Source organism: Mycobacterium paraffinicum, from assembly GCF_025822865.1.
GTDB classification, from domain to species: Bacteria; Actinomycetota; Actinomycetes; order Mycobacteriales; family Mycobacteriaceae; genus Mycobacterium; species Mycobacterium paraffinicum.
The window spans coordinates 1-56168 of record NZ_JACKUR010000032.1 but is presented as its reverse complement, the minus strand read 5'-3'; the positions used below and the strand labels follow the sequence as shown (position 1 = coordinate 56168).

56 protein-coding genes and 2 pseudogenes (1 of these 58 running past the window's edge) are annotated in these 56168 nt (G+C 69.0%); 32 read left to right on the top strand and 26 right to left on the bottom strand.

From position 1 onward, the window contains the following. Positions 1-333: the end of an ATP-binding protein gene (locus H7J89_RS22045; RefSeq protein ID WP_264046659.1), read on the top strand. Its footprint begins 3513 nt before the window's first position; the window shows 333 of its 3846 coding nt (coding positions 3514-3846); its start codon lies off the left edge, out of view; it ends in the stop codon at positions 331-333. Positions 334-340: 7 nt separating this feature from the next. Here H7J89_RS22045 and H7J89_RS22040 read toward each other — a convergent pair whose 3' ends face one another. Next, positions 341-616, bottom strand: a complete 276-nt coding sequence (locus tag H7J89_RS22040) for a hypothetical protein (RefSeq protein ID WP_264046657.1) — start codon at positions 614-616, stop codon at positions 341-343. 63 nt (positions 617-679) lie between these two features. On the opposite strand from H7J89_RS22040, the pseudogene H7J89_RS22035 reads away from it, so the two are divergent. Next, positions 680-757, top strand: a pseudogene (locus tag H7J89_RS22035) (hypothetical protein); the annotation flags it as partial. Here the strand turns inward: H7J89_RS22035 and H7J89_RS22030 are convergent. The 5 genes from H7J89_RS22030 to H7J89_RS22010 all read right to left on the bottom strand — a co-directional run bounded on the left by H7J89_RS22030 (position 723) and on the right by H7J89_RS22010 (position 8068). Then, positions 723-5117: a cation-translocating P-type ATPase gene (locus H7J89_RS22030; protein WP_308205140.1), complete on the bottom strand. Its 4395-nt coding sequence runs from the start codon at positions 5115-5117 to the stop codon at positions 723-725. The pseudogene H7J89_RS22035 and the gene H7J89_RS22030 overlap by 35 nt on opposite strands. A gap of 51 nt (positions 5118-5168) precedes the next feature. Continuing rightward, positions 5169-5618 carry a hypothetical protein gene (locus tag H7J89_RS22025; RefSeq protein WP_264046655.1) on the bottom strand — a complete coding sequence of 150 codons (450 nt, stop codon included), beginning with the start codon at positions 5616-5618 and terminating at the stop codon, positions 5169-5171. 214 nt (positions 5619-5832) lie between these two features. Beyond that, positions 5833-6639: an exodeoxyribonuclease III gene (locus H7J89_RS22020; RefSeq protein WP_067738482.1), complete on the bottom strand. Its 807-nt coding sequence runs from the start codon at positions 6637-6639 to the stop codon at positions 5833-5835. A gap of 56 nt (positions 6640-6695) precedes the next feature. Continuing rightward, positions 6696-7475 carry a GNAT family N-acetyltransferase, cg3035/Rv0428c family gene (locus H7J89_RS22015; protein ID WP_264046653.1) on the bottom strand — a complete coding sequence of 260 codons (780 nt, stop codon included), beginning with the start codon at positions 7473-7475 and terminating at the stop codon, positions 6696-6698. Beyond that, positions 7475-8068 (bottom strand): peptide deformylase, encoded by a 594-nt coding sequence (locus tag H7J89_RS22010; RefSeq protein ID WP_264046651.1) that lies wholly within the window; start codon positions 8066-8068, stop codon positions 7475-7477. Before H7J89_RS22010 ends, H7J89_RS22015 begins: the two co-directional genes overlap by 1 nt. Positions 8069-8271: 203 nt before the next feature. On the opposite strand from H7J89_RS22010, the gene napA reads away from it, so the two are divergent. From napA to H7J89_RS21975, 7 genes are read left to right on the top strand one after another with little or no spacing between them, the layout of a single operon-like run. Then, entirely contained in the window at positions 8272-8580 is a 309-nt protein-coding gene (gene napA, locus H7J89_RS22005; RefSeq protein ID WP_007167558.1) for a nucleoid-associated protein NapA, read from the top strand. Positions 8581-8598: 18 nt separating this feature from the next. Then, positions 8599-9072, top strand: a complete 474-nt coding sequence (locus H7J89_RS22000) for a LytR C-terminal domain-containing protein (protein WP_264046641.1) — start codon at positions 8599-8601, stop codon at positions 9070-9072. Between the two features lie 28 nt (positions 9073-9100). Next, positions 9101-9820, top strand: coding sequence for a superoxide dismutase[Cu-Zn] (gene sodC, locus H7J89_RS21995; protein WP_264046639.1), 720 nt, complete (start codon positions 9101-9103; stop codon positions 9818-9820). Then, on the top strand, positions 9810-10940 hold the full coding sequence (locus tag H7J89_RS21990; RefSeq protein WP_264046637.1) for a glutamate--cysteine ligase: 1131 nt from the start codon (positions 9810-9812) through the stop codon (positions 10938-10940). The genes sodC and H7J89_RS21990 overlap by 11 nt, the downstream gene beginning before the upstream one ends. Next, complete coding sequence (locus H7J89_RS21985; RefSeq protein ID WP_264046635.1) at positions 10940-11566, top strand: LON peptidase substrate-binding domain-containing protein; 627 nt, start codon at positions 10940-10942, stop codon at positions 11564-11566. The genes H7J89_RS21990 and H7J89_RS21985 overlap by 1 nt, the downstream gene beginning before the upstream one ends. A gap of 16 nt (positions 11567-11582) precedes the next feature. Next, positions 11583-12605, top strand: coding sequence for a TIGR03617 family F420-dependent LLM class oxidoreductase (locus H7J89_RS21980; protein ID WP_264046633.1), 1023 nt, complete (start codon positions 11583-11585; stop codon positions 12603-12605). After that, the gene (locus tag H7J89_RS21975) at positions 12602-13414 is read left to right on the top strand and encodes an enoyl-CoA hydratase-related protein (RefSeq protein WP_264046631.1); all 813 of its coding nucleotides are present in this window, start codon (positions 12602-12604) and stop codon (positions 13412-13414) included. Before H7J89_RS21980 ends, H7J89_RS21975 begins: the two co-directional genes overlap by 4 nt. On the opposite strand, the gene H7J89_RS21970 is transcribed toward H7J89_RS21975, so the two are convergent. After that, positions 13368-14297, bottom strand: a complete 930-nt coding sequence (locus H7J89_RS21970) for an SDR family NAD(P)-dependent oxidoreductase (RefSeq protein ID WP_264046628.1) — start codon at positions 14295-14297, stop codon at positions 13368-13370. The two genes, H7J89_RS21975 and H7J89_RS21970, sit on opposite strands and share 47 nt — an antisense overlap. Beyond that, positions 14294-15079: a DUF2867 domain-containing protein gene (locus H7J89_RS21965; RefSeq protein WP_264046626.1), complete on the bottom strand. Its 786-nt coding sequence runs from the start codon at positions 15077-15079 to the stop codon at positions 14294-14296. The genes H7J89_RS21970 and H7J89_RS21965 overlap by 4 nt, the downstream gene beginning before the upstream one ends. Positions 15080-15100: 21 nt before the next feature. Between H7J89_RS21965 and H7J89_RS21960 the strand changes: the two genes are divergently transcribed. Then, entirely contained in the window at positions 15101-15697 is a 597-nt protein-coding gene (locus H7J89_RS21960) for a TetR/AcrR family transcriptional regulator (RefSeq protein WP_264046624.1), read from the top strand. On the opposite strand, the gene H7J89_RS21955 is transcribed toward H7J89_RS21960, so the two are convergent. The 3 genes from H7J89_RS21955 to H7J89_RS21945 are packed head-to-tail and all read right to left on the bottom strand — an operon-like array spanning position 15671 to position 19427. Next, positions 15671-17848, bottom strand: coding sequence for an AAA family ATPase (locus tag H7J89_RS21955; protein ID WP_264046622.1), 2178 nt, complete (start codon positions 17846-17848; stop codon positions 15671-15673). The two genes, H7J89_RS21960 and H7J89_RS21955, sit on opposite strands and share 27 nt — an antisense overlap. Beyond that, a complete protein-coding gene (pssA, locus tag H7J89_RS21950; RefSeq protein ID WP_264046620.1) occupies positions 17845-18708 on the bottom strand; it encodes a CDP-diacylglycerol--serine O-phosphatidyltransferase in 864 nt (287 codons plus the stop codon). Before pssA ends, H7J89_RS21955 begins: the two co-directional genes overlap by 4 nt. Beyond that, positions 18705-19427 carry a phosphatidylserine decarboxylase gene (locus tag H7J89_RS21945; protein WP_264046619.1) on the bottom strand — a complete coding sequence of 241 codons (723 nt, stop codon included), beginning with the start codon at positions 19425-19427 and terminating at the stop codon, positions 18705-18707. Before H7J89_RS21945 ends, pssA begins: the two co-directional genes overlap by 4 nt. A 65-nt stretch (positions 19428-19492) precedes the next feature. Here H7J89_RS21945 and H7J89_RS21940 point away from each other — a divergent pair, with 65 nt between their 5' ends. Continuing rightward, on the top strand, positions 19493-20689 hold the full coding sequence (locus H7J89_RS21940; RefSeq protein WP_264046617.1) for an MFS transporter: 1197 nt from the start codon (positions 19493-19495) through the stop codon (positions 20687-20689). Here H7J89_RS21940 and moeA read toward each other — a convergent pair. Next, positions 20686-21891 (bottom strand): molybdopterin molybdotransferase MoeA, encoded by a 1206-nt coding sequence (gene moeA, locus H7J89_RS21935; protein WP_264046614.1) that lies wholly within the window; start codon positions 21889-21891, stop codon positions 20686-20688. The genes H7J89_RS21940 and moeA overlap by 4 nt on opposite strands. Before the next feature lie 131 nt (positions 21892-22022). Here moeA and H7J89_RS21930 point away from each other — a divergent pair, with 131 nt between their 5' ends. From H7J89_RS21930 to H7J89_RS21920, 3 genes are all read left to right on the top strand, one after another. Continuing rightward, the gene (locus tag H7J89_RS21930; RefSeq protein ID WP_264046613.1) at positions 22023-22502 is read left to right on the top strand and encodes a VOC family protein; all 480 of its coding nucleotides are present in this window, start codon (positions 22023-22025) and stop codon (positions 22500-22502) included. Further along, positions 22493-23935: a flavin-containing monooxygenase gene (locus H7J89_RS21925; protein ID WP_264046611.1), complete on the top strand. Its 1443-nt coding sequence runs from the start codon at positions 22493-22495 to the stop codon at positions 23933-23935. Before H7J89_RS21930 ends, H7J89_RS21925 begins: the two co-directional genes overlap by 10 nt. 81 nt (positions 23936-24016) lie before the next feature. Next, positions 24017-24175, top strand: coding sequence for a hypothetical protein (locus H7J89_RS21920; RefSeq protein WP_264046609.1), 159 nt, complete (start codon positions 24017-24019; stop codon positions 24173-24175). Positions 24176-24185: 10 nt separating this feature from the next. Here the strand turns inward: H7J89_RS21920 and H7J89_RS21915 are convergent, their stop codons facing one another. Continuing rightward, positions 24186-24680, bottom strand: coding sequence for a cupin domain-containing protein (locus H7J89_RS21915; RefSeq protein ID WP_264046606.1), 495 nt, complete (start codon positions 24678-24680; stop codon positions 24186-24188). Here H7J89_RS21915 and H7J89_RS21910 point away from each other — a divergent pair. Further along, a complete protein-coding gene (locus H7J89_RS21910; RefSeq protein WP_264046604.1) occupies positions 24679-25401 on the top strand; it encodes a M24 family metallopeptidase in 723 nt (240 codons plus the stop codon). The two genes, H7J89_RS21915 and H7J89_RS21910, sit on opposite strands and share 2 nt — an antisense overlap. A 54-nt stretch (positions 25402-25455) precedes the next feature. Here the strand turns inward: H7J89_RS21910 and H7J89_RS21905 are convergent, their stop codons facing one another. Beyond that, positions 25456-26364: an SDR family NAD(P)-dependent oxidoreductase gene (locus H7J89_RS21905; RefSeq protein WP_264046602.1), complete on the bottom strand. Its 909-nt coding sequence runs from the start codon at positions 26362-26364 to the stop codon at positions 25456-25458. Positions 26365-26466: 102 nt separating this feature from the next. Here H7J89_RS21905 and H7J89_RS21900 point away from each other — a divergent pair, with 102 nt between their 5' ends. The 3 genes from H7J89_RS21900 to H7J89_RS21890 all read left to right on the top strand — a co-directional run bounded on the left by H7J89_RS21900 (position 26467) and on the right by H7J89_RS21890 (position 29814). Next, positions 26467-27033 (top strand): TetR/AcrR family transcriptional regulator, encoded by a 567-nt coding sequence (locus tag H7J89_RS21900; RefSeq protein WP_264046600.1) that lies wholly within the window; start codon positions 26467-26469, stop codon positions 27031-27033. Positions 27034-27192: 159 nt separating this feature from the next. Continuing rightward, the gene (gene groL, locus H7J89_RS21895) at positions 27193-28818 is read left to right on the top strand and encodes a chaperonin GroEL (protein ID WP_067949166.1); all 1626 of its coding nucleotides are present in this window, start codon (positions 27193-27195) and stop codon (positions 28816-28818) included. Positions 28819-28977: 159 nt separating this feature from the next. After that, positions 28978-29814 (top strand): SDR family NAD(P)-dependent oxidoreductase, encoded by an 837-nt coding sequence (locus tag H7J89_RS21890; RefSeq protein WP_264046598.1) that lies wholly within the window; start codon positions 28978-28980, stop codon positions 29812-29814. On the opposite strand, the gene H7J89_RS21885 is transcribed toward H7J89_RS21890, so the two are convergent. The 4 genes from H7J89_RS21885 to H7J89_RS21870 all read right to left on the bottom strand — a co-directional run bounded on the left by H7J89_RS21885 (position 29803) and on the right by H7J89_RS21870 (position 33249). Then, entirely contained in the window at positions 29803-30372 is a 570-nt protein-coding gene (locus H7J89_RS21885; RefSeq protein WP_264046595.1) for a carboxymuconolactone decarboxylase family protein, read from the bottom strand. The genes H7J89_RS21890 and H7J89_RS21885 overlap by 12 nt on opposite strands. Positions 30373-30445: 73 nt before the next feature. Continuing rightward, positions 30446-30844, bottom strand: coding sequence for a pyridoxamine 5'-phosphate oxidase family protein (locus H7J89_RS21880; RefSeq protein ID WP_264046593.1), 399 nt, complete (start codon positions 30842-30844; stop codon positions 30446-30448). Positions 30845-30874: 30 nt separating this feature from the next. Next, positions 30875-31480 (bottom strand): PPE family protein, encoded by a 606-nt coding sequence (locus H7J89_RS21875; protein ID WP_264046591.1) that lies wholly within the window; start codon positions 31478-31480, stop codon positions 30875-30877. Between the two features lie 38 nt (positions 31481-31518). After that, positions 31519-33249 carry an N-acyl-D-amino-acid deacylase family protein gene (locus H7J89_RS21870; RefSeq protein WP_264046588.1) on the bottom strand — a complete coding sequence of 577 codons (1731 nt, stop codon included), beginning with the start codon at positions 33247-33249 and terminating at the stop codon, positions 31519-31521. A 54-nt stretch (positions 33250-33303) separates the two neighbouring features. Here H7J89_RS21870 and H7J89_RS21865 point away from each other — a divergent pair, with 54 nt between their 5' ends. Further along, on the top strand, positions 33304-33828 hold the full coding sequence (locus H7J89_RS21865) for a mycothiol transferase (RefSeq protein ID WP_264046586.1): 525 nt from the start codon (positions 33304-33306) through the stop codon (positions 33826-33828). A 20-nt stretch (positions 33829-33848) separates the two neighbouring features. Beyond that, positions 33849-34718, top strand: coding sequence for a hypothetical protein (locus H7J89_RS21860; RefSeq protein WP_264046584.1), 870 nt, complete (start codon positions 33849-33851; stop codon positions 34716-34718). Here H7J89_RS21860 and H7J89_RS21855 read toward each other — a convergent pair. Continuing rightward, positions 34715-36379 (bottom strand): annotated as a pseudogene (locus H7J89_RS21855) (cytochrome c biogenesis protein CcdA). The gene H7J89_RS21860 and the pseudogene H7J89_RS21855 overlap by 4 nt on opposite strands. A gap of 84 nt (positions 36380-36463) precedes the next feature. Between H7J89_RS21855 and H7J89_RS21850 the strand changes: the two are divergent. The 3 genes from H7J89_RS21850 to H7J89_RS21840 all read left to right on the top strand — a co-directional run bounded on the left by H7J89_RS21850 (position 36464) and on the right by H7J89_RS21840 (position 40699). Beyond that, complete coding sequence (locus H7J89_RS21850) at positions 36464-37150, top strand: TetR/AcrR family transcriptional regulator (protein WP_264046581.1); 687 nt, start codon at positions 36464-36466, stop codon at positions 37148-37150. 73 nt (positions 37151-37223) lie between these two features. After that, complete coding sequence (locus tag H7J89_RS21845) at positions 37224-37772, top strand: MmpS family transport accessory protein (protein ID WP_264046579.1); 549 nt, start codon at positions 37224-37226, stop codon at positions 37770-37772. Then, positions 37769-40699 carry an MMPL/RND family transporter gene (locus tag H7J89_RS21840; RefSeq protein ID WP_264046577.1) on the top strand — a complete coding sequence of 977 codons (2931 nt, stop codon included), beginning with the start codon at positions 37769-37771 and terminating at the stop codon, positions 40697-40699. Before H7J89_RS21845 ends, H7J89_RS21840 begins: the two co-directional genes overlap by 4 nt. Before the next feature lie 65 nt (positions 40700-40764). On the opposite strand, the gene H7J89_RS21835 is transcribed toward H7J89_RS21840, so the two are convergent. The 4 genes from H7J89_RS21835 to H7J89_RS21820 are packed head-to-tail and all read right to left on the bottom strand — an operon-like array spanning position 40765 to position 44626. Further along, positions 40765-41211 (bottom strand): DUF5078 domain-containing protein, encoded by a 447-nt coding sequence (locus tag H7J89_RS21835; RefSeq protein ID WP_067202009.1) that lies wholly within the window; start codon positions 41209-41211, stop codon positions 40765-40767. 53 nt (positions 41212-41264) lie between these two features. Then, positions 41265-42182, bottom strand: coding sequence for a crotonase/enoyl-CoA hydratase family protein (locus H7J89_RS21830; protein ID WP_264046574.1), 918 nt, complete (start codon positions 42180-42182; stop codon positions 41265-41267). A gap of 7 nt (positions 42183-42189) precedes the next feature. Continuing rightward, positions 42190-42501, bottom strand: coding sequence for a hypothetical protein (locus H7J89_RS21825; RefSeq protein WP_264046572.1), 312 nt, complete (start codon positions 42499-42501; stop codon positions 42190-42192). A gap of 10 nt (positions 42502-42511) precedes the next feature. After that, on the bottom strand, positions 42512-44626 hold the full coding sequence (locus tag H7J89_RS21820) for a prolyl oligopeptidase family serine peptidase (RefSeq protein ID WP_264046570.1): 2115 nt from the start codon (positions 44624-44626) through the stop codon (positions 42512-42514). A 66-nt stretch (positions 44627-44692) separates the two neighbouring features. Here H7J89_RS21820 and exaC point away from each other — a divergent pair, with 66 nt between their 5' ends. The 6 genes from exaC to H7J89_RS21790 are packed head-to-tail and all read left to right on the top strand — an operon-like array spanning position 44693 to position 49265. Beyond that, positions 44693-46216 carry an acetaldehyde dehydrogenase ExaC gene (exaC, locus tag H7J89_RS21815; protein WP_264046569.1) on the top strand — a complete coding sequence of 508 codons (1524 nt, stop codon included), beginning with the start codon at positions 44693-44695 and terminating at the stop codon, positions 46214-46216. Further along, positions 46216-46698, top strand: coding sequence for a DUF779 domain-containing protein (locus H7J89_RS21810; RefSeq protein ID WP_264046567.1), 483 nt, complete (start codon positions 46216-46218; stop codon positions 46696-46698). The genes exaC and H7J89_RS21810 overlap by 1 nt, the downstream gene beginning before the upstream one ends. 19 nt (positions 46699-46717) lie before the next feature. Continuing rightward, positions 46718-46996 carry a putative holin gene (locus H7J89_RS21805; protein ID WP_264046565.1) on the top strand — a complete coding sequence of 93 codons (279 nt, stop codon included), beginning with the start codon at positions 46718-46720 and terminating at the stop codon, positions 46994-46996. Then, positions 46989-47558: a hypothetical protein gene (locus H7J89_RS21800; RefSeq protein ID WP_264046563.1), complete on the top strand. Its 570-nt coding sequence runs from the start codon at positions 46989-46991 to the stop codon at positions 47556-47558. Before H7J89_RS21805 ends, H7J89_RS21800 begins: the two co-directional genes overlap by 8 nt. Before the next feature lie 33 nt (positions 47559-47591). Beyond that, the gene (gene lpdA / locus H7J89_RS21795) at positions 47592-48986 is read left to right on the top strand and encodes a dihydrolipoyl dehydrogenase (RefSeq protein WP_264046561.1); all 1395 of its coding nucleotides are present in this window, start codon (positions 47592-47594) and stop codon (positions 48984-48986) included. Between the two features lie 6 nt (positions 48987-48992). Then, positions 48993-49265 carry a hypothetical protein gene (locus tag H7J89_RS21790; RefSeq protein ID WP_067201985.1) on the top strand — a complete coding sequence of 91 codons (273 nt, stop codon included), beginning with the start codon at positions 48993-48995 and terminating at the stop codon, positions 49263-49265. Between the two features lie 11 nt (positions 49266-49276). On the opposite strand, the gene H7J89_RS21785 is transcribed toward H7J89_RS21790, so the two are convergent. Together H7J89_RS21785 and ramB are read right to left on the bottom strand one after the other, a co-directional pair. After that, positions 49277-49837 (bottom strand): carboxymuconolactone decarboxylase family protein, encoded by a 561-nt coding sequence (locus tag H7J89_RS21785; RefSeq protein WP_264046556.1) that lies wholly within the window; start codon positions 49835-49837, stop codon positions 49277-49279. Then, positions 49834-51258 carry an acetate metabolism transcriptional regulator RamB gene (gene ramB, locus H7J89_RS21780; RefSeq protein WP_264046554.1) on the bottom strand — a complete coding sequence of 475 codons (1425 nt, stop codon included), beginning with the start codon at positions 51256-51258 and terminating at the stop codon, positions 49834-49836. The genes H7J89_RS21785 and ramB overlap by 4 nt, the downstream gene beginning before the upstream one ends. A 159-nt stretch (positions 51259-51417) precedes the next feature. Here ramB and H7J89_RS21775 point away from each other — a divergent pair, with 159 nt between their 5' ends. From H7J89_RS21775 to H7J89_RS21765, 3 genes are all read left to right on the top strand, one after another. After that, positions 51418-52212, top strand: coding sequence for an acyl-[acyl-carrier-protein] thioesterase (locus tag H7J89_RS21775; protein ID WP_264046552.1), 795 nt, complete (start codon positions 51418-51420; stop codon positions 52210-52212). A 268-nt stretch (positions 52213-52480) separates the two neighbouring features. Then, a complete protein-coding gene (gene aceA / locus H7J89_RS21770) occupies positions 52481-53767 on the top strand; it encodes an isocitrate lyase (protein ID WP_264046550.1) in 1287 nt (428 codons plus the stop codon). A gap of 334 nt (positions 53768-54101) precedes the next feature. After that, positions 54102-54965, top strand: coding sequence for a 3-hydroxybutyryl-CoA dehydrogenase (locus H7J89_RS21765; RefSeq protein ID WP_264046548.1), 864 nt, complete (start codon positions 54102-54104; stop codon positions 54963-54965). Positions 54966-54985: 20 nt separating this feature from the next. Here H7J89_RS21765 and pcaA read toward each other — a convergent pair whose 3' ends face one another. Further along, entirely contained in the window at positions 54986-55852 is an 867-nt protein-coding gene (gene pcaA, locus H7J89_RS21760) for a cyclopropane mycolic acid synthase PcaA (RefSeq protein ID WP_264046545.1), read from the bottom strand. Between the last annotated feature and the right edge of the window lie 316 nt (positions 55853-56168).

Below are 56168 nucleotides of genomic sequence, written 5' to 3'. Positions count from 1 at the left end.
AAATGGCTGGCCGGCGTCAACGTCGACCCCAAGCGCGAAATGGACATCCTGCTGGCGACCGGCGAGGCCGTGACCAACGCGATCGAGCACGGCAGCGACGGCGAGCCGCGCCGAACGGTGTCGGTGGAGGCCTTCCTGCGCCGGCAGACGGTCGCGGTCACGGTCAGCGACACCGGGCGATGGGTGGGCGATTCCTCGGCGAGCCTGCGCAGCCGGCGGCGCGGTCGGGGTCTGACCCTGATCGGCGGGCTGGCCGATCACGTCGACACGCTTCGCACCGCGGGGGGCACCCGGGTCACGCTGCGGTTCGACAACGTCGTCGGGACCGCTTGACCCGCTGTCAGGCCTCTTCCATCGCCTCGCCGAGCTCTTCGAGGATCTTGTTGTGGTGGTTGCTGGCCAGGAGGTGTCCGGCGGCGATCACCACGGCCACCGGCCAATCGATGAGTTCGAGCGCCGCCAGGGCGGCCAGGCCCCCGAAGTAGGCCAGCTGTTCGGGGCGGGGAATCTCCATCTGACCGAGCACCGGAAGGTTGACGTGGAACGTTTCGCCTTCGCGGATCTTTTGCACCGCATCGCGCTGCGATGTCCCCCTGCGTGACTTCTTTTCCGCCATCATTTGCCTTTCGGTAACGAAGGGTTTGCCGACTCGCCGGGTGGCGGGACCACCGTCGGACCTATGTCGACGATGACCGACACCGGGGGCGATCCGCTAGTTTCCTCTATTGCTCTGGTGCTGAAGGTGCCGTTACTGGAACTCTATGCGCTGTTATGGCGGGCCGGGGTCGTCGAGGTTCGCGCACCGCAGCGGGTGCATCGGCCGATTTGTCCGGACCCGTCAGCGCACGATTCGCCACGCCGATCGCGACGGTCGCCGCGGCAGCTGATCCCAGCCCCTGCGCCCAGCCGACGGGACCCAGCGGTGTGCAGCCGAGCAACTGGCTGACCACCGGGATGCTGATCAGCGTCCCCATCGCCGCGAGCGAGCCCGCCGCGGTGAACACCACCAGCGGGGCATGTGAATCCAGCAGCGTTTGACCCAGCTCGGCGCCGACCAGGGCGACCAGCGCGACCGTGGAGGCGCGCTGCGGGCGACCGGTGACGCTTCCCATGGCCCACGCCGCCGTCGTCGCGGCCGCCGTGGTGACGCCGCGGATGGCGACGGCGCGCCACAACGCGGGCTGATCGGGGCCCCGGATGCCCGGGTCGACCGGCCCGCTGGGCTTGCTCACCGCGAGGGCCGCCGCCGGCAGGGCGTCGGTCATCATGTTCACCAGCAGCAGCTGCCGCGTGTTCAGCGGCGAGGTCCCGGTGATCGCGCTGCCGACGATGGCGAACAACACCTCACCGGCGTTGCCCCCGAGCAGCACGGACACGGCGGCCTGCACCCGCTGCCAGAGTTGGCGGCCCTCCTCGATGGCGTGCCGCAGGCCCTCGATGCGGGCCTCGACCAGCACCACGTCGGCCGCCATGTGCGCGGGGTCGCTGCCGCCTGCGACGACCCCGATGCCGACGGTGGCGGCCCGGATCGCGGCCGCGTCGTTGGCCCCGTCGCCGACCATCGCGGTGCGCACGCCCGCGCTTTCGAGCGTCTGAACGACCTGGACCTTGTTCTCGGGTGTCATCCGGGCAAAGATCACCCGCTCGGTCACCACGCGTTCCTGATCCTTGCGCGACATCGCATCCCATTCGGCGCCGCTGATCACCTGTTCGGCGGTCACGCTCAGCCCGAGCTCCTCGGCGATGGCTTTGGCGGTGATCGGATGGTCCCCGGTGATCAGCTTGACGCCCACCGAAAGCCGACGCAGGTCCGCGAGCAGGCCGGCGGCTTCGGCGCGGGGGGTGTCGGACAGACCCAGGAACCCGGTCAGGGTCAGCCCGTCCCGGGCGAAATCGGCGATGTCGTCGGGCTCCCGCCGGATTGCCGCCGCTTGGGCCGGGCTCAGCTGCCGCCGCGCCACCGCTATCACCCGCAGGCCGTTGCCGGCCATCTCAGCGACGGTCTCCTCCAGGGTCGGGCTCACGTTGCCGCAGGCCGCCAGCACCACTTCGGGCGCACCCTTGACGGCCAGCTCGGTGTCCGTAACGGACGCGGAGAACGACCGGCCGGAGCGGAACGGCAGATGCGCGACGGGTGCGTTCGAGTTGTGCCCGTTCACCCCCGCGGCGGCCTCGATGATGGCGACGTCGGTGGCGTGCACGTGCGGTCCGCCGTTGGACGCCGGCGCGGCGTGCGCGGCACAGCGCAGCACCTCTTCGCGCGATGTTCCCGGCGCCGCGACGACCTCGGCCACACGCAGGCGGTTCTGGCTGAGCGTTCCGGTCTTGTCGAAGCAGACGACGTCGATGCGGCCGAGCGCCTCCACCGAACGCGGAACGCGCACCAGCGCGCCGAACTTCGTCAGTCGCCGCGCCGACGCCGCTTGCGCCAGGGTCGCCACCAACGGCATTCCCTCGGGAACCGCCGCGACGGCGATGGCGATGCCGCTGGCGACCGCCTGGCGCAGGACCGAGCCCCGCAACAGCCCCAGCACGCTGACCAGCGCGCCGCCCGTCATGCTGACCGGGAAGGCCTGGTTGGTGAGCTGGCTGAGCTGATGCTGCAGACCGATGTCCGACGACAGGTCGCCGGACACCAGCTCGGCGGCGCGGCGTTCCTGCGTGTCCGCCCCGACGGCGGTCACCACCGCCACCGCGGTGCCCGCCACCACGGTCGTCCCGGCGTACAGCATGCAGCGGCGCTCGGCGAGGGCGGCGCCGGGCGTCGGCTCGACCTGCTTGCACACCGACAGCGATTCACCGGTCAGCGTCGACTCGTCGACCTCGACGTCGACCTCCTCGATGATCCGGGCGTCGGCCGGCACCACCTCGTGGGTGCGCACCTCGATGACGTCGCCGGGCTGCAGCTGCGCCGCGATGACGTCGCCGTACACCCGATCCCCGGCGCCGTCGGACATCACCTTGCGGGCCGGTGGGATCTGTTGTGCCAGTAGGTGATTGAGCCGGTTTTCGGCGCGCAGCCGCTGGCTGGCCGCGAGCATGGAGTTGCCGGCCAGCACCGAGAAGACCAAGACTGCGTCGACCGGCGAACCGAGCACCGCGCTGGCGGCCGAGCCGAGCGCCAGCACGGGGGTCAGCGGGTCGGTGAGCTCGGCGCGAACGGCGGCCACGAACTGCAGGAAGGCGTGCGCGCGCGTTTCCGGGCGCGGGGCACCGAGGGCCGCCAGCGCGAGTTGCCCCGGATCGCCGGCCGGCTTCGAGGCGGCCGGCGGCAACGCCCGGCGGACGTGCTCGACCGCCATCGCGTGCCATTCCTGCACGGGGGCCGGCCGCGGGGTGTCCGCCTTGAGGATGCCGCGCGCCAACAGATATCCCGACATCAGTCCCGCCGCCGCGCCGCTGGTCACCGGCCCGCGCCCGATGCCGCGAACACCGGGGATCATCAGCAACGAGCCCATCGCCGTCGCGCCGGCCGAGATCCCTACGCCGCGTTGGGCGGCGGCCCGGGCCGCCGGGAGCGCGTGCAGCACCCGCCAGGCGGCCGCCAGGTCGGGCAGCAGCAGGTCGGCGTACCAAGGCGGCGGACCGGCCCCGGGCTCGGGCATCATGCCCAGCGCCACGTCGGCCGACCAAATCGCTTGAGCCCCGGGCGATGACAGCACCGCGACCGTGCGGCCCGCCTCCCGCAGATCCGCCACTGCGCGGGCCAGGGCGTCGTCGATCGATCCCCGCTGCAGCGGCCCGATCTCGTCGAACGCGGGGCGCAATTCACCCAGCGAATCGTCCTCGACCGAAACCAATTCGGATCCCGTCCGGTGCGCCTCGGCGACGACGGCCGACGCCAACGGATCGTGCGTGAAGCAGAAAAGAGCCTCCACCTCGGCAGTCGGCTCACTGGCCGCGATTCCGGGCACCGGGTGCCAGCCCGGCCGCAACCGATTCTTCTCCAGCAACAGCTGGGCGCGCGACCACGCCGCGGACAGCTCGGCTTCCCGGGCGCCGCGGATGAGCGACACCCGCAAGCTCTTGGTGCAGAGCACGCGCGGGTCGATGACGATCGCGTCCACCCGGTCCAGGCGGCGCAGCGCCTCCGGACGCAACGCGAGGACCGCGTGCCGCTCGGCCAATCCCTGGCCGAGCGCCGCCGCGAAGGCCTCGGGCGTGGTGCGGTTGGCCGCGGGGGTGGTCACCAGGACGGCCAGGGCCGCCTGGTGCAGGTTGCGGGTGGTGGCGCCGACCACCCCGGCGCTGATCGCCTGGACGAGCGCGAATCGGTCGCCGTGGTGATCGTCGGGGCGACCGCGCGGCGGCTTCGACCCCGCCGACGCGTCAACGTGTGGGTGATCGGCGTGAGCGGCCAGCTGCGGTTCGTGCCGAACCCAGGCCCGCGCCTCGGCGCGGCATTCGGCGGCTTTCAGCGACTGCATCAACAGACCCACCGACAGCGACGCGGGAGACAGCGTGAGGGTCTCCGCGGTCGTCACCGCCAGGGCAAGCACGGTGTCGGTCGCGGGCCGGCCGATGCGATCCTCGAGCAGGCGGCGCAGCCACGGTTGGTAGTCGACGGCCACCACGGCCGCCAGGACACCGATGGGCATGCGTGGCCAGCGCAGCGCCCGTCCGGTCAGCGCTATGCCGAGCCCTGCCGCGCTGGCGGCCGCCGTCGCGGTCCGGGTCGCCAGCACCAGACCATCGCCCGGCAGACTCGTCGGGGGTGCCACCGGCCTCGCGACTTTTTTTGGGGCGCAATCCTTCTCGGCGGCTTCGATGATGTGGCACAGCTCGCGCAGGGACATGTCCGCGTCGCCGATGGTGACCACCACCCGCGACAGCGGGTAGTTCAGGGCCGCCGACGCGATCCCGGGGTGGGCCAGCACCGCGTCGAGCACGGCGCATCCGAGTTCGCCGTCTCGGGCGCCGTCCAGCCCACGCACCTCGATCCAGGCGCGGTCCTCACCGCGCCAGCACCGCCGGCTCAGCGTTGCCGGTATGTCTTGGGGCAGTTCGCCCGAGATCGCCCGCGCGCCCTCGCGCAGGGGAATCGCGGCGATCGTGATGCTTGCCTCGACCAGTGAGGTGGTCGCCCGGACGCCCGTCGCGACGGCGCGCAACGGCATGGATCGTCGTATCGCGGTCGCAATGCTCAAAGCGTTAGGGAACAGGTCCCGTTAGTTGGTGCTACGCAACTGGGCGCTGCCGGCCCGGCGTCCGGCGGCCTTCTTGGCCGTCGACTTGCCGGCCGCTTTCTGCGGTGCCGCTTTCTGCGGAGCGGCCTTCTGCGGTGCCGGCTCCACCGGTACCGCCTTGAGGCTCGCCTTGGCCGGCTCCCGCTTGCGGCTCAGCCGTTGCAGCAGAAGGGCGCTGCCGCCGACCGCCAGCAGCACCGGCCACTCGACCAGTCCCGCGACGCCCAGCGCGCCGAAGGCCACCGCGGCAGCGGGCGCCGAATGGCTGCCGCTGCTCATTCCCTTTTTGACGCCCTCGGCGGCTCCGGTGACACCGCCGATGACTCCGTTGACCGCCGCGCCACCCACAGCGCCGGCGGCCGCGGTGGTCGTTGTCGCCGCGCGACTCACCGCCTGGCTCACGCCTCGTACCGCTCCGCCGATGACACTCATGCTGACTCCCTGGCTTTCTGCCCGTGCCGCGAAACCCGCGCCATCACCGAGATATACCCGCTGAACGCTTCGTTAACGGCAAAAAAATATTGTATCCGCCTCTAACAAAAGCAAAGCCTGCCACCTTGCAAACCCGCAGACAACGAGCAGCCGCATTTAATTTGCCTGACCTTAACCTGGGTGTGGTTGCGGCGAGAATGCGCCAAAACTCCATTTAGGCGTGGCTAATGTCGATCAGCACCGGCGCGTGATCGCTGGCGGCCTTCCCCTTGCGTTCCTCCCGGACGATCTGGGCGTCCGTCACGCGGCCGGCCAATTCCGGGGAGGCGAGGATGAAATCGATACGCATGCCCTGCCGTTTCGGGAACCGCAACTGGGTGTAGTCCCAGTAGGTGTATACGCCCGGGCCGGGCGCGAAAGGCCTTACCACGTCGGCGAATTGCGCGTCGACGATGGCGCCGAACGCACGGCGCTCCGGTTCGGAGACGTGGGTGGCGCCGGCATAGAACTCGGTGCTCCAGACGTCGTCGTCGGTCGGTGCGATGTTCCAGTCGCCGGCCAGCGCGATCTGGGCGGTGGGATCGTCGCGCAACCAGCCGGCCGCCGTATCACGCAGCGCGGCAAGCCATTCCAGCTTGTAGGTGTAGTGCGGATCGCCCAGCGCGCGCCCGTTGGGCACGTACAGGCTCCAGACCCGGATGCCGCCGCAGGTGGCCGCCAGCGCGCGGGCCTCGGCCGTCGCGGCGACCTCCGGTTTGCTGCTCCAGGTGGGCTGGCCGTCGAAGCCGATCTGCACGTCGTCGAGACCCACTCGGGAGGCGATCGCCACGCCGTTCCACTGATTGAACCCGACATGGGCCACCTCGTAGCCGAGTTCGAAGAACGGCAGAGTGGGAAATTGGCCGTCGGAACACTTGGTCTCCTGCATGGCCAGCACGTCGACCTCGGCGCGGGCCAGCCAGTCGACGACGCGGGGCAGGCGACTGCGGATCGAATTCACGTTCCAGGTGGCCAGCCGCAGCGGCGATCGCAAGCGCGGCGAAGCCGGGCGCTGCGGGTCGCCGCCATCAATCATCGCTAGACCGTATCCCAGCCGAGGGAGCGGGCCGGAAAATAGCGGCGGCGATGGTGCGCCCGGAAGCCGAGCGCGTCGGCGAGCGCCTTCGAACCGGTTTCCGGGACGACCAGATACGCGCGAGTCGCCCCGCGCGCCGCGGCCCAGGCCAACACCGCCTCGCACGCCGCCGCGGTCGCCGGGTCATCGGCGGCCCCCGTGGGTGACAGCCCCACCCACCGCGTGCCGTCGGGTGCGTCGGTCACGGTCGCCCGCGCGAGCGCCGGCTCGCCGTCGGTGGTGGGTTCGACCGCTGCCGAAGCGGAGACGTCGCGGACCAGAACGCGTTCCGTGTGTTGGGCGCTCAGCCCCGGCGGCAGCGGCAACAAGCGATCCGGGATCGCCAGTCGCGGTGTCAGGCCGCGGCGCTCATACCATTCCGCGATGGCCGCAACGGTGCCCACGTGTGCCGAAACATCGAGCGGCACAGCGTAATCGACCCCTTCCCCGGCGCGCAGCAGCCAGCCCTCGAGCCAGGCCCGTTCTCTGCCGGGCGACGCCGCGGCGGCCGCGTGCTCGAGCGCCCGGATCTGCGAGGTGCGTACCGGCGCGTCGGTAAGCACCCGCAGCGCGACCACGTCGTCGGCGGCCACCTCGACCACCGCGCCCGTCTTGGTCCGAACCCGCACCACCGGCTCGACCGCCAGCAGGTGGCCCACCGCATCGGTCAGCGGCGGGACGGAGCCTTTCGGGCGCCGGTAGCGAAGCGTCACCCGCGTGCCCAGGTCCGGCCACGAGAACATCAGTGGCCGAAGGGGTCCGGCCCTTCGCCGGGCAGCCATGACAGGCCCGGCACGCCCCAGCCGTGCGACTTGACGGCGCGTTTGGCGCTGCGGGCGTGGCGACCGATCAGGCGGTCGAGGTACAGGAAGCCGTCCAGGTGACCCGTCTCATGCTGCAGCATCCGCGCGAACAGGCCGGTGCCCTCGATTTCGACCGGCTTGCCGTCGGCATCCAGGCCGGTGACCCGGGCCCAGGTGGCGCGGCCGGTGGGGAACGACTCGCCGGGGACGGAGAGGCAGCCCTCGTCATCGGTGTCCGGATCCGGCATGGTCTCCGGTACCTCTGAGGTTTCCAGCACCGGGTTGACGACCACGCCGCGGCGGCGGTCCGTCCGGCCGCGGTCGTCGGCGCAGTCGTAGACGAAGACCCGCAACGCGACGCCGATCTGGTTGGCGGCCAGGCCGACTCCGTGCGCGGCATCCATCGTTTCGTACATGTCGGCAATCAGCTTCGGCAGGTCCGCCGGCAACGACCCGTCCGCGCCGACGGGCACCGGCTGCGTCGGGGTGTGCAAGACCGGATCCCCGACGATCCGGATCGGTACGACTGCCATGGTCGGCTAAGCTACCGCACGCCCGTGCGCGCCCAAGCCGGCCATGTTCGCTCGGGCAATCTGAGGCAATCGGCCGACTCGCGGGTCTGGATGACGGCTTGAGGGTTTGCGCCGTGGTTCAATATTCGCCGAAACACGCCCTCAGGTAAGTCAAGTCATCCACAGCAGCCGAGAATTCGCCGGAAGGGTCCAGGGGAAGCTATATGGACAGCGCCATGGCGCGGGCAAATCGATCGGGGGACGATGCCGAGATCGCAGATGGCCTCACCCGCCGCGAGCACGACATCCTCGCCTTCGAACGTCAGTGGTGGAAATTCGCGGGCGTAAAAGAAGAAGCAATCAAAGAGCTGTTCTCGATGTCGGCGACGCGCTACTACCAGGTGCTCAACGCGCTCGTGGATCGGCCGGAGGCGCTGGCCGCCGACCCGATGCTGGTGAAGCGGTTGCGGCGGCTGCGTGCCAGCCGCCAGAAGGCCCGGGCCGCGCGGCGCCTCGGCTTCGAGGTGACCTGACTCGCTACAGTGGGCTCGATGAAAGAGCGAGTCCCCGACTCCACGGGGCTTCCCCTGCGTGCCATGGTGATGGTGCTGTTGTTCCTGGGGGTCATTTTCCTGCTGCTCGGCTGGCAGGCGCTGGGGTCGTCCGGCAGCTCCGACGAGGACTCGTCGGCCGCGGTCTCCACGTCGGCCACCACCAGCTCGGCCACGCCGACGAGCACTAAGCCCGCGGGCAACCGGTCCGAGGTGCAGGTGTACAACATCTCGGCCAGGGAGGGCGTCGCCGCCCACACCAAGGATCAGCTCACGGCCGCGGGCTTCAACGTCACCAAGGTCGACAACCTGACCGTGCCGGAGGTGTCGGCCACCACGGTGTATTACACCGACGCCGACGACGAGCACGCAACCGCCGACGCGGTGGGCAAGACCCTGGGCGCGCCGGTCGAACCCCGCATTCCCGCGCTGGCCGGCCAACCGCCCGGGGTCATCGTGCTCGTTACGGGCTGACGACCGCCGAAGCGGTTAGGCTTCCGCTATGCCTCAGCTCGCTGGTCACCGCACTGCCGCCGTCACCATGTCCGCGCTTGCCGCAGCCACCGCCGTCGCCCTGCTGGGGGCGTGTTCGTCGCCCCAGCACGCCTCGTCCTCGCTGGGCACCACGCCGGCGGTGTGGACCGGTTCGCCGGCGCCGTCGGGAACCGGGACACCGGAGGGCGGGCCCGTGGCCGCGCCGTCGGGGCCGAGCATCGTCACCCACCTGAAGGCGCCTGACGGCACCCAGGTCGCGACCGCGACCTTCCAGTTCAACAACGGCTACGCCACCGTCACCATCGAGACGACGGCCAACGGAGTCCTGACGCCCGGCTTCCACGGCGTGCACATCCACAAGGTCGGCAAGTGCGAGCCCAACTCCGTCGCCCCGACCGGTGGCGCGCCCGGTGATTTCCTGTCCGCCGGCGGGCACTTCCAAGTGTCCGGGCACGCCGCCGAGCCCGCCAGCGGTGACCTGACCTCGCTCCAGGTGCGCAAGGACGGGTCCGCGATGATGATGACCACGACGGACGCCTTCGCCATGGACGACCTGGTCACCGGCGAGAAGACCGCGATCATCATCCACGCGGGCGCCGACAACTTCGCCAACATCCCGCCGGAGCGCTACAGCCAGACCAACGGAACACCGGGGCCCGACCAGATGACGATGACCACCGGTGACGCCGGCAAGCGGGTCGCGTGCGGTGTAATCGGTGCCGGCTAACAGGGCCCACGCGCGCATCGATTTCGCCCGTTCACCGAGGCCGACCCTCGGCGTGGAGTGGGAGTTCGCGCTCGTCGATGCGCAGACCCGCGACCTGAGCAACGAGGCCACGGCGGTCATCGCCGAGATCGGCGAAAACCCGCGAGTGCACAAGGAGTTGCTGCGCAACACGGTCGAAGTCGTCAGCGGTGTCTGCCATTCCACGTCGGAGGCGATGGAGGATCTGCGGGAGACCCTGGGCCCCGCGCACCGGATCGTCCGCGACCGGGGAATGGAGCTGTTTTGTGCCGGCGCACACCCGTTCGCGCAGTGGTCGACCCAGAAGCTCACCGACGCACCCCGGTATGCCGAACTCATCAAGCGCACCCAATGGTGGGGGCGTCAGATGTTGATCTGGGGCGTGCACGTGCACGTCGGAATCTCCTCGGCACACAAGGTGATGCCGATCATGACGTCGTTGCTGAAGTATTACCCGCACCTGTTGGCGCTGTCGGCATCCTCGCCGTGGTGGACCGGCGTGGACACCGGGTACGCCAGCAACCGCGCGATGATGTTCCAGCAGTTGCCGACCGCCGGCCTGCCGTTCCAATTCCAGACCTGGGCGGAGTTCGAAGGCTTCGTCTACGACCAGAAGAAGACCGGCATCATCGACCATGTCGACGAAGTCCGTTGGGACATCAGGCCTTCGCCGCACCTGGGCACCATCGAGGTGCGGGTCTGTGACGGCGTCTCCAACCTGCGGGAGCTGAGCGCGCTGGTCGCGTTGACGCACTGCCTGGTGGTCGACCTGGACCGCCGGCTGGAAGCCGACGAGACGCTGCCGACCATGCCGCCGTGGCACAACCAGGAGAACAAGTGGCGCGCCGCGCGCTACGGGCTGGACGCGATCATCATCCAGGACGCCGACAGCAACGAGCGGCTGGTCACCGAGGATCTCGACGAGGTGCTGAATCACCTTGAGCCCGTGGCCAAATCGTTGAACTGTGTCGACGAGCTGGCCGCGGTGGCCGATATCCCCAGGCGGGGCGCCTCGTACCAGCGGCAGCGCCGGGTGGCCGAGGAACACGACGGCGACCTGCGGGCCGTCGTCGACGCGCTGGTGGGCGAGCTGGAGATCTGATGGAGCTGGCGATGTTCCCGCTGGAGTCGGCCCTGCTGCCCGACCAGGACCTGCCGCTGCGGATCTTCGAGCCGCGCTACGGCGCGCTGGTCCGGCACTGCCTCGACACCGGCGACCCGTTCGGCGTGGTGCTGATCGCCCGGGGCCGCGAGGTCGGCGGCGGCGACGCGCGCTGCGATGTCGGCGTGCTGTCCCGGATCACCGAATGCGTCGAACACGGCGCGGGCCGCTACTTGATGCGCTGCCGGACCGGTGAACGGATCCGGGTGTCCGAATGGCTGCCCGACGATCCCTACCCGCGCGCGACGGTGACGCTGTGGCCCGACGAGCCGGGGGACCCGGTCACCCCGGCCCAGCTGCTGGAGGTCGAGGACCGGGTGATGGCGCTGTTCGAGCGGATCGCCGACGCTCGCGGCGTGGCGCTGCCGGACCGCGCGGACCTGTTGGGCCCCGATACGGCCGACGATCCCGGACAACGCCTGTACGCGTTGGCGTCTCGCATCCCCATCGGCACCGCCGACCGGTACGCGGTGCTGTCGGCGCCGTCGGCCGCCGAGCGGCTGGCCGCGCTCCGCGAGGCCGTGGCCGCGGTCGCCGAGGTGGTTGAGTTCCAGCTCTCCGAATAGCTCGACAGGGGAATAGATGAAGGTACAGCTGCAGGTCAGCGGCTCACCGGTGGATGCGGCGGCCAGCGCCGCCGACATCGCCGCGACGGGAGCCGACGGTCTGTTCACCTTCGAGGGCCAGCACGACGTGTTCTTCCCGCTGATCATCGCCGCCGGCGCGACCGACCTGGACCTGATGACCAACGTGGCGATCGCCCCGCCGCGCAGCCCGCTGCACCTGGCGCACGCCGCCTACGACCTACAGCTCTACAGCGGGGGCCGGTTCCGGCTCGGCCTGGGCTCACAGGTGAAGGCCCATATCGAAAAGCGTTACGGCAGTAGGTGGGAGCGCCCCGCGGCGCGGATGGCCGAAACCATTGCGGCGATCAAGGCGATCTTCGCGGCCTGGGAAGGCCGGCGCCGGCTGGACTTTCGCGGCGAGTTCTTCACCCACACCATCATGGCGCCCAACTTCAACCCGGGGCCCAACCCGTTCGGACCACCGCCGGTGCTGCTGGGCGCGTTGGGTCCGGTGATGACGCGCACCGCCGCCGAGGTGGCCGACGGGCTGCTGGTGATGCCGTTCAACAGCGCCCGCCACTTTGCCGAACGCACCGTCCCCGCGGTCGCCGACGGGCTGCGCCGCGCGGGTCGATCTTCCGACGGATTCCAGATCATCGCCCAGGCCATGGTCGCCGTCGGCCGCGACGAGGCCGACCTGGCCGCCGCGGTCAACGGTGTGGCAGCGCTCATTTCGTTCTATGGCTCGACCCCTGCCTACCTCCCCGTGCTCGAGGCCGAGGGGTGGGGCGACGTGCAGTCCGAGCTCAACGCGCTGTCCAAGCAGGGCCGCTTCGCAGACATGCGCCGGCTGATCGGCGACGAGATGGTGGCCCGGATCGGCGTCGTCGGCACGCCCGAGCAATGCGCCGAGCAGATCGCCGCCCGGTTCTCCGAACACGCCGACGAGGTGTGCTGTTACTTTCCCGGCTACACGCCGCGCGCCGCGGACGTCGCCGACCTGATCGGCGCCCTGCACCGCGCCCCGGCCCTGCGATGAGCCCGGATCTGACGGTCGACGTCGACGCGGGCGTGGCGGTGCTCACGCTCAATCGGCCCGAGCGGCTCAACGCCTACACCGCCGAGATGGGCGCGCTGCTGAGCAGCGCATACGCCGAGTGCGACCGTGACGACGATGTCCGGGCCATCGTCGTGACGGGCGCGGGCCGCGCCTTCTGCGCGGGGGCCGACTTCTCCGGCGACACAAGCCCATTCGACGCCCCCGCCGCGGAGTTCTCGGCGTCACCGATCACCCCGGCCGCGTTCGAGTTGCGCAAGCCGGTGATCGCCCCCCTCAACGGCCACGCGATCGGCATCGGCCTGACCATCGCCTTGCAGGCCGACCTGCGCATCGTTGCCGAGGACGCCAAATACGGTGTGGTGCAGGTCCGCCGGGGGGTGATCCCCGACTGCATGTCGCACTGGACGCTGGCGCAGCTGACCACTCTGGGGGTGGCCGCCGACATCCTGCTCACGGGGCGAACCTTCGGCGGGGCCGAGGCCGTGGCGCTCGGCATCGCAAACCGGGCCATGCCGGCCGAGCGGGTGCTCGACCACGCGGTGGAGCTGGCGCGCGACATCGCGGTCAACGTGGCGCCGATGTCGGCGGCGCTATGCAAGCGGCTGCTGTGGGACACCGCGATCAACAATTACACCCCGCGCCAGGTCGCCGCGCTGGAAACCCGGCTGCACCAACGGGTGATGGGCGGCGCGGACGCGCGCGAGGGGGTGGCCGCCTTCCTCGAGCGCCGGCCGCCGTCGTTCACGTCGCGGCTGTCCCGCGAGTGGAGCGAGCCGCCCCGGCCGTGAGCTCCTCGGAGAGCTCCCACCACCGGTCCGCGCGCTGCTCGTCGCGAGCGTAGGGCGCCACGGCTTGGCTGACCCGGCAGTCCTCGAGATACAGGCCGCCCAGGCCGGCCAGCTCCGGGCTGACCGCCGCCCACACCTGGGTGGCCGCGCCGCGGTCGGGCGTGGTGACGTCGAGCCGCTCGCCCGTCGGTTTGCGCAGCCGGGAGAAGTCCGCCCGCGACATGTGCCGCGCGAGCGAGGTGGCCACGGTGCCGGGATGGACGGCGTAGGCGCGGATTCCCGCGTCGCGCAGGCGGCGGTCGGCTGCCACGGCGTGCAGGATGTTCGCCGTCTTGGACGCGCCGTAGGCGACGAACTTGTCGTACTCGCGGCGCTCCCAGTTGGGATCGTCGAAGTCGACGTCGCCCATGATGTGGCCCGCAGACGACAGGTTCACGATGCGGGCCCCGCCGGCGGCGGCGAGCTGCGGCACCAGGAGCCGGGTCAGTTCGAAGTGCCCGAAATGGTTGGTGCCGATCTGCATCTCGAATCCATCGCGCGTCCTGCCGAACGGTGTGAACATCACGCCGGCGTTGTTCATCAGAACGTCGATGGCCGGGGCGATGTCGCCGATCGCGGCCGCCGCCGCCGCGACGCCCGCCAGCGTCGTGAGGTCGAGCTCGACGGCCGAGGTCCGCGCGCCGGGCACCTCGGCCGCGATCCACCGCGCCGCCTCCGCCAGCGCCGCCGGGTTGCGGGCGGCCAGGACGACGTGCGCGCCGGCGGCGGCCAGCGCACGGGCCGCCTCGCGCCCCAAGCCGGACGACGCGCCGGTGATCACACAGACCTTGCCGGACAGGTCGATTCCGTCGACGACGTCCAGCGCGGTCGGTGGCTCGGTCATGCCGGTATACGCTGCCACACCGCGGCGCGCTTCATCAGCCGCGGCGCCACGGCCCGGTGCAGCGGGCCGACGAAAGCCCAGACCGTTCGGGCGGCGGTTTTGCGGCCGTACTGCACGCGAGTGGTGAGGCTGGCGCGCCGACCGTCCTGGCGTCGCAGCGTCAACTCGCCGCGCATCAGCGGCCCGCGCGCCGTCAGCACGAGCTCGTCGCGATCCGAACGCGCGATCGTCCAGCCGATGATGTGCTCGGGCGACGAATACGGCCCGAGGCGGAATCTCAGCACGTGGCGGTGGATCCACGGAACAACGCCGCCGCCCGCGCCCCGCCCGACCGCATCGCGGAACGTCTGCTCGGCGGTGCGTGAGTCGCCTTGCGGGAGTGGCACTTCGAAGACGTCCGTGTAATCGGCCCGCCCGGCGGCCGCCGCGATGCGTTTGAGCGTCCACCGGACGGCGAGGCGGTGCCCGCCGGTGCCGATGACGAGTGCCCGGTAGACCTTGCCGTGCAGGCCCGGGAAGGCCGCCCAGGTCGCCGAGCGCACGCGGGTGCGGCCGCCGGTCAGGGGCTCCAACTCGAACACCCACCGGTACACCGCGAAGGGATGACAGCCCTTCAGCGCGAACCGCGCAGGCGGCCGCGCCTCGTCCAGCGCAAAGCCGATAGGCGGGGTCGACGGGTCGCCCGGGTCCCGGCACATCACCCGCAGCAGCGCCGACCAGGTGTCGGCGCGCTCCGCGTCGACGGTTATGGCATGCTCATCGATATAGGGTAATCGTTCCATATAGAAGGACCATACTAGATCGTGGCACCTCCGCGGAAGCATGAAACCGATGTGATCCTCGACGCCGCCCGCGCGCTGGTGCTCGCCGGCGGACCGCGCGCGGCCAGCGTCGCGGCCATCGCCAAGACCAGCGGCGCGCCCGCGGGCACCCTGTATCACCGGTTCGGCAACCGCGACGGCATCCTGACGGCGGCATGGCTGCGCGCGCTCGAACGCTTCCAGGCAAGGGCGCTGGCCGCCGACGGCGAAACCCCGGCGGACACCGCGATAGCCATGGCCGTGGCCGCCGTCAGCTTCGCGCGCGAGCTGCCCGACGACGCCCGGCTGTTGTTGACGATCCGGCCCGGCGACCTGCTCGACGAGGAGCCCGACGCGGAGTTCCAGCGGACGCTGGCCGCGATGAACGCCCCACTGACCGAGCGGGTCGCGGTGTTGGCCCGGCAGTTGTATGGGAACGACAAGCCCCGGTCCGTCGACGCCGTCGCGCGTGCGGTCGCGGACCTGCCCTATGCGGTCGTCCGGCGCCACGCCCACGACGACCCGATGCCCGACTGGTTGGAAGGCGACGTCGCGGCGTCGGCGCTGGCCGTGCTACGGAGCCTTGGCGAAGGCCCGTAGCGCCGCGACCTGCGTGGGATCCAATGAGGGCCGCACGATTTGGCGCGCGGCCGCGATGTCGGCGGCCGTCACGTCGGTGGCGTCGATGGACCGCCGCATCGCGGTCAGTGCCGCCTCCCGCAGCAGCGCCACGCAATCGGCGGCGCTGTAGCCGTCGAGCCCGGCGGCCACCTCGTCGAGGTCGACGTCGTCGCTCAGCGGGACGGATTTTCCCGCGGTGTGCAGGATTTCGCGGCGGGCGGCGGCGTCGGGCGGTTCGACGAACACCCGCCGCTCCAGCCGGCCCGGGCGCAGCAACGCCGGGTCGATCAGGTCGGGCCGGTTGGTGGCGCCCAGCACGACGACGTCGCGCAGGGGATTGACGCCGTCGAGCTCGGTCAGCAGCGCGGCGACCACCCGATCGGTCACGCCCGAGTCGAAGCTCTGCCCGCGCCGGGGCGCCAGCGCGTCGATCTCGTCGAGGAACACCAGGGACGGGGCCGAGTCGCGGGCACGCCGAAACAGTTCGCGGACGGCCTTTTCCGAGCTGCCCACCCATTTGTCCATCAGCTCGGAGCCCTTGACGGCGTGCACGGACAGCTGCCCGGTGCTGGCCAGCGCGCGCACGACGAAAGTCTTGCCGCAGCCGGGTGGGCCGTACAGCAGCACCCCGCGCGGCGGTTCGACACCCAACCGGGCGAAGGTGTCGGGATGCTGCAGCGGCCACAACACGGCTTCGGTCAGCGCCTGCCGGGCCTCGGCCATGTCGCCGACGTCGTTGAGGGTGACATTGCCGACGGTCACTTCCTCGCTGGCCGAACGGGACAGCGGCCGGATGACGGTCAGCGCACCGAGGAGGTCGTCCTGGTTCAGCTCGGGTGGCCGGCCGTCGGTGCTGGCGCGCGACGCCGCGCGCAGCGCCGCTTCCCGCAGCAGCGCCGCCAGGTCGGCAACCACGAAACCCGGTGTGCGCGAGGCAATCTCGTTGAGATCCAGGGCGCCGGCCGGCACCGATTTCAGCAGTGACTCCAGCAGCGCCTTGCGGGTGCCGGCGTCGGGCAGCGGCAGGCTCAGCTCCCGGTCGCACAGGTCCGGCGCGCGCAGCCGGGCGTCGAGCTGGTCGGGCCGCGCCGAGGTGGCGATCAGCGCGACGCCCTCGGTCGCCACCGCGGTTCGCAGCTCGCCCAGGATCAGGGCGGCCACCGGTTCGGGGGTGGCCGGCAGCAGGGCGTCGACGTCGGTGATCAGCAGGACACCACCGCCGTCGCGGACGGCCTGCACCGCCGAACTCACGGTCTTGAGCCGGTCTTCGGCGTTCAGCGCGCCGACCTCCGGGCCGTCCAGCTTCACCAGCCTGCGGCCGTCGCACACCGCGCGCACCAGCGTCACCTTGCCGACGCCGGCCGGACCCGACACCAGCACACCGAGGTTGGCGCCCGCGCCCAGCGTCTTGAGCAGGTGCGGTTCGTCGAGGGCGAGCTTGAGCCACTCGGCGAGCTTGGCGGCCTGCGGCTGCGATCCCTTGAGCTCCTCGACGACGGTCTCCGGGCTGGCGACGTCGACGAAGTCCTGCGACGGCGCGGCCGTGGTCGGCACGCCGACACCCCAGGTGACCAGCGAGTTGGGCTGCACGCTGACCGGGCCCGCCGGGTCGACGCCGGTGACGGTCAGCAGCTCGGAGGTCCAGCTGATTCCCACCGAGGCGGCCAGCGCGCGGGCGGCGGCCGACGTCGAGAACGGCGGGCCGAGGTCGCGGGGCAGCAGTGACACGGCGTCGCCGACGGTCAGCACCTTGCCGAGCAGGGCCTGCCGCAACGTGACCGGCGAGATCGACTGGTGGGCCAGCGACGAGCCGGACAGCGTCACCGACCGGGCGCCATAGACGGTGACCGCGCCGACGATCACCGGGTTGCCTTCGCGCAGCCCGGCGTTGGACAACGTCACGTCGTCGAGCAGCACCGTGCCGACCGGGGTGTCCGGCCCGCCGAGGGCCGCCACCGCCGCGGTGGTCCGCGAGCCGGTCAGCGCCACCGCGTCCCATTCCCGAATGCCAAGCGCGGCAACGGCGCTCGGATGCAACCGGACGACGCCGCGGCGCGAGTCCACGGCGGAGGTGTTCAACCGCGCGGTGAGCGTGAGCTGACGGGCGGCATCCTCACCCGGCCGGCTCATGGCAGGCGCCCGCCCGGTTTGCGCAGCCCCAGCCGCGCCATCGACCGGCGGTGCGGCTGCGCCCGGCGGATCGCGCGGCGCGCGGCGCGGCGCTGCTTGGGTTCGTCGGCCCACGCCTCGGGGTGCGCCGCCAGCCAGCGCTGGTTGCGGACCGCGAACGGCACGTGGCACAGGTAGGCGATGATGATGACCCAGATCAGGACGTAGGGCGCCAGCACCGCCGCGGCCGCGCAGATGGCCAACAGGGCCAACAGCGGCGCGGCCCAGCTGGGCGGCACCGCCGCGGCGTGCATCTTGCGCATCGGGATCTTGCTGATCATCAGCATCGACGTCCCCGTGATCCAGATGCACAGGAACGTCGTCGACGTCCACCAGCCCTCACCGAACTGAAGTTTGAGCCCGACGAGGCCGATCATCGACACCGCACCGGCCGGCGCCGGCATGCCGACGAAGAACTCGTGGGTGTAGGCGGGCTGGCTGCCGTCGTCCTGCAGCGCGTTATACCGCGCCAGCCTCAGCACGACGCATACCGCGTAGAGCAGGATCACCACCCAGCCGGCCGGCGACTTCCCCAGCAATGTCACGTAGAGCACGATCGCCGGTGTCACCCCGAAGTTCACCGCGTCGGCCAGCGAGTCGATCTCCTCGCCCATGCGCGACTGGGCGTCCAGGATGCGGGCCACCCGGCCGTCCAGGCCGTCCAGAATCGCCGCCGCGGCGATCAAGGCCATCGCCGCCTTGGGCTGATGCTCGAGGGCGAACCGGATCGCGGTCAGGCCCGCGCAGATGGACAGCACGGTCATCGCGCTCGGCAGGATCTGCAGGTTGACCGACGGCCTGCCGCGCGGCTTGCTGATCATGACAGCACGGCCAGCACGGTTTCGCCGGCGATCGCGCGCTGCCCGACTTGGACCAGCGGCTCGGCGCCCGGCGGCAGATAGGTGTCGAGCCGGGAGCCGAACCGGATCAGCCCGTAGGTGTCACCGATCGTCAGCTTGTCGCCGACGCGAGCGTCGCAGATGATGCGCCGCGCCAGCAGCCCGGCGACCTGCACCGCCACCACCTCCGCGCCGGTGGCCGTCCGGATCCGCAGACTGGTGCGTTCGTTCTCGGTGCTGGCCGCGGCGAGGTCGGCCGACCCGAACCGGCCGGGCCAGTGCTGCATGGCGATCACCTCGCCGCTCACCGGGGCGCGCTGCACGTGGGCGTCCAGCAGTGACAGGAAGATGCTGACCCGCGGGAGCGGCGCGTCGCCCATGCCGAGTTCGGCCGGCGGGGCGGCGGAATCGATCACGCACACCACCCCGTCGGCGGGCGCGACGATCGCGCCCGGCCGGGTCGGCGGCACCCGCGGCGGATGGCGGAAGAACCCCGCGCAGGCGCCCGCCGCCAGCAGGCCGGCCCGCCGGATCCACCGGTGCCGGCGGCCGGCCAGCGCCACCGCCAGGCCGCCGGCGATGAACGGGCGGCCGGCCGGGTGTACGGGCGGAATGGTCGAGCGCACCAACTCCAACGCGTGCTGCGGGCGAAACGTTGGATCCTCGGCCGTAGGGCCGACAGGGCGGGGGCGTCGTGCCACGCGGCCATCTTACGAAAGGCGCGGCCGGTTGGTTCGGGCCCGCAGGGGGAACGCCCACCTTCGATATGCATCCGAATGACGATTGGGCGCCGCGGCTGCGCCCGGCGAAGGTCGCCGTCACCGCCGTATTCATCGCCCACGCCGTGGGGTTCTCCTCGTGGGCCGCCCACATTCCGGCCGTCAAGGCCGACCTCGGCCTGTCCGACGCGGCGCTGGGGACGGCGCTGTTCGGTGCGCCCCTGGGGTCGGTCGTGGCCACGCTGGGCAGCCACTGGGCGCTGCCGCGCTGGGGCAGCCACCGGCTGATCCCGGTGACGGCCGCCGGCTACGCCCTCGCCGGCACGACGGTGGGGCTGGCCCGCTCCGGGCCCTGGCTGTTTGCGGCGCTGGCGTTGTGGGGGATGTTCCAGGGCGGGCTGGACGTCGCGATGAACACCCAGGCGGGCACGGTCGAGCGCTTGGCCCGGGCGCCGATCATGGCCCGCTTCCACGGCATGTGGAGCGTCGGCGCGTTACTGGGCGCCCTGATCGGCGCGGCGTGCGTCGGCGCGGGCATCGGCCTGACGCCCCAGCTGGCGGCGGTCGGGCTCGCGGTCCTGGTCGTCGTCGGGGCGCTCACCCGGCGGCTGATTCCGGACCGGGCGGGCGGGTCCGCGGAATCGCCCGCCAAAGGGGCCTGGCTGACGCCGACGGTGGCGATCCTTGCGGCCGTCGCCTTCGTGTCGTTCCTGTGCGAGGGCGCCGCCACCGACTGGTCGGCCAACTACCTGCGCAACGTCGTCGGCGCGGGTCCCGGAGTCGCCGCGTTGAGCTACGCGGCCTACACGCTGACGATGGTCGTCACCCGGCTGGGCGCGATCCGCCTGCACGCGCGGGTGTCGGCCCGCCGGCTGCTGCCCGCCCTCGCGCTGTTCGCCGCGGCGGGCATGGGCGTGACGCTGGCGACCGCCAATTCCGTTGTCAGCGTTGTTGGATTCGCGTGTCTGGGGGTCGGCGTGGCGCTGCTGGTGCCCACCGCGTTCAGCGCGGCCTACGGTGCGGGCGGTGCGGGCTCGGCGATCGCCATCGTCGCGGCGACGGGCTGGCTGGGCTACCTGCTGGGGCCGCCGCTGATCGGCCACCTGGCCGACCGGGTCGGATTGGCCGCGGCCCTGGTGACGATCCCGGTGCTGATGACCGTTGTCGCCGTCGCCATCCGCTGCGCCACCGCCTTTGACCGCGCCGACGAATTCCACCGGCAGGTGGCCACCCCCGCGGCCTAGGCCAAGTCCCAGACCTGTAGCTCGGTTCCCTCGGACACCTCGACGACGTCCTCGGGGATGTCCAGCAGCGCGTTCGCCGACGCCAGCCACCGCAGGTGGTGCGAGGCGGGCGGGCCGTAGCTGGTGACGGTGCCGGCGTCGCGGTCCAGCACCGCGCGGCGGAACTGCCGTTTGCCGCGTGGCGAGGTCAACGACTCGGTGAGCACGGCGGCCCGGTGCGGGCGTTCCGGGTCGGGCAGGCCCATGGCTTTGCGCAGCGCGGGCCGGATGAACACCTCGAAGGACACCAGGGCGCTGACCGGGTTGCCGGGCAGGGTGACGATCGTCGCGCCGGCCACCCGGCCGATGCCCTGCGGCATGCCGGGCTGCATCGCCACCTTGACGAACTCCACGCCCTGGCCGCCCTCGCGGCCGAACGCGTCCTTGACCACCTCGTAGGCGCCGGCGCTGACCCCGCCGCTGGTGATGATCAGGTCTGCCTCGCCGGCATGCTTGTGGATGAGCGAACTGAACTGTGCGACATCGTCTTCGGCGGTGGCCACCTCGATCACGTCGGCGCCCGCGTCGCGGACGGCGCCGGCCAGCATGATCGAGTTGGACTCGTAGATCTGCCCCGGCCGCAGCGGGTTGCCCGGCGCCACCAGCTCCGACCCGGTCGATATCACCAGCACGCGTTGGCGCGGGAGCACGGGCAGTTCGGCCATCCCCAGCGCCGCGGCCAGGCCGAGCACGGCCGGCGTCACCACCTGGCCGCGCCGCAGCACGGTGGTGCCGGGGGCGACGTCCTCACCCGCACGCCGGATGTGCTTGCCGGCCTCGCGCGGCGCGCGGATCGACACGACATCCACCCCGCCGTCGGTGTCTTCGACGGGCACGACGGCCGTCGCCCCGGCGGGCAGCGGTGCGCCGGTCATGATGCGGTGCGCGGTGTTCGGTTGCAGCGTCAGCTCGTCGGTCCGCCCGGCCGGAATGTCCTCGGCGACCTCGAGCGCCACCGGGTGCTCGGGCGTGGCGCCGGAGGTGTCCTCGGCGCGCACCGCGTATCCGTCCATCGCGGAGTTGTCGAAGACCGGTAGCGCCAGCCCCGCGACCACGTCGTCGGCCAGGACCAGGCCCTGCGCCTCGGCCAGCGCGGCGGTGTCCGCCGGCCGGGGACGGATCAGTTCGGCTACGACGCGCTGATGTTCTTCGACCGACCGCACCCGGCCATTATCGGCCCGTCGGATTGCGAAGCCGACCCCGGTGAGTTCTTCGGGCATGGACCAGAGCCGACGTTGCGCCAAAAGTCCCCATCTCGTTGGGGGCCGCGGCGCTTCGACGTACAGTCGAGAACGTGATTACCGGAATGGCCCACACCGGGGTGTGTGTTCCGGATTGCGAGGCGGCCGTGGCGTTTTACCGAGACGTATTGGGCCTGCGTGTGCTCTCGCCGCCCTATGTGATGACCGGTAACGCCATTCGCGACGACATGGGCGAGCTGGTGGAAGACCCCAGCATGAAGGCGGCCATCGTGGGGTTGCCGGGCGACGGCGATCGCGTGCTCGAGGTGATCGAATACCTCGGCGTGCGACCGGACGGGCGCGCCGGCGGCAGGGCACTGACCGACCACGGGCTGTCCCACGTCGGACTCATCTGTGACGACATCGACGCCACCCGGGCGGAGCTCGAGGGCAAGGGCGTGCGCTTTCTGGTCACGGGAATCGCGGAGGTCGCGCGGGTCCGCACCACGTGGTTCGCCGACCCCTGGGGCGTGGTGTTCATCCTGGTGGAGAAGAGCCGCCCGCAGCGACCGTACTTCTCGCAATGGGCGTGAAGCCGACCGTCGGCATCATCGGCGCGGGCGCCGGCGGCATCGCCATGGGCATCCAACTGGCCGGGGGCGGCTACGAGTTCACCATCTTCGACCGCGCCGACGGATTCGGCGGGACCTGGCGCCACAACACCTTTCCGGGCGCGGCGTGCGACGTCCCGTCGCACCTGTACTCGTATTCCTTCGCCCCCAACCCGCGGTGGAGCAAGACGTACGCCAACCAGCCCGAGATCCTGGCGTACCTGGAAAGGGTCGCCATCGACCATGGGTTGGGCGCGCGCCTGCGGGCCAACACCGCGATTGTCGACGTGCGCTGGTCGGACGCCCGGCGCCGCTGGACGCTGACCGACGGCGGCGGGCGCGAGCACGAATTCGACGTGGTGGTCAGCGCCGTCGGGATGCTCGACGTGCCCCACATCCCGGAGATTCCCGGCGCGCGGCGATTCCGGGGACGCCAATTCCATTCGGCCCGTTGGGACCACAGCAAGTCGACGGCCGGGGAGCGGGTGGCGTCCATCGGAACGGGCGCCAGCGCTATCCAGTACGTGCCCGCGATAGCGCGAAAGACCGCGCACCTGACCGTGTTTCAGCGGACCCCGATCTGGATCGCACCCCGATTCGACTTCCCGTTCACCCCCGAGCAGCACGAGCTGTTCGAGCGCGACCCCGCGATGGCGCGCAAGCTCAGGGACGAGGCCTTCGACGCCTATGAGTCGGCCAGCTTCGACGTCGAACATGCCCAGACGCGAGAGGCCACCGAGCTGGCCCGCAGTTACCTCATGCGCAAGGTCGCCGACCCCGAGCTGCGGGCCAAACTGATGCCGGACTATCCCGCCGGCTGCAAGCGGCCGCTGATGTCACGCGAGTGGTACCCCACGTTCGCGTTGCCCAACGTCTCCCTGGAGACCACCGCGATCGCCGAGCTGACCGAGCGGGGCGTACGCACCGCGGACGGCGTCGAGCACCGCGTGGACACCATCATCTACGGCACCGGGTTCAAGGCCTCCGACTATCTGGCGAGCATCGACGTATACGGCACCGGCGGTCGCCGCCTGGCCGACGACTGGAGCGGCGGCGCCGAGGCGTACCTGGGCACGCTGGTGGCCGGTTACCCCAACTTCTTCACGCTGTATGGCCCCAACACGAACGGCGTCAACTCGATCATCTACATCCACGAGGCGCAGACGACCTTCGTCCGTCATATCCTCGACGCGATGGACGGCCGTGGCGCGCGCACGGTGGAGGTGACGCCCGGGGCGCAGCGCCGCTACAACGACGAGATCCAGGCCGCGATGGCGGGCAAGGTCTGGCTGGCGTGCAACAACTACTTCCGCCATCCCAGCGGCAAAGTGGTCACGCAATTGCCGTACAGCGGGCGGATTTTCTTCGAGCGCACCCGCGAGTTGGTCGGCGCCGACTACCGCTTCGGTCGGTGACCGGTCGGCGACCTGAGCCGCCGCCCGCGGACCCTGGCGGACGCGGTCGGCAGGCGCCGGAGGCCCGGGCGCCTCGGTCGTTTGACCCGATCCGCGGTCCTGATGGGGGCGCTGAACGCCGTCTCGACCTTCATCCGCAGCCACGCCGCAGCCCGCTTCGACCTCACCTGCACGGCCAAACCCTACGTCGCGCACACGGCGCGCATCGCCGCCGAGCGCCGAATGTTCGCTCACCATTAACCCGGCGGGTCTACTGCACCCAGTAATTGTCGTGGCGGACGAACCACTCCCTGCGCTCGTCGTCGGTCATGTCGGCGAGCGCCCCGAAGCCCTCGAAGTAGGCCTCCCGCGGCGCGCCCGGCGCGAACAGCATCAGGATCGACGCCGGCTCGTCGGCCCCGTTGTGGAAGCCGTGGACGCCGCCGGGCGGGACATAGAGGAAGTCGCCTTGCCGGCCGTCGGCCCACTGGGTGCCGTCGTAGAGCTTCATCGTCCCGGACAGCACGAAGAAGGCCTCGGACATCGCCCGGTGAAAGTGCGGGCCGGGCCCGCCGCCGCCGGCGGGGAGGTCGACCCGGTACAGCCCGTAGTCGCCGCCGGTGGCCTGCTGGTTGGCCAGGTAGTGGTATTTGACGCCACCGGTCTCGTAGTCGGGCGGCGCGTCGGCCCGCTTGAGCCAGGCGCTGATCTCCGGCTCGTCCTTGGTGTACCGGGGTGGGGGATAGGGCGGCACGACGAGGGACATGCCTCCAGTGTGCGGCTATAGCATCGCGGGCGTGGCGGACGAAGAAGTTCGGGCGGAACGGCTGCTCGACGCCCAGGAGAAGGCGACCCGACTGTTCGACGAGATCGAGCGCCGCGCCATGATCCGCCCCGGCGTCTCGGAAAAGCAGTTGTCCGACGAAATCAACCGGCTCGCCGCGGAAATGCTCGGGGTCACCCGGCACTGGCATCGGCGGATCGTGCGGGCCGGCGAGAACACCCTGCAGCCCTTCAGCGAGCGCCCGCCGGACCGGGTGGTCGACGACGGCGACATCGTCTTCCTGGACCTCGGACCGATATTCGCGGAGTGGGAGGCCGACTTCGGCCGCACCTTCGTGCTCGGCGCCGACCCGCACAAGACCGCCGTCCGCGACGCGCTGCCCCGGGTGTGGCAGGCCGGCCGCGAGTACTTCTACGCGCGCCCGGACATCACCGGGGCCGAGCTGTACGACTTCGTCGTCGGGCTGGCGCACGCCGAGGGCTTCGAGTTCGCCAGTGCCATCGCCGGTCACCTGGTCGGGGAGTTCCCGCACAAGAAGATCGCCGGCCCCGGCGTCCAGTGGTACATCATGCCCGGATCGCACAAGCCGATGCGGCGCACGGACCCGGCCGGCCGCGCCTGCCATTGGATCCTGGAGATCCATCTCGCCGACCGGGCCCGCGGCTTCGGCGGCTTCTACGAGCAGCTGCTCGACCTGCCGTAGTGCCGATCGCAAGCGCAGCGCATGCACCGGGCGCTGCGGGTCGGCACCATCGGGTCAGCCCACGGGATACGTGACGCCGGTGAGCTCCTCCGAGACCGCCCACAGCCGTCGCTGCGCGTCGACGTCGTGGGACCGGCCGTTGGACGTCACCAGCTTGGGGTAACCGCGCTGTTCGCCGAAACCGTCCGGGCCGTAGTACTGGCCGCCGAGCACGCCGGGGTCGGTGGCGGCGCGCAGCGTGGGCAGGGCGCCCATGTCGGCGCCTTGGAAGAGCGGCTCGACCACGGACGTGAGGGCCCCCACCAGTGCAGGGAGGTTGCGGGTCAGTTCGGTCCTCGAGCCGCCCGGGTGCGCGGCCACGGCGCTCGTCGTCCCCCGCGGCGCGAGCCGGCGCTGCAGCTCGTAGGTGAACAGCAGGTTGGCGAGCTTGGCCTGCCCGTATGCCCCGACCCTGCTGTAGCGGCGTTCCCATTGCAGGTCGTCGAAACGGATCCGCCCGAAGCGATGGCCCTGGCTGCTGACCGTCATAACCCGCGAACCCGCGACGGGCAGCAGCCGATCCAGCAGCAGGCCGGTGAGGGCGAAGTGGCCGAGGTGGTTGGTGCCGAATTGCAGCTCGAAGCCGTCCTTGGTGGTCGCCTTCGGGGTGAACATCACGCCCGCGTTGTTGATCAGCAGGTCGACGCGGTCGTAATCGGCCTTGAGTTGCTCGGCCGCGGCGCGGACGGAGTCCAGCGACGTCAGGTCGAGCTCTTGCAGCGCCACCTCGGCGTGCGGACTGCGGGCGGTGATCCGGGCGGCGGCGTCCTTGCCCTTGTCCAGATCGCGCACCGCCAGCACGACGCGGGCGCCGTGGTCGGCGAGCGCGGCGGCCGTCTCGTAGCCGAGGCCGGTGTTGGCCCCGGTGATGACGGCGACGCGACCGGTCTGGTCGGGAATGTCGGCGGCGGTCCATTTGGCCATGGGTTTCTCCTAGAACGGTTAGACTAAACGGGGCGAGCGCTCCGGTTGATGGCAACTATACGGAACGCGCGCCCCGCTTTGTCAACCTGAAGGGGTGAATAGATGGCGCAGCCCGCACGCCCGTTGCGCGCGGACGCGGCGCGCAATCGCGCGCGCGTGCTGGACGTCGCCTACGACACCTTTGCGGCCGAGGGCCTGTCCGTGCCGATCGACGAGGTCGCCCGCCGCGCCGGCGTCGGCGCGGGCACGGTCTACCGGCACTTCCCGACCAAGGAGGCGCTCTTCACGGCCGTCATCGAAAACCGCATGCAGGGCCTCGTGGACGACGGGCACGCCCTGCTGCAAAGCGAGGGGCCCGGTGAGGCGCTCTTCGCCTTCCTGCGCTCGATGGTGCTGCAGTGGGGCGCCGCGGACCGGGGCCTCGTCGACGCCCTGGCCGGCTACGGGATCGACATCGCCTGCGCCGCGCCCGACGCCGAAGACGCCTTCAAGGCCATGCTCGGCGAGCTGCTGCGCGCCGCGCAGAACGCGGGGACCGCGCGCCGCGACATCGATATGCGGGATCTCAAGGCAATCCTGGTCGGGTGCCAGGCGATGCAGGCCTACGACTCGGTGCTGGCCGAGCGGGCGACCGACGTCGTCATCGACGGTTTACGCCCGCCGCGATAAGGGCGAACTCTCGCGACTGGCGAGTGCTAGGTCGGGACGGTGAGACCAGCAGACACCTGGGGTCGTCCGTCGCGGGCACTGCACCCGGCCAGCGTAAGTAATGGGGTGGCCACGCATGGTCACCCGGTGTCATTCCCGATCCGGAGGAATCACTTCGCAATGGCCAAGACAATTGCGTACGACGAAGAGGCCCGTCGCGGCCTCGAGCGGGGGCTCAACGCCCTCGCCGACGCGGTAAAGGTGACGTTGGGCCCCAAGGGTCGCAACGTCGTCCTGGAGAAGAAGTGGGGTGCCCCCACGATCACCAACGATGGTGTGTCCATCGCCAAGGAGATCGAGCTGGAGGACCCGTACGAGAAGATCGGCGCCGAGCTGGTCAAGGAAGTCGCCAAGAAGACCGACGACGTCGCCGGTGACGGCACGACGACGGCCACGGTGCTGGCCCAGGCGCTCGTCAAAGAGGGCCTGCGGAACGTCGCGGCCGGCGCCAACCCGCTGGGTCTCAAGCGCGGCATCGAGAAGGCCGTCGAGAAGGTCACCGAGACCCTGCTCAAGCAGGCCAAGGAGGTCGAGACCAAGGAGCAGATCGCCGCGACCGCCGCGATCTCCGCGGGCGACCAGTCGATCGGTGACCTGATCGCCGAGGCGATGGACAAGGTCGGCAACGAAGGCGTCATCACCGTCGAGGAGTCCAACACCTTCGGCCTGCAGCTCGAGCTCACCGAGGGCATGCGGTTCGACAAGGGCTACATCTCGGGCTACTTCGTCACCGACGCCGAGCGGCAGGAAGCGGTCCTCGAGGACCCCTACATCCTGCTGGTCAGCTCCAAGGTGTCGACGGTCAAGGACCTGCTCCCGCTGCTGGAGAAGGTCATCCAGGCCGGCAAGCCGCTGCTGATCATCGCCGAGGACGTCGAGGGTGAGGCTTTGAGCACCCTGGTCGTCAACAAGATCCGCGGCACCTTCAAGTCGGTGGCCGTCAAGGCCCCCGGCTTCGGTGACCGCCGCAAGGCGATGCTGCAGGACATGGCGATCCTCACCGGTGGTCAGGTGATCAGCGAGGAGGTCGGCCTGTCGCTGGAGAGCGCCGACGTCGCCCTGCTCGGTAAGGCCCGCAAGGTCGTCGTCACCAAGGACGAGACCACGATCGTCGAGGGTGCCGGTGACACCGACGCCATCGCCGGCCGGGTGGCCCAGATCCGCCAGGAGATCGAGAACAGCGACTCCGACTACGACCGCGAGAAGCTGCAGGAGCGCCTGGCCAAGCTGGCCGGCGGTGTTGCGGTGATCAAGGCCGGCGCCGCCACCGAGGTGGAGCTCAAGGAGCGCAAGCACCGCATCGAGGACGCGGTCCGCAACGCCAAGGCGGCCGTCGAGGAGGGCATCGTCGCCGGTGGTGGCGTGGCCCTGCTGCACGCGTCTCCGTCCCTGGACGAGCTGAAGCTCTCCGGTGACGAGGCGACCGGCGTGAACATCGTGCGCGTTGCGCTCGAGGCTCCGCTGAAGCAGATCGCCTTCAACTCCGGGCTGGAGCCCGGCGTTGTCGCCGAGAAGGTCCGCAACTCGCCCGCCGGGACCGGCCTGAACGCCGCCACCGGTGAGTACGAGGACCTGCTCAAGGCCGGCGTTGCCGACCCGGTCAAGGTCACCCGCTCGGCGCTGCAGAACGCCGCGTCGATCGCCGGGCTGTTCCTGACGACCGAGGCCGTCGTCGCCGACAAGCCGGAGAAGGCGGCCGCTCCCGCGGGCGACCCGACCGGCGGCATGGGCGGCATGGACTTCTAAGCCCAAGAGCGGAAAAGTCCCAAGCACTGAAAAAGCCCGGTCCCCCTGGGGGCCGGGCTTTTTCGTGTCCGCCGAGCGTGAGCTCAGGGCGGGATTTCGGCGATTTTTCCGCCCTGGCTGCACGTTCGGCGCGCTGGGCCGCCTTGTACGTTTAACAGCGTGGCCCTTCCGACTCCCTCACCCACCAGCACCGCCGTCGTAACCGGCGCATCGTCGGGCATCGGCGCCGACATCGCGCGGGAGCTGGCCGACCGGGGCCACGGCGTCACGCTCGTCGCCCGCCGCGAAGACCGGCTGCGCGAGCTGGCCGAAGAACTGGCGCGAAGCGTGCGTGTCGAGGTGATCGCCTGCGACGTCGCGGACGCGACGGCCCGCGCCGGTCTCCTCGACGAGGTGGACCGCCGCGGGCTGACCACCGACATCCTGGTCAACAACGCCGGCATCGGCACCATCGGATCGGTGACGAAGACGCGTGTCGACGACGAGGTCGCCCAGGTGCGCGTCAATGTCGAGGCCGTCATCGACCTGACCACCCGCGCGGTCCAGCAAATGGTGCCGCGCGGACGTGGCGCGATCCTCAACGTCGGATCCACCGCGGGCTACCACCCTTTCCCGGGGCAGGCGGGCTACGCCGCCACCAAGGCGTTCGTGCGGACCTGCACCGAGGGGGTGCGCGGCGAACTCGCCGGCACCGGTGTCACCGTCTCGCTGCTGTGCCCGGGGCCGGTTCGCACCGAGTTCCTGAAGACCGCGGGCATGGACGAGCGGAAGTTCGCCGACGCGTTCCCGAAGTTCATGTGGATGCCCTCGCGTGACGTGGCGCGCGTGGGCGTCGACGCGCTCGAGCACGACCGCGGCACCGTGATCGCCGGGCTGCCAAGCCGGCTCAGCACCCGGCTGTTCCAGTTCATGCCGCGACGGCTGCTGCTGCCGCTGTTGAAGAACCAGCACCCGGGCCTGAAATCGGACCCGAGCCGCGACCGGTCAGCCGGCTGACGGCCAGCGCCGCATCCAGCCCTCCACCGGCAGGGCCAGCGCGTTGCACAGCGTGCAGATGGTGCGATACCAGCCGACGGCCGTGAGCAATTCGATCCGCTGCTCGTCGGTAAGGAAGCGCCCCAGTGCAATCCACGTCGGCTCCGACCACGAACCGGTGCGCTCAAGTTCGTCCACCGCGCCGATCAGGGTCCGTTCGGCCGCGCTCCACCGCAGGTCGGCGGCGGCATCGCTGCCGCCGGTCACCAGCGCGTCGCACTCGTCGTCGCTGACCCCCGCGATCGGACCCCAGAACGCCGCCTGCCCGCCCCATTCGTACGCGCAGCCGACCAGTGCGCAGGTGCGCAGGATCGCGATCGTCCGGGTACGGGCCGGCAAAAGCGCTGCGACATAGAGTGATTCGCCGAGCTTGCGCAGCCGGGTGGCCAGCGCCGGGTGGCGCTGCAGGCAGCGCACCAGAAGCAGCGGCTCATAGGTGCGGTCCGGGTGACCCCAGCTGTTGATCCCGGTGGCATCTTCCTCGCTCCACGGCGGGGCGAGCGGTGCGACGCGACTCACGGATCAGACTGTACGGCGCTGGGCCGATGGCGGCGACCCGCTGCGCCCGACTTCGCCGCGCTTGCGATCGCCGCTAGGCCGGCAGCGAGAACACCACGCAGTCGTGCAGGCAGCCCTTGGCCGCGCCGGGGGAGCCGGGGTCGGCCTCGCGGTGCAACAGCGCGCGGGTGGGCACGACGCCGAGCCGTACCGCGTCCCCCGCATCCGTCACCTCGGCCGTTCCGTCGACGATCAGCGAATAGCCGCCGGGCTCGGTCGGGGGCCACAGCAGGGTGACGTCGCGGCGCTGGGCGAGATTCTGCCGGGTGCGGCCGCCGATGAGGCCGACGTCGACGATCGCCTCGCGCAGCTGCGGCTCGACGGTCACGGTGTGCACGCGGTAGTCGTCGTCGACGGTCACCAGGTACGCGTACGGGTAGTCGGGGAGGGCGGCGGCGAGCCGCTCGATGTCCACCTTCTTCTTCGTGCGCATGATGCTCAGGATAGGCGCGGGCCGGGGCCGTCAGAGCGTGCGCGGAACGCGCGCCGCGGGCAGGCCGAAGGTGAGCTGTCCGCTGCTGCTGAAGTGGAAGCCGAGGTTCTGCAGGACCTGCTGCCAGGGCGCCAGTTTCTGCACCGCCGCCGACGCGTCGGCGTGGTAGCCGTACATCGCTTCCACGTCCGACGCCCACATCTGGTCGTACGCGGCCTCGATGTCGGCGATCGCGGGGGTGTTCTGGCCCAGCCAGTTCGTGGACGACAGCGCCCGCGCCAGAGCGCGGTTGGCCGCGACCACCGCGGGCTGCACGGTGTTTGCCAGCGCGCCCTCGAACGCGTGCGCGACGGCCGACGCCTGGCTGGACACCGCCTCAGCCTGGGCGGCGGCCGCGCTGAGCCAGCTCACGTAGTGCGTGGCGAGGGCCATCATCGCCGCCGACGACGGGCCCTGCCAGGACCCGTTGGCCAAATTTGACGTGACCGAAGAAAATGACGATGCTGACGAAGCCAGGTCCTCGGCCAGGCCGTCCCAGGCTTCCGCGGCAGCAAGCAGCGGCCCGGCTCCGGGACCCGCGAAGATTCGTGCCGAGTTGACTTCGGGCGGCAACCACGCAAAATGCGGGCTCGTCACCGGCTCAACTTACCCGGGATTTGGCGGTTTTGGTGGCGTTATTGCGCGGGTAGCGGGCGAGGTTGCCGGCCGCGGACCAACTTGCCTGGGCGGGCTTCGGTGGGCACACCGTTCTCCGCGATCACTTGGCCTGCCACGACCGTGGCGACGTACCCGTGGGCGGTCTGGTCCAGCCGCCTCCCCCCGGCCGGCAGGTCGTAGCTGATCACCGGCTTGTGCAGCCGCAACGCCGCGTGATCAATGACGTTGAGGTCGGCCTTGTACCCGACCGCGACGCGGCCCCGGTCGCCCAGCCCGGCGATGCGGGCCGGCACCGAGGTGAGCTCGCGGACCGCCTCCTGCACCGTGAACCGCCCGGTCTTGCGGTCGCGGGCCCAGTGCGCCAGGAAGTAGGTCGAGTAGCTGGCGTCGCAGATCATCCCGTAGTGCGCGCCGCCGTCACCGAGCCCCAGCACCACGTCGTCGCGGTGCAGCAGTTCCCCGACGGTGTCCAGCGAGTTGCCCTGCAGGTTGCTGGTGGCCACCAACAGCATGGCCCGGCCGTCGTCGTCGAGCAGCCGGTCGTAGGCCTCCTCCATCGGGTTTACGCCCTTGGCCCGGGCCCGGGCGCCGATGCTGGTCGACGGGTCGGGCTCGTAGTCCGGGTTGTCGCCCAGCGGGTAGATCCAGTCCCACATCTGCGCCACGTACAGGATCGGGTGACCGGCGCCGGGCTTGTCGGCGAGGATGCGGGCCCGCACCTCCGGCTTGCGCATCTCGGCGACCCGCTCGGCCAGCGGCAGGTGCGCGATCTCCCGGTAGCTGGGGTAGAGCACGAACGGGTTGGCGGACAGCTGCAGCCCGATGATCAACCCGATCGGGCGGGGCAGCAGCTGCGCGGTGATGTCGCCACCGGCCGCGTTGGCCTTCTCGATCATGGTGATGGCGGACTCCCAAGTGGGGTCGCCCGAGTTGGCGACGACCAGCGTGAATGTCAGCGGCAGGCCGACGTCCTCGGCCACGTCGAACACCGTCTGCAGCACGTGCTCGTAGCCGCCGGCCGGGATGTCGGGCACGAACTGCAACAGGCCGCCGCCGCCGTCGACGACACCGCGGGCGATCTCTTCGATCTCCTCGCGGGCGGCGTCGTAGCTCGGGATGGGCGAGCCGCTTTCGGTCTTGTGGATCGTCAGCCGGGACGACGCGAAGCCCAGCGCGCCGACCTCGGCCGCCTCCTTGGCGAGCGCCCGCATCTTGGCGAGGTCTTCGGCGGTGGCCGGCTCGCGGTCGGCACCGCGCTGGCCCATCACGTAGACGCGCAACGGGGAGTGCGGCAGATACGCGGCGACATCGATATCACGTTGGCGCGACTCCAGGGCGTCCAGGTATTCGGGGAACGTCTCCCACGTCCAGGGCAGGCCGTCGGTCATGACGACGCCCGGAATGTCCTCGACGCCGGCCATCACGTCGACGAGCACGTCGTGGTCTTCCTGGCGACACGGGGCGAAGCCGACGCCGCAGTTACCCATGACCACCGTGGTCACCCCATGCGCTGACGACGGCGTCAGGCGTTCCGACCAGATGGCCTGGCCGTCGTAGTGGGTGTGCAGGTCGACGAAGCCCGGGGTGACCAGCAGCCCGGTGGCGTCGATTTGCCGCTCGGCCCCTTCGCCGTTCACGTGACCGACGGCCGTGATGACGCCATCTTTCACCGCGACGTCGCCGACATACGGCTCACTGCCCAGCCCGTCGACGATGGTGCCGTTGCGGATGATCAGGTCGTACGTCATCCAAACAATCTACGACCGTGCCGGTGGGTCGTGCCAGGATCTAGTGTCGCTGGTATGGCCAACACCTCCAGCCCCGACGCCGCCGTCCAGGAACTGCTTCGCGACGCCTTCACCCGGTTGATCGAACACGTCGACGAGATCGCCGACGGATTGACCGACGAAGTCGCCGAGTACCGGGTGACCCCGGACGCCAACAGCATCGCCTGGCTGATCTGGCACAGCGCGCGCGTACAGGACATCCAGCTGGCCGACGTCGCCGGCGTCGAGCAGGTGTGGCTGCGCGACGGCTGGGTGGACCGGTTCGGCCTGGACCTGCCGCGCAACGACTCCGGCTACGGGCACAAGCCCGAGCAGGTCGCGAAGGTCAAGGCCCCGGCGGATCTGCTGGCCGGTTACTACCACGCCGTGCACAAGCTGACCCTCGAGTACGTCGCCGGCGTGAGCGCCGCCGAGCTGGAGCGGGTGGTCGACACCAACTGGGACCCGCCGGTGACGGCCAGCGCGCGGTTGGTGAGCATCATCGACGACTGCGCCCAGCACCTCGGGCAGGCCGCCTACGTTCGCGGAATCGCTCCGTAGGCGTCGTCGGGTTTTCCGGCGTGCGATTCGTGGCCGCGGTCTTCCGGGCGGTGCTGTGGCTGGCCACCACCGTCGCGCTGGCCGTGGCGATCCCGGCGGCGTGGCTGCAGCTGAACGTGGTCAGCGAGGGCGGGTATGTCGCGCTGGCCCAGCGGGCCGCCGGCGACCCCGCCTTGCAGTCCGCCGCCGCGGACGAACTGGCCAACCGCGCGATGGCTCTCATCGCGGAGCGCAACGGCGGACGCCAGCCGGTCGAGGGCGCCGAGGTGCACCTGGCCGCCGTCGCGTTCACGGCCGGGCCCGCGTTTCCGGCGCTGTTCGCCCAGGCGAACCGGGCGGCGCACCGCTGGTTGTTCACCGCCGACGGCGCCGGCGAGTCGTGGGCGATCGACGTGGCGCCGATGCTCAAGGACGCCTCGATGCAGCGGATCCTGAGCCGGCACAACGTGAAAGTGCCTGCGACGCTGACGGTTCCGTTGACGGCGTCGGCGCCTTCGGCCCACGGGTCGCTGCGGCCGGGGCGGCTGAGCCCGCTCGCCACGTGGGGTCCGTGGGTCAGCGTCGGCGCGGTCGCCCTCAGCGTCGTCTGCGCCGTGCTGATGCTGGCCACGGCGCGCCGCCGTGGGAAGGCGCTCACCAGCCTCGGGGTCTCGGCGCTGCTGGTCGGCGCCGCCGGCTGGGCGGGTATCGAGGTCGCCGGCCGCCATGTCGGCGACGTGCTCAACCGCACCACCGACGAGATCCGCCGCATCGCCGAGGTGATGGTCGGCCACGCCGAGGCGGGCCTGCACGAATGGCTCAACCTCACGCTGCTCGTGGGCGTCGCGTTGGTGATCGGCGGTGTGCTCGTCGCGATGTTGGGCAGCCTGCGGAAGAAGCCGGCCAGCTAGCCGAACGTGAACGAAAACACTTGCAGCCCACGGCTGACGCGCATGTCGAGCTGGTCGCCGCGCGCCGCCTCATCGGCCACGATCGGGTGCAGTGTGGGCGGCCCGCCGACCGCCGTCGTGGTCGTCGTGCCGTCTTGGGTCACGGTCAGGGTGCCCGTGCCGCCGACGACGACGTAGACGTCCTTGGCGGTGTAGCTCAGCCGGATGCCGGCGTCATCGCCGGGGGCGGTGGCGCCCTGGTCGTCCAGCTTCCATCGGCCGCGCAGCGCGAATGTGTCGCCGGCCAGCTGCGGCGGATAGCTGAACGAGCCCGACCTGTAATCGCCTCCGCCGCCGTAGTTTCGGGCCCGGTCGACCCCAGATACGTCTCGGGCGTGAGCCTGGTGCGTGGTGTGGTGTCCGCCGAATGCGTCGGACCGGGCAACCGGGTGTCGGGCTGGGCGTCGACGAGCAGTTCCCGGATCAGCTTCTCGGTGCCGTCGTAATCGCCCTCACCGAATTTCGTGTGGCGGACCGTTCCGTTGGCATCGATCAGGTATTCCGCCGGCCAGTAAAGGTTTTGGTAGTTGTTCCACGTGGTGTAGTCGTTGTCCAGCGCGACGGGGTAGGTGATGTGCAGCGCGGCGGCCCCACTGGACACATTGGCGGGGACCCGTTCGAAGGCGTACTCGGGGGTGTGCACTCCGAAAACGACAAACCCGGCGTCGTGATACCGGTTGTACCAATCGGTTACGTGCGCGATGGCCCGCTGACAGTTGATGCACGAGTAGGCCCAGAAGTCGATCAGCACCACCTTGCCCCGCAGCGAGGCCAGGTCGACCGGAGCGCCGCCCGGGGTGTTGAGCACCCGGTGATGCCGGCGACAGCGGGCGCCGCCCCACACTGCTCGAGCCGGTCCGCGCCTTCGGTGCAGTCGCCCAGCGCGCCACCGCCCGGGGCGCCGAGCTGCTGGCGGATCTTGTTGGCTCCGAACGCTTTCTGCATCGACGCCGTGTAGTCCGGCACGGCGCGTTGCAACATCGCCGGCAGGTTGACCACCAGCGCCACGGCCAGCACGATCATCGTGATGTCGCCGGCGACCTGGACCATGCGCTGTCGCCGTCGGAACGCGCCGATGCGCTCGGCGACACCCCGACCGGCCAGCGCGAACGCCAACAGCGGCAGGGCGGTGCGATCGCGAACGTGGCGGTGAGGATCAGGATGGGCAGGCCGATCGAGGCGGTGCCGCCCGCGACCACGATCGCGGCCAGCACCGGTCCGGCGCACGGCACATACAGCGCACCCAACGTCAAGCCTAACCCGAAACCTGTACTGCCCGTTCCCATTTGGTGCTGAGGTAGGCGGCCGAACGGCCGTTCGATCAGGTGCTGCAGCGGCGGGAAGATCAGGCCGAGGCCGATGAGTGTCAGCACCGCCAGGGCGGCCCAGCGGATCGCGTCCTGCGGCAGGTGCAGCGCGGACAGGATGGCCGAGCCGGCCAGGGTCACCACGCCGAAGCTGCAGACCAGGCCCGCGATCACCAGGTACGGCCGGGCGGCGGAGGCGCGCGCCCGGGTGCCGTCCGCGCCGGAGAAGAAGACCACGGGAAGCACCGGCAGGATGCACGGCGAGACGCCGGTGATGAGGCCGCCGAGGAATCCGATGAGCGCGATGGTGTGCATAGCTACTAACACCCTTACCGGCCCGGGACGGTTCAATGTGGCCGGGTACAAATCACACGCCGTGCGTTATACAAATCACACGACGTGCGTTACGCTCTGGCGGTGGCGCAACTCACCTTCCAGCGCGCCCGCACCGAGGAGAAAAAGCGCCAACGTGCGGAGGCACTCGTGGAAGCCGCGCGTTCACTGGCGCTCGAGGCCGGCGCCGCGTCGGTCACGCTCACCGCTGTCGCCAGCCGGGCCGGAATTCACTACTCCGCCGTCCGCCGCTACTTCACCTCGCATAAGGAAGTCCTGCTGCGTCTGTCGGCGGAGGGGTGGGTGCGCTGGTCGACCACGGTGTCGGAGAAGCTGGCCGAGGCCGGCCCCAAGTCGCCGTCGCTAATCGCCGAGACACTCGCCAATGCCCTGGCTGAGGACCCGCTGTTCTGCGACCTGCTGGCCAACCTGCACCTGCACCTCGAACACGAGGTGGACGCTGACCGGGTGATCGAAGTCAAGCGGATCAGAACCGCCGCCACGCTCTCGCTCGCCGACTCGATCGAGTGCGCACTGCCGGCGCTTGGGCGTCCGGGATCGCTGGACATCTTGCTGGCCGCGTACTCGCTGGCGGCCACGCTGTGGCAGGTCGCCAACCCGCCGGAGCGCCTCAACGATGCCTATGCCGAGGAGCCGGGAGTGGTCCCCCCGGAGTGGAACCTGGATTTTGCAGCCGCCCTCACTCGCTTGCTGACCGCCACGTGCGTCGGGCTCATCTCGGGGTCGCAATGAACGCAGAGGGGAGGCCGGGGGCTGTGGCTTGGCGGATTGCAACCGGTGAATATCGGGAGGAGTTGGAGCGCTTATGAGGACGATTGAGCCGACGACGGAGCCGCTGATCACGCAGGGCTCCGCGGGTAGGGAGGGCAACGAGGTCGGGCCCCAGCGTGCCAACAAAAAGGGGCTTTTGGCGCGTTTCTGGTTGGTGCTCACGGTCGCGGCTGTCGTCGCGCTCTCGGGATTCGTCGTATACCGATTGCACGGCGTCTTCGGCGTGCACAGCGGTTCGTTCGGTGGTGGCACCTCGGGCGAGGTCCTCGACCAGTTCAACGCCAAGACAATCACGCTCGAGGTCTGGGGCTCACCGGGCAGCACGGCAACCATCAACTACCTCGACGAAAACTCCCATCCGCAGCAGGCACTGAACGTGCCCTTACCCTGGAGCATAGTTTTGAGTTCAACAAAGCCCGGCATCCCGGCAAACCTGTTGGCGCAAGGCGACGGCAGTTGGATCGCTTGCCGATTCGTCGTGAACAACCACGACGGGCACGGTGACGTCATCAAGGCTCCGAATCGCTCACACTCCAACGAAACCGTGAACCCGTTCGTCTACTGCCTGGACAAGTCCGCATGAGCGAGCCAGGCGAGGCCCCGCCGCGCGTCGATCAGCCGCTGATCCCGCCGTTCCTGCCGCGGATGATCCATCGGCTCGCCCTGCCGATCGTCCTGGTGTGGTTGGGCATCGTGTTCGTCACCAATACCGTGGCCCCGCAGCTGGAGGTCGTCTCCAAGCATCAAGCGGTGTCGCAGAGTCCGACGGATGCGCCCTCGTTCCAATCGATGATGCACGTCGGATCGACGTTCAAGGAATTCAACTCCGATGCCTCGGCCATGATCGTGCTGGAGGGCAACCAGCCGCTGGGGGCCGAAGCGCACCGCTACTACGACGAAATCGTCAAGCGGGTCGAGCAAGACACCAAGCACGTTCAGCACGTCCAGGATTTCTGGAGTGATCCGCTGACCGCCGCGGGCTCCCAGAGCCACGACCAAAAGGCGGCGTACGTCCAGGTTTACCTTTCCGGCAGGATGGGCGGCAGCCTGGCCTCCGAGTCGGCCGAAGCCGTTCGGAAGATTGTGGACTCGGTGCCCGCGCCACCCGGGATCAAGGCCTATGTCACCGGGGCCGGTCCGCTGATCGCCGATCAGTCGCACGCGGGTGAAAAAGGTATCGCAATAGTCACCATGGTGACGATCCTGGTGATCATCGTGATGCTGCTGATCGTGTACCGGTCGGTGAGCACGGTGATGATCATGCTGGCCATGGTCTTCATCGAGTTGGCTGCGGCACGGGGCGTCGTCGCGACGCTGGGAAATTATGGGATCATGGGGCTGTCCACCTTCGCCAACAATATGCTGGTGTTGTTGGCGATCGCTGCCAGCACCGACTACGCGATCTTTATCGTAGGCCGCTACCACGAGGCACGCGGGCTGGGAGAGACGCGTGAAGAAGCGTTCTACACCATGTTTCACGGCACTGCGCATGTGGTGCTGGGTTCGGGCCTGACCATCGCCGGCGCGATGTACTGCTTGAGCTTCTGCCGGTTGCCGTACTTCCAAACTATGGGCGTGCCCTGCGCCGTCGGAATGCTGGTCGCGGTCTTCGGTGCGTTGACTTTGGGCCCGGCGGTGCTCACCGTTGCCACTTTCTTCAAGCTGATGGACCCGAAGCGAAAGCTGCAGACCCGGGGCTGGCGCCGAATCGGCACCGCAGTCGTGCGGTGGCCCGCTCCCATCCTGGCGGTGACGATCGGGATCGCCCTCGTCGGTCTGATAGCTCTGCCCGGCTATAAGACGGACTACGACACCCGCCACTTTCTCCCGCCGGATACTCCGGCCAACGTCGGCTATGCGGCAGCCGACCGGCACTTCAACCAGGCCCGGCTCAATCCCGAGCTGTTGATGATCGAGACCGATCATGACTTGCGTAACCCGGCTGACTTCCTGGTCCTGGAAAAGGTCGCCAAGGCGGTCTTCCACATCCCCGGCATCGGCCGGGTGCAAACCATCACCCGGCCGCTGGGCACGCCGCTCGACCACAGCACCCTCGGGTTTCAGATGAGTGCCCAGGCCGCAGGGCGGATCCAGACGCAGCACTATCAGGACGAGCAGGCGGCGAACCTGCTCAAGCAGGCGGACGAGCTGCGCAAGACGATGGCAACGCTGCATGAGCAGATGCAGGTCACACAGGACCTCACCAACACCACGCATGAGACCACCAAGCTAACGAAGGAAACCGTGAAGATAACCGAGGAGTTGCGCGACGAGATCGCCAACTTCGACGACTTCTTCCGGCCGATCCGCAGCTATTTCTACTGGGAAAGGCACTGCTATGACGTTCCGGCCTGCTGGGCGCTGCGGTCCCTCTTCGACGCGCTCGACGGTATCGACGCGGTGAGCGACAACATCGAGAAGCTCAGCGCGAATCTGGACAAACTGGATCAGATTCAACCCAAGCTTGTGGAGCTGATACCGCCGCAGATCGAAAGCCAGCAGCGCAACCTCGACACCGTCATGTCGAACTACGCGACCACAAGGGGTCTCAACGACCAGGCCAAAGCGCAGTCTGACAACGCCACCGCCCAGGGCGACGCCTTCGACAGAGCAAAAAACGACGACACGTTCTATCTGCCGCCGGAGGCGTTCAAGAGCCCGGATTTCGCACGGGGTCTCAAACAATTCATCTCGCCGGACGGGCACGCCGTCCGGCTGATCATCTCGCATGAGGGCGACCCGGCTACACCCGAGGGTGTCAACCACATCGACCCGATCAAGCAGGCCGTGCACGAGGCGATCAAGGGCACCCCGTGGGAGGGCGCCAAGGTTTACCTGGGCGGCACCGCCGCAACGTACAAGGACATGCGTGACGGATCCAACATGGACCTGATGATCGCCGGAATCGCCGCGACCACGTTGATTTTCATCATCATGTTGGTCATCACCCGAAGCTTGGTCGCGGCGTTCGTGATAGTAGGAACCGTTCTGCTGTCGCTGGGCGCATCGTTCGGGCTCTCCGTGCTGCTATGGCAGTACATCCTGGGCATCAACCTGCACTGGATGGTGCTGGCGATGGCGATCATCCTGCTGTTGGCGGTCGGGTCCGACTACAATCTGCTGCTGATATCGAGGTTCAAAGAAGAGATTCACGCCGGACTCAGGACGGGCATCATCCGCGCCGTGGCCGGTTCGGGCTCGGTGGTGACCTCTGCCGGGCTGGTGTTTGCCGCGACGATGGCCACATTTGCGTTCAGCCCGTTGCGGGTCATGGCCCAGGTAGGTACGACGATCGCGCTGGGCTTGTTGTTCGACACCTTGATCGTGCGGTCGTTCATGACGCCGTCGCTGGCCACCTTGCTCGGGCGCTGGTTCTGGTGGCCGCAGCACGTGCGTCCACGGCCGGCCAGCACAATGCTGCGACCGTACGGCCCGCGTCCCGCCGTGCGCGATTTGCTCCTCAAGAACGTCGAGGAGCACCCCCCGGGCGGAGTGGTACAGCCGCGCTGATCCGAGCGTCACACAAAGAAATCCGCGCGCCCCTTCCTCGGGGACGCGCGGATTTCTTTAGGCGCTCAGGCCCAGTTCCACACCGACATATCGCCGGGCGGGTACTGGGCGCACGCGTCGGTCGCCTTGGCGACGACGCCCTTGTTGTTGAAGAAGAGCTTCATGTGGTTGGGCCACGCGTACCACAGCGGGTCGTTGTTGTAGAAGTTCTCCGAATACGTCCGGCGGTCCTCCGGCGACAACGAGTAGAACCAGTGGACCTTGTCGATCGTCGCCTGCTGGACGTTCGGGTGGTTGTTGAAGTCGATCATGTACCGCTGGTAGTACACCGGGCTGGTGTCGCGGGTGGCCGCCATGATCTGCTCGGCGTCGCAGGTGGTGTTGATCATCCTGCGCGGAATCGGGAAGTCCTCCGTGGAATCGGCTACGGCGGTTTTCGGGAACGCCGTAGCGGCGATACCCAAAGCGAAGACAGCGACGCCTGCACGCAGGCCAGAACTCAGCCGGGACATAGTTGTTAACGGTAACACTTTTTGGGCGGCGGCGGACAAGTTCCTAGTTCATCTCAGCATTGGCCGCGATCAGGCACGATGACGTGCGCGGGGTCGGGCCGCAGCTCCGGCGGGGCCTGGCTGTAGTCCCCGAAGGGACCGTCGCGGCGCTCGACCGCGGCCCGAACGCCCTGGGTTTCGGCGGTCTTGATGAAGTCCAGCGCGTCGGGGGTGTTGCGCATCAGGCCGTCGAGGATGCCGCCGAGCGTCTGGGTGGACGCCAACCCCATGTTCTCGTAGGCCTGATTGACGATCAGCTTCTGCGCCTGCAGCTGCGACAGCGGAATCCGGGCCAGCTCGGCGGCGATCTCGGCGACCCGGGCCTCGAGGCGCTCGAACGGCACCGCCTCGTTGATCAGCTCGACCTCGGCCGCTTGCACGCCGGTCAGCGGCCGTCCGGTCAGCGAATGCCACTTGGCCTTGGCGAAGCTGAGCCGGTAGAGCCACATCCCGCTCAGGTATGCGCCCCACATCCTGCTGTACGGGGTACCGATCACCGCGTCGTTGCTGGCGATGACCAGGTCGGCGCACAGCGCGTAGTCGCTGGCCCCGCCCACGCACCAGCCATGGACCTGGGCGATGACCGGCTTGGATGCCCGCCAGATGGCCATGAACTTATTTGTGGGCCCGGTCTCGCGGGAGGTGACCATCGCGAAGTCCTTGCCGGGATCCCACTTGCCGTCGGTCATCATCGACTCGCCCCAGTGCGCGAAGCCGCCGCCGAAGTCGTAGCCGCCGGAGAACGCCCGGCCGGCGCCGCGCAGCACGATGACCTTGACGGCCGGGTCGCGCTCCGCCAGCCCGACGGCCGCCTCGATCTCGTCGGGCATGGGCGGCACGATCGTGTTGAGCTGCTCCGGACGGTTCAGCGTGATGGTGGCCACCGGGCCGGCCGTCGTGTACAGGAGCGTCTCGAAGTCGCTGGTCGGCATGGCTTCCTTACGGGTCGGGCTGACGGTTTTCCGGTGACGACGCGTAGATGCGGTCGCCGATCTTCAGATACGGCGTCGTCAGGTAAGCCGACATGACGACGAGGCCGGAGAAGATCACCGCCACGCAGACGGCGTTCGGCCAGAGCCGGCCCGTGCCGGCCGCGAAGCAGACGGTGCCGATGATCGCGGTCGCCCAGTAGAACCGACGGCCGGCGCGGCGGTCACCGATGAAGCGGTAGCGTGCCTGCGCCGCCGAGACCAGGACGAAGATCAATCCGGTCGCCAGCAGGGTGAGTTCGATGCGTTGGGTCGCTGACACGCCGACGATCTTATGGTCCGGTCTTGGGGCCTGCCAGCATCCGCCACAGGAACGAGTAGGTCAGCGCCGACTTGAACGCGACCTGTTGGTTGTCGGCCGCCCCGGCGTGGCCCCCCTCGATGTTCTCGTAGTAGTAGACCCGGTGACCCGCCGCCTCCAGCGCGGCCGTCATCTTGCGGGCGTGGCCCGGATGCACCCGATCGTCGCGGGTGGACGTGGTCATCAGCACCGGAGGATAGTGGCGCGTGGCCGAAATGTTCTGGTAGGGCGAGTAGTCGGAGATGAACGCCCAGTCGTCCGGGTTGTCGGGGTCGCCATACTCGGCCATCCACGAGGCGCCCGCGAGCAGCAGGTGGTAGCGCTTCATGTCCAGCAGCGGCACGCTGCAGACCAGCGCGCCGAACCTGTCGGGGTACTGGGTCAGCATGATGCCCATCAGCAGGCCGCCGTTGCTGCCGCCCTGCGCACCGAGCTGGTCGACGGTGGTAATGCCGCGATTCACCAAATCGGTTGCCACCGCGGCGAAGTCCTCGGCCACTTTGTGCCGGTTCTCGCGCATGGCCTGGGTGTGCCAGCCGGGCCCGTACTCCCCGCCACCGCGGATGTTGGCCAGCACGTAGGTGCCACCGCGGGCCAGCCACAACCGGCCGAGCACGCCGCTGTAGGCGGGGGTGTTGGCCGATTCGAAGCCGCCGTAGCCGTACAGCATGGTCGGCCCCGGGCCCCGCGCATCGGCGGGCCGCACCACGAAGTACGGGATCGGCGTGCCGTCCTGCGACGCCACGAAATGCTGGGCGACGGCTATGTTGCCGGCGTCGAAGAAGGCCGGCGCGGACTTGATCTGGTCGAGCGGGCCGGCACCGTTGCCGCGCATGAGCCGCGACGGGGTGACGAATCCACTGGAATCGAGAAAGAACTCGTCGCCGGTGTCGTCGGCGGCGACGACGACGGTGTTGGTCGCGTCGGGGATGCCGGCGACCGGCTCGCGCCGCCAGGTGCCCCGTGACGGGTCGTCACGTGAGGGCGGTGACGATCGCAAGCGCGGCGAAGCCGGGCGCTGCGGGTCGTCACGTGAGGGCGGTGTGACGATCTCCACCCGGCTGGCCACGTCGGCGAGCGTGACCATCAACAGGCGGTCGCGCGTCCACGCGTAGTGGTTCAGCGCGGTGTGCTCGTCGGGCTCGAACACCACACTCAATTCGGCTGTACCCGAGAGGAATTCGTCATAGTCTGCGGCCAGCAGGGAGCCGGCGGGATAGCTCTGAGCGCCGTAGAACCAATCGGTGCGCAGCTCGATCAGCAGCCACTCCCGGTGTATCGACAAGCTGGCGTCGGTGGGCGCGTCGATCCGGATCAGCTCGGGGCCGCGCAGCTCGTAGACCTCTTCGTTCCAGAAGTCCAGGGCCCGCCCCAGCAGGGTGCGCTCGAAGCCGGGGGTGCGGTCCACCGAGGCGGACACGCGGACGTCGGTGCGGGCTCCCTCGAACACGGTCTCCGCGTCGGCCAGCGGGGTGCCCCGTCGCCACCGCTTGATCACCCGCGGGTAGCCCGAGTCGGTGAGCGAGTCGGCGCCGAAGTCCGTGCCCACCAGGACGGTGTCGGGATCCGCCCAGGCCAGTTGCGACTTGGCCTCCGGCAGTGCAAATCCGTCGGTGACGAATTCTCTTGTGGCCATGTCGAATTCGCGCACGATGGAGGCGTCCGAGCCGCCCCTGGACAGCGCGACCAGGGCGCGCGTGTACTCCGGGTCGATGACGCCGGCGCCGGCCCACACCCACTTCTCGTCCTCGGCCCGGCCCAACTCGTCGACATCGATCAGCACGTCCCACTCGGGGGCATCGGTCCGATAGCTCTGAAGCGTCGTGCGCCGCCACAGCCCGCGCGGGTTGTCGGCGTCGCGCCAGAAGTTGTAGAGGTACTCGCCGCGGCGGACCACGTACGGGATGCGGGCGTCGGTGTCGAGCACCTCGAGCGCCTCGGTGCGCATTCGCTCGAACTCCGCGTCGCGGAATGTGGCCAGTGTCGGTTCGTTGCGCGCCCGCACCCAATCCAGCGCCTCGTCGCCGGTGACTTCCTCGAGCCACAGGTAGGGGTCACGGTCGTCGTCGGGGGCTTGCGATGTCATGACCGCCATTGTGGCCTCCGGCGGTAGTGTGAGGTGTATTACACAGGCGAGCGAGGAGCCGAGAAGATGACTGTTTTCGCACGTCCAGGTTCCGCTGGGGCGTTGATGTCGTATGAAGCCCGCTACGACAACTTCATCGGGGGCGAATGGGTCCGGCCAGCGCAGGGGCGCTATTTCGAGAACCCGACACCGGTGACCGGCCAGCCGTTCTGCGAGGTGGCCCGGTCCGACGAGGCCGATGTCGAGAAGGCGCTCGACGCGGCCCACGGGGCGGCAGGGGCGTGGGGCAAGACCCCACCGGCCGAACGGGCGGCGATCCTGAACAAGATCGCCGACCGGATCGAGGAGAACAAGGCCGCGCTGGCGGTGGCCGAGGTGTGGGACAACGGTAAACCGATCCGCGAGGCGCTGGGCGCCGACATCACGCTGGCGGTCGACCATTTCCGGTACTTCGCCGGGGCGATCCGCGCGCAGGAGGGCTCGCTGTCCCAGATCGACGAGGACACCGTCGCCTACCACTTCCACGAGCCGCTCGGCGTGGTCGGGCAGATCATTCCGTGGAACTTCCCGATCCTGATGGCCACCTGGAAGCTGGCGCCCGCGCTGGCGGCCGGCAACGCGGTGGTGCTCAAACCCGCCGAGCAGACACCGGTTTCGGTGCTCTACCTGATGTCGCTGATCGGTGACCTGCTGCCGGCGGGCGTGGTCAACGTCGTCAACGGGTTCGGCGCCGAGGCGGGCAAGCCGCTGGCGTCGAGCAACCGGATCGCCAAGATCGCGTTCACCGGTGAGACGACCACTGGACGGCTGATCATGCAGTACGCGTCGCAGAACCTTATCCCGGTCACGCTGGAGCTCGGCGGCAAGAGCCCCAACATCTTCTTCTCCGACGTGATGGCCAAGGGTGACGACTTCCAGGACAAGGCGCTCGAGGGGTTCACCATGTTCGCCCTCAACCAGGGCGAGGTGTGCACCTGCCCGTCTCGCAGCCTGGTCCAGTCCGACATCTACGACGAGTTCCTGGAGCTCGCCGCCATCCGGACGAAGGCGGTGCGGCAGGGCGATCCGCTGGACACCGAGACGATGCTGGGTTCGCAGGCATCCAACGACCAGCTGGAAAAGGTGTTGTCCTACATCGAGATCGGCAAGGACGAGGGCGCCAAGGTCATCACCGGCGGGGAGCGCGCCGAGCTGGGCGGCGACCTGTCCGGCGGTTACTACATGCAGCCGACGATCTTCGCCGGCAACAACAAGATGCGGATCTTCCAGGAGGAGATCTTCGGCCCGGTGGTGGCGGTGACGTCGTTCTCCGACTACGACGACGCGATCTCGATCGCCAACGACACCCTCTACGGTCTGGGCGCCGGGGTGTGGAGCCGCGACGGCAACACCGCCTACCGGGCCGGGCGTGACATCCAGGCCGGTCGGGTGTGGGTCAACTGCTACCACGTGTATCCCGCCCACGCCGCGTTCGGCGGCTACAAGCAATCGGGCATCGGCCGGGAGAACCACAAGATGATGCTCGACCACTACCAGCAGACCAAGAACCTGATGGTGTCCTACTCCGATAAGGCCCAGGGCTTCTTCTGATGGTCCCGGCCCCTCCACCGGGTGTCGTCATCACCGCGGGCGCCGCCGAACTGTTGGAGCGACTGCAGGACCGGCACGGCCCGGTGATGTTCCACCAGTCCGGCGGCTGCTGCGACGGGTCGTCGCCGATGTGCTACCCACTCGGTGACTTCCTCGTCGGCGACCGCGACGTGTTGCTCGGGGTGCTCGACGTCGGCACGGACGGGGTGCCGGTGTGGATCTCGGGCCCGCAGTATCAGACCTGGAAGCACACCCAGCTCGTCATCGACGTGGTCCCGGGCCGGGGCGGCGGGTTCAGCCTGGAGGCGCCCGAAGGGGTGCGGTTCCTGTCCCGCGGCCGCGTCTTCACCGACGACGAACAGGCCGGGCTGCGGGACGCCCGGGTCATCACCGGCGCCGACTACGAACGTGGCGAACGCCCTTGCGCGCGCGGTCAGGTGGTGACCGACGCGGCATTCCGAACGTGCCCTCCCGGTCGGTGACCGCAGTAATGTCGAAATCGTGATCCCCCTTCCGCGTCCGCGGTTGTTGGCCGGCGCCATGCTGATCGGTGTCGCGGTCGGGTTACTCGCGGGGGTGGGATTCGCCGTGGCCATCCAGCTGAGCCTCCGCCCGGCCTTCGCCATCGCCGCGGTGGCCGCGATTCCCAGCTTGGCCGGGCTGCTGACGATCCTCTTTTCCGGACGTCGGTGGGTGACAATGCTCGGCGCGTTCGTCCTGGCGGTGGCTCCCGGCTGGTTCGGTGTGCTCGTCGCCCTCCAGGTGACCTCCCATGGCTGACGACGACACCCCGTCGAGTCCGGGCACCCAGTCCTGGGTGCCCGACTTCTCCGATTCCGACGAGGACACCGGCACCCAATCGTGGGTGCCGGATTTCTCGGACGACTCCGAGGACGCCGGCGAGCAGCCCGCCGCCGCGAAGGGCGAACCGGAGGCCTCGGAGCCGGCCGCATCCGAACAGGGTGCGGACGCCGAATCCGCTGTGGCGCCGGTGCAACCCGTCACCGTTCCCGGGCGCTACCTCTACCTGAAGTGGTGGAAGCTGCTGCTGGTGACCCTCGGCGTGTGGTGTGTGGCGGCCGTCGTCGGGTTCGGCCTGTTCTATTGGTGGTTTCACTCGATCGACCAGACCGCGGCGCTCTTCGCGGTCCTGGTGTACGTCGTGGCGTGCGCAGTCGGTGGCGTGCTGCTCGCGATGGTCGAGGGCAAGCCGCTGGTCTCGGCGCTGTCGCTGGCGGTGATGTCGGGGCCGTTCGCCTCGCTGGCCGCCGCGGCGCCCCTGCACGGCTATTACCACTGCGCGCGGGTGGGCCACTGCCTCCTCGGCCTCATTCCGTATTAACGCCTCGCCCGGGCGGCCACTAGGGTAGGGGCCGTGACCCATTTTGACGTCGTCGTCCTCGGGGCCGGTCCCGGCGGATATGTCGCAGCCATTCGTGCCGCACAGCTCGGCCTGAACACCGCAGTCGTGGAACCGAAGTACTGGGGCGGAGTCTGCCTCAACGTCGGCTGCATTCCGTCCAAGGCGTTGCTGCGCAACGCCGAGCTGGTGCAGATCTTCACCAAAGAAGCCAAGACTTTCGGGATGAACGGCGAGGCGACGTTCGATTACGGCGCCGCCTTCGATCGCAGCCGCAAGGTGGCCGAGGGCCGGGTCGCGGGCGTGCACTTCCTGATGAAGAAGAACAAGATCACCGAGATCAACGGGTACGGCCGGTTCACCGACGCCAACACGTTGTCGGTAGACCTCAACGACGGCGGGACCGAGACCGTTACGTTCGACAACGCCATCATCGCCACCGGCAGCAGCACCCGGCTGGTGCCCGGGACGTCGCTGTCGGCCAACGTGGTGACCTACGAGGAACAGATCCTCTCGCGCGAGTTGCCCGAGTCGATCGTCATCGCCGGTGCCGGCGCGATCGGCATGGAGTTCGGCTACGTCATGAAGAACTACGGCGTGGACGTGACCATCGTGGAGTTCCTGCCGCGCGCGCTGCCCAACGAGGACGCCGACGTCTCCAAGGAGATCGAGAAGCAGTTCAAGAAGCTGGGCATCAAGATCCTCACCGGGACCAAGGTCGAGTCAATCGACGACAACGGCGCCGAGGTGACCGTCGTGGTCAGCAAGGACGGTAATTCTGAGGAAATCAAGGCCGCAAAGGTGTTGCAGGCCATCGGTTTTGCGCCGAACGTCGAGGGGTATGGCCTGGAGAAGGCCGGCGTCGCGCTGACCGACCGCAAGGCCATCGGTATCAACGAATACATGATCACCAGCGTGCCGCACATCTACGCCATCGGTGACGTCACCGGGAAATTGATGCTGGCCCACGTCGCGGAGGCCATGGGTGTGGTGGCGGCCGAAACCATTGCCGGCGCAGAGACTTTGGCGCTGGGCGACTACCGGATGTTGCCGCGGGCCACGTTCTGCCAGCCCCAGGTGGCCAGCTTCGGGCTGACCGAGCAGCAGGCCCGCGACGAAGGCCACGATGTCGTGGTGGCGAAGTTCCCGTTCACGGCCAACGGCAAGGCGCACGGCCTAGGCGACCCCAGCGGCTTCGTCAAGCTGGTCGCCGACGCGAAGCATCTCGAACTGCTCGGCGGGCACCTGGTCGGCCACGACGTGTCCGAGCTGCTGCCCGAGCTGACGCTGGCGCAGAAATGGGACCTGACCGCCAACGAGCTGGCGCGCAACGTGCACACGCATCCGACCCTGTCGGAGGCGCTGCAGGAGTGCTTCCACGGCCTGGTCGGCCACATGATCAACTTCTAAAGCCAGATGCGCAGCGACATCGTTCTGGGGGCCGTCGGCGGTCTCGCCGCGGGTTATGTCCTGTGGTTAGCGGCCTTTTCGATCGCCGACGACAACGCGGCGGTGGGGCAGTGGGCCCCGACGGTGTTGCTGCTGTCGCTAGCGCTGGCGGTCTGCGCCACGATGTGGGCGTCGTTGCTGCGCCGGCGCAGGAAATACGCCTGGTCGGGGTTCGGGTTCGGGCTCTCCGTGCCGCCGCTGCTGCTGACGCTGGCCGTGCTCGCCAGCGTCTACCTCTGACGGGCGCGGGTCTAGCGCGGGTTGTCCAGCGGGATGTCCAGGGCCGCCATCGTCGCGGCCAGGCCGTCGTATTGGCTTGCCAGCAAGCAGAATTCGATCAGCTGACGCCGGTCCAGGTGCTCCGCGAGCTGCTGCCACGTGGCATCGGTGATGGTGCGGTCCCGGACGAACTCGTCGGTGGCCGTCAGCAGTGCCTGCTGGCGCACGGTCAGGCGCGCCTCGACGGGGTCCAGCCGCTCGGGCCACGCGAAGATGGCGGCCTGCAGGTCGGCGTCGAGCCCCTGCTTGGCGGCCATCCGGCGATGGTGCTGCAGTTCGTATTCGCAACCGCGCACGTGCGCGACCCGCAGGATCACCAGCTCGGTATCGACCGCCGGCAGCCGGCCCCGCAGCACGCGGCCGCTGTAAATGCTCCACGCCAAGAACAGCAGGCGGTGCTGACCCAGCGTGGTGAACAGATGCATCTCGGGCGCCCGGACCGTGCGCGCGGCCAGCTTCGCGAGAACCCAGTTGACCGGGCCCAGTTCGCGGAACCGTCCCGACGGGATGCGGCCGTTCGGAGCGCCGGTCACGGTTGCTTCACCAGGTACGGGGAGACCGTGCTGCGGTGCTCATCGAGATCCAGGGCGCGCCCCAAGGCCGGGAACGCCCGCTGCGGGCAGTTGTCGCGTTCGCAGACCCGGCAGCCCGCGCCGATCGGTGTGGCCACTGTTCCTGAATCTCCCGAGACGTCGAGTCCTTCCGAGTAGACGAGCCGGTGCGCATGGCGCAGCTCGCAGCCCAGCCCGATCGCGAAGGTTTTACCCGGCTGACCATACCGGGCGGCCCGTCGCTCCACGGTCCGGGCCACCCACATGTAGTTGCGTCCGTCGGGCATCTGGGCGATCTGGACCAGGATCTTGCCCGGGTTGGCGAACGTTTCATACACGTTCCACAGCGGGCAGGTGCCGCCGCTGGATGAGAAGTGAAACCCGGTGGCGGACTGGCGTTTTGACATGTTGCCGGCACGGTCGACGCGGACGAACGAGAACGGCACGCCGCGCATCGACGGCCGTTGCATCGTCGAAAGCCGGTGCGCGATGGTCTCGTAGCTCACCGAGTAGAAGGAGGACAACCGCTCGACGTCGTACCGGAAATTCTCCGAGACGTCGTGGAATTGGCGATAGGGCAGCACCGCGGCCGCGGCGAAGTAGTTGGCCAGCCCCAGCCGGGCCAGCGTGTGCGACTCGTCGCTGGTGAACTTGCCCTCCTCCACCAGGTGATCGATGAGGTCGCCGTACTCCAGGTAGGCCAATTCGGCGGCCATCTTGAACACCTGCTGACCGAGCGATAGGTGGTTGCTGATCTCCAGCGTCTTGGTCCCGGGGTCGTACCGGTGCAACACGGTGTCGCCGAGGTCGATCCGCCGGGTGATGTGCACGCCGTGCACCTCGGTCAGCCGACGGTTCAGCTCGCGGGCGAGGTCGCCATGGTGCATCCGCATCTGGATCGTGAGATCTTCGGCGGCGGTGTCCAGCTCGTGCAGGTAGTTCTGGCGTTGGTAGAAGTAGTCGCGCACCTCCTCGTGCGGCATGGTGATCGAGCCGCTGCCGCTGCCGTCGGAGAACCGCTCCTCGGTCGCGGCGGCCAGTTGCGCCGTGGTGATCCGGTAGCGCCGGTGCAGGTTGACCACCGCGCGGGCCAGGGTGGGGTGGGCGCTGACCATCTCGGCCACCTCGGTCGAGTCGACGTCGATGTCCAGGTCGCGATCCATGGTCACCTCGCGCAGCTCGGCGACCAGCCGGGTGTCGTCCTGCGAGGCGAAGAACGTCGCATCCACGCCGAACACCTCGGTGATCCGCAGCAGCACCGCCACCGTCAGGGGACGCACGTCGTGCTCGATCTGGTTCAGGTAGCTCGGGGAGATCTCCAGCATCTGGGCCAGGGCGGCTTGGGAGAAACCGCGCTCGTGGCGCAACTGGCGGACCCGGGAGCCGACGAAGGTCTTGGACACTTCACCCAGGGTACCGGGTTGCTAAGCGGAAGTTGGCAGAGTTCGCAGCGGCTCCGGTCGCATCGCGATTGGTTTTTGTCCCTGGGCGTTGGCATGATTCGCAACGAAGGCCCCAGGGTTGTCCTGGGGTGCCTACGAGGAGGAAACGGGAGCTCAGCCGTGAGCCTGGACAAAGAAATGATGCCGGTTCCCGACGGCCACCCCGATGTGTTCGATCGCGAATGGCCGCTGCGGGTGGCCGACATCGACCGCACGGGCCGGCTGCGGCTCGACGCAGCGTGCCGGCACATCCAGGACATCGGCCAGGACCAGCTGCGTGAAATGGGTTTCGAGGAAACCCACCCGCTGTGGATCGTTCGCCGCACGATGCTCGACCTGATCCGTCCGATCGAATTCCAGGACATGCTGCGCTGTCGCCGGTGGTGTTCGGGCACCTCGAACCGGTGGTGCGAGATGCGGGTTCGCGTCGACGGGCGCAAGGGCGGCCTGATTGAGTCCGAGGCCTTCTGGATCAACATCAACCGGGAAACCCAGATGCCGTCGCGCATCTCCGACGACTTCCTGGCGGGCTTGCACAAGACCACGTCCATCGACCGCCTGCGGTGGAAGGGTTACCTGAAGCCGGGCAGCCGCGACGACGCGCAGGAGATCCACGAATTTCCCGTCCGCGTCACCGACATCGACCTGTTCGACCACATGAACAACTCCGTGTACTGGAGTGTCGTCGAGGACTACCTGGCATCGCACCTGGCGCTGATGGCGCGGCCGCTGCGCATCACGATCGAGCACGAGGCGCCGGTGGCGCTGGGCGACAAACTGGAGATCATCTCGCACATCCATCCGGCCGGTTCGACCGACCAGTTTGGTCCCGGACTGGTCGACCGCCCTGTTACAACGCTCACATATGCGGTCGGCGACGAGACCAAAGCGGTCGCCGCGCTCTTCAACCGCTAAACCGGACAAGCGTCCCGCTAAATTGCCGCTGACCTGCGGATATTGGGTTACTGATCGGTAGTTTCTGAAACGGTTAAGTTCCCGTTCATCTTCGCAATATTTGCAAATCGAGGGCCAGTCGTTGCGGAAATTGGCAAATGAAACGGCTGGACCTGCGTGAATAGCTGTGCCATCTTCGAGTTAGCACACCAGCGAAGTTGAGCCGTAGCTGCCGCCGGTGAAGCGTTTCATCAACCCAGTAGTGAAGATTCGTTAAGGAGCATGCCCAATGTCTGTCGTTGGCACCCCCAAGAGCCCGGAACAGATCCAGAAGGACTGGGACACCAACCCGCGTTGGAAGGGTGTTACCCGCACCTACAGCGCCGAGGACGTCGTCGCCCTGCAGGGCACTGTGGTCGAGGAGCACACGCTGGCTCGCCGCGGCGCCGAGGTGCTGTGGGAGCAGCTGCACGACCTGGAGTGGATCAACGCGCTCGGCGCGCTGACCGGCAACATGGCCGTCCAGCAGGTCCGCGCCGGCCTGAAGGCGATCTACCTGTCGGGCTGGCAGGTCGCCGGCGACGCCAACCTGTCCGGCCACACCTACCCCGACCAGAGCCTGTACCCCGCCAACTCGGTGCCGCAGGTGGTGCGTCGCATCAACAACGCGCTGCTGCGCGCCGACGAGATCGCCCGGGTCGAGGGCGACACCTCGGTGGAGAACTGGCTGGCCCCGATCGTGGCCGACGGTGAGGCGGGCTTCGGCGGTGCGCTGAACGTCTACGAGCTGCAGAAGGCGATGATCGCGGCGGGTGTCGCGGGCTCGCACTGGGAGGACCAGCTCGCGTCGGAGAAGAAGTGCGGCCACCTCGGCGGCAAGGTGCTCATCCCGACCCAGCAGCACATCCGGACGCTGACCTCCGCCCGCCTGGCGGCCGACGTCTGCGACGTGCCGACCGTGGTCATCGCCCGGACCGATGCCGAGGCGGCGACCCTGATCACTTCGGACGTCGACGAGCGTGACCAGCCGTTCATCACCGGTGAGCGGACCAAGGAAGGCTTCTACCGGGTGCGCAACGGCCTGGAACCCTGCATCGCCCGGGCCAAGGCCTACGCACCGTTCTCCGACCTGATCTGGATGGAGACCGGAACTCCGGACCTCGAGCTCGCCGCCAAGTTCGCCGAGGGCGTCAAGTCCGAGTTCCCAGACCAGATGCTGGCCTACAACTGCTCGCCGTCGTTCAACTGGAAGAAGCACCTTGACGACTCCACCATCGCGAAGTTCCAAAAGGAGCTCGCGGCAATGGGATTCAAGTTCCAGTTCATCACGCTGGCCGGCTTCCACGCCCTGAACTACTCGATGTTCGATCTGGCCTACGGTTACGCCCGCAACCAGATGAGCGCGTACGTGGAGCTGCAGGAGCGCGAGTTCGCCGCCGAGGAGCGCGGTTACACCGCGACCAAGCACCAGCGCGAGGTCGGTGCCGGTTACTTCGACCGCATCGCCACCACGGTTGACCCCACCTCGTCGACCACCGCGCTGACCGGCTCCACCGAAGAGGGTCAGTTTCACTGAGGACGAGCGGGCTCGGCCCGCGAGGACGAAGTGAAACCGGCGGCTTGAGGCACTGAGGACGAGCGGGCTCGGCCCGCGAGGACGAAGTGAAACCGGCGGCTTGAGGCACTGAGGACGAGCGGGCTCGGCCCGCGAGGACGAAGTGAAACCGACGGCTTGAGGCACTGAGGACGAGCGGGCTCGGCCCGCGAGGAGAGCAGAGCGGATCTGCACGGCTGTGATCCAGATTGTGCGAATGTGCCCCTGTTCACCGTGAAGTAGCATTGGCCCCGCCCAGCGATCCTGGGCGGGGCCTATTGCGGTGCAAGACGATACGAAACCGAAAGAGATGACAGTGAGCGACGCAGCGATTCAACGGGTAGGGGTTGTCGGGGCCGGCCAGATGGGATCCGGCATCGCCGAAGTCTCGGTCCGCGCCGGCGTCGACGTGACGGTGTTCGAAACCACTGACGCCCTGATCACGGCCGGACGCAACCGCATCGTCAAGTCGCTGGAGCGCGGCGTCAGCGCGGGCAAGGTCACCGAGCGGGAGCGTGACCGCGCGCTGAGCAAACTCACCTTCACCACCGACCTGAAGGACCTGGCCGACCGCCAACTGGTCATCGAGGCGATCATCGAGGACGAGGCCGTCAAGGCGGACATCTTCGCCGAACTCGACCGCGCCATCAGCGATCCCGACGCGGTGCTGGCATCCAATACGTCCAGCATCCCGATCATGAAGATTGCCGCGGCGACCAAGAACCCGCAGCGTGTGCTGGGCCTGCACTTCTTCAACCCCGTGCCGGTGCTGCCGCTGGTCGAGTTGGTCAGCACGCTGGTCACCGACGAAGCCGCCGCCGCGCGCACCGAGGAGTTCGCGAGCGCGGTGCTGGGCAAGCAGGTGGTGCGCTGCTCCGACCGGTCCGGCTTTGTCGTGAACGCGCTGCTGGTTCCCTACCTGTTGTCGGCAATTCGCATGGTGGAGGCCGGATTTGCCACCATCGAAGACGTCGACAAAGCGGTTGTCGCCGGGCTGTCGCACCCGATGGGCCCGCTGCGGCTGTCCGACCTGGTGGGCCTGGACACCCTGAAACTGATCGCGGACAAGATGTTCGAGGAATTCAAGGAACCGCAGTACGCCCCGCCGCCGCTGTTGCTGCGCATGGTGGAGGCGGGCCGGCTCGGCAAGAAGACCGGCCGGGGCTTCTACACGTACTGACGGCTGAGCCCGATTATGGGCTACTTCTTCTCCAGGGTGAACTGGTCGACGTCGGTGTAGCCCTGGCGGAACAGCTTCGCGCAGCCGGTCAGGTACTTCATGTACCGGTCGTAGACCTCTCTGGACTGGATGGCGATGGCCTCCTCGCGATTGGCCGACAGTGCGGCCGCCCACGTCTCCAGGGTCCTCGCGTAGTGCAGCTGCAGCGAGTGGACCCGGGTCAGTTCGAAGCCGGCGGTGACCGCGTACTCTCCGACGGTCTGCGGTGTCGGCAGCCAGCCCCCGGGGAAGATTTCGGTCAGGATGAACTGCGAGAAGTGCACGATCTCGTGGGTCAGGGTCATGCCCCGCGCCCGGGCGTCCTTGAAGGACGGGCGAACGATGGTGTGCAGCAACATCGCTCCGTCGGACGGCAGCGCCTGATACGCCATCTTGAAGAAGCGGCCGTAGCGCTGGCGGCCGAAGTGCTCGAAGGCGCCGATGGAGACGATGCGGTCGACGGGCTCGTGAAACTTCTCCCACCCCTCCAGCAGGACCCGCCGGGTCCGGGGGGTGTCGAGCTCGTCGAACATGGCTTGCACGTGCTTGGCCTGGTTCTCCGACAACGTCAGGCCCACGACGTTGACGTCGTACTTCTCGATCGCCCGCCGCATGGTGGCGCCCCAGCCGCAGCCGATGTCCAGCAACGTCATCCCCGGCTCGAGCCTCAGCTTGCCGAGCGCCAGGTCGATCTTGGCGAGCTGCGCGTCTTCCAGGGTCATGTCGTCACGCTCGAAGTAGGCGCAGCTGTATGTCTGAGTGGGGTCCAGGAACAGCCGGAAGAAGTCGTCGGACAGGTCGTAGTGGGCTTGCACGTTTCCAAAATGCGGCGTGAGCTGCACGGACATGTCGAGTAGAGCCTTTCATTATGCGGAGCCGGGGGCGGCCGACCGGCACGACGCACCCTCGCGTCACCCCCCATGCATCCCTGCATGCTAGTCGCTGCGGCTATGCGAGTCATCCGGCCGAGCGAGTCATAAGCGTCACACGGGACGGGTGGCATTGACAAAAGACGGCCGGGGACGCCGGGTCCGGAAGGCGCCTAGTACTGCAGCCGTAGTTTGAGGCCAGTGGTCTTGGGCGTGTCTGCGCTGGTCAGAGCGGTGACCGCGGCATCGTTCAGAGTTTGTGAAGACAACCGAATTGGCCGCGGTCGCCGCGGTT

Coding starts and splice junctions, on each gene's coding strand:
- H7J89_RS22040 (WP_264046657.1), bottom strand. CDS start 616: ATGGCGGAAAAGAAGTCACGCAGGGGGACATCGCAGCGCGATGCGGTG.
- H7J89_RS22030 (WP_308205140.1), bottom strand. CDS start 5,117: ATGCCGTTGCGCGCCGTCGCGACGGGCGTCCGGGCGACCACCTCACTG.
- H7J89_RS22025 (WP_264046655.1), bottom strand. CDS start 5,618: ATGAGTGTCATCGGCGGAGCGGTACGAGGCGTGAGCCAGGCGGTGAGT.
- H7J89_RS22015 (WP_264046653.1), bottom strand. CDS start 7,475: ATGTTCTCGTGGCCGGACCTGGGCACGCGGGTGACGCTTCGCTACCGG.
- H7J89_RS22010 (WP_264046651.1), bottom strand. CDS start 8,068: ATGGCAGTCGTACCGATCCGGATCGTCGGGGATCCGGTCTTGCACACC.
- napA (WP_007167558.1), top strand. CDS start 8,272: ATGGACAGCGCCATGGCGCGGGCAAATCGATCGGGGGACGATGCCGAG.
- H7J89_RS22000 (WP_264046641.1), top strand. CDS start 8,599: ATGAAAGAGCGAGTCCCCGACTCCACGGGGCTTCCCCTGCGTGCCATG.
- sodC (WP_264046639.1), top strand. CDS start 9,101: ATGCCTCAGCTCGCTGGTCACCGCACTGCCGCCGTCACCATGTCCGCG.
- H7J89_RS21985 (WP_264046635.1), top strand. CDS start 10,940: ATGGAGCTGGCGATGTTCCCGCTGGAGTCGGCCCTGCTGCCCGACCAG.
- H7J89_RS21980 (WP_264046633.1), top strand. CDS start 11,583: ATGAAGGTACAGCTGCAGGTCAGCGGCTCACCGGTGGATGCGGCGGCC.
- H7J89_RS21975 (WP_264046631.1), top strand. CDS start 12,602: ATGAGCCCGGATCTGACGGTCGACGTCGACGCGGGCGTGGCGGTGCTC.
- H7J89_RS21970 (WP_264046628.1), bottom strand. CDS start 14,297: ATGACCGAGCCACCGACCGCGCTGGACGTCGTCGACGGAATCGACCTG.
- H7J89_RS21965 (WP_264046626.1), bottom strand. CDS start 15,079: ATGGAACGATTACCCTATATCGATGAGCATGCCATAACCGTCGACGCG.
- H7J89_RS21955 (WP_264046622.1), bottom strand. CDS start 17,848: ATGAGCCGGCCGGGTGAGGATGCCGCCCGTCAGCTCACGCTCACCGCG.
- pssA (WP_264046620.1), bottom strand. CDS start 18,708: ATGATCAGCAAGCCGCGCGGCAGGCCGTCGGTCAACCTGCAGATCCTG.
- H7J89_RS21940 (WP_264046617.1), top strand. CDS start 19,493: ATGCATCCGAATGACGATTGGGCGCCGCGGCTGCGCCCGGCGAAGGTC.
- H7J89_RS21925 (WP_264046611.1), top strand. CDS start 22,493: ATGGGCGTGAAGCCGACCGTCGGCATCATCGGCGCGGGCGCCGGCGGC.
- H7J89_RS21910 (WP_264046604.1), top strand. CDS start 24,679: ATGCCTCCAGTGTGCGGCTATAGCATCGCGGGCGTGGCGGACGAAGAA.
- H7J89_RS21915 (WP_264046606.1), bottom strand. CDS start 24,680: ATGTCCCTCGTCGTGCCGCCCTATCCCCCACCCCGGTACACCAAGGAC.
- H7J89_RS21905 (WP_264046602.1), bottom strand. CDS start 26,364: ATGGCCAAATGGACCGCCGCCGACATTCCCGACCAGACCGGTCGCGTC.
- H7J89_RS21900 (WP_264046600.1), top strand. CDS start 26,467: ATGGCGCAGCCCGCACGCCCGTTGCGCGCGGACGCGGCGCGCAATCGC.
- groL (WP_067949166.1), top strand. CDS start 27,193: ATGGCCAAGACAATTGCGTACGACGAAGAGGCCCGTCGCGGCCTCGAG.
- H7J89_RS21880 (WP_264046593.1), bottom strand. CDS start 30,844: ATGCGCACGAAGAAGAAGGTGGACATCGAGCGGCTCGCCGCCGCCCTC.
- H7J89_RS21870 (WP_264046588.1), bottom strand. CDS start 33,249: ATGACGTACGACCTGATCATCCGCAACGGCACCATCGTCGACGGGCTG.
- H7J89_RS21865 (WP_264046586.1), top strand. CDS start 33,304: ATGGCCAACACCTCCAGCCCCGACGCCGCCGTCCAGGAACTGCTTCGC.
- H7J89_RS21845 (WP_264046579.1), top strand. CDS start 37,224: ATGAGGACGATTGAGCCGACGACGGAGCCGCTGATCACGCAGGGCTCC.
- H7J89_RS21840 (WP_264046577.1), top strand. CDS start 37,769: ATGAGCGAGCCAGGCGAGGCCCCGCCGCGCGTCGATCAGCCGCTGATC.
- H7J89_RS21835 (WP_067202009.1), bottom strand. CDS start 41,211: ATGTCCCGGCTGAGTTCTGGCCTGCGTGCAGGCGTCGCTGTCTTCGCT.
- H7J89_RS21830 (WP_264046574.1), bottom strand. CDS start 42,182: ATGCCGACCAGCGACTTCGAGACGCTCCTGTACACGACGGCCGGCCCG.
- H7J89_RS21820 (WP_264046570.1), bottom strand. CDS start 44,626: ATGACATCGCAAGCCCCCGACGACGACCGTGACCCCTACCTGTGGCTC.
- exaC (WP_264046569.1), top strand. CDS start 44,693: ATGACTGTTTTCGCACGTCCAGGTTCCGCTGGGGCGTTGATGTCGTAT.
- H7J89_RS21810 (WP_264046567.1), top strand. CDS start 46,216: ATGGTCCCGGCCCCTCCACCGGGTGTCGTCATCACCGCGGGCGCCGCC.
- H7J89_RS21800 (WP_264046563.1), top strand. CDS start 46,989: ATGGCTGACGACGACACCCCGTCGAGTCCGGGCACCCAGTCCTGGGTG.
- H7J89_RS21790 (WP_067201985.1), top strand. CDS start 48,993: ATGCGCAGCGACATCGTTCTGGGGGCCGTCGGCGGTCTCGCCGCGGGT.
- aceA (WP_264046550.1), top strand. CDS start 52,481: ATGTCTGTCGTTGGCACCCCCAAGAGCCCGGAACAGATCCAGAAGGAC.
- pcaA (WP_264046545.1), bottom strand. CDS start 55,852: ATGTCCGTGCAGCTCACGCCGCATTTTGGAAACGTGCAAGCCCACTAC.